The sequence below is a fragment of the Streptomyces sp. NRRL S-340 genome (genome assembly GCF_000720185.1).
In the GTDB taxonomy this organism is placed as follows: Bacteria; Actinomycetota; Actinomycetes; order Streptomycetales; family Streptomycetaceae; genus Streptomyces.
Map to the genome: position 1 here is coordinate 1 of NZ_JOIY01000034.1, position 55841 is coordinate 55841.

A 55841-nucleotide genomic window follows, 5' to 3' on the forward strand; every position below is an offset into this window, starting at 1 on the left:
CGCCCCCCCTCCCCCGCCGAAGCCCGCACCCCCGCCAACGCCCAACCGCACGCCGAAGCCCGGCCTCTCCGCCGCCCACTCCCACGCCGGCACCCGCTCCCACCCCGCTCCCACGCCCGCCCCGACCGCACCGGACACGGCCGATGACCCCACACCACCGCGCACCCCGCCTCAGCGGACCGGCGCTCGACACCGCCCACCGAGTCGCCCGCACCCTGCGCGACCCGGCCCACGCCGCGGCCGTCACACGGGCGGGTCTCGCCCGGCTGCCCGCGGACCTGATGCTCCCCGCCTGGCACGCCTCCTCGGTGCTCCTCGGGCACAGCGGGGTCAGTCTGCTGCAACTGCGCTGCGCCCAGCACGATCCGGACGCGCTCGCCGCCGCCCGCGCCCACCTCCGGGCGGCCGCCGCGGCCTGTGCGGGCGCCGGCCCCGCCTCGGCGGGCGACCTGGTCCTGCCCCTGCTCCTGTACCTGCGGCGGACGGGTTCGGGCGCGGGACCGGCGGCCCAGGCCATGGACGCGCACACCGCCGCACTCGCCGCCCGCACGGCCCGGCCGCGGGCCGCCACCGGCCGGCGCACCGGCGGTGGCGACGGTGGCGGTGGCGGTGGCGGTGGCGGTGGCGGTGGCGGTGGCGGTGGCGGTGGCGGTGGCGGACGGGCCTACCACCACTACGACGCGATCACCGGCCTCGCCCGGCACGGCCGGATCCTGCTGCTGGCCGCCGACACCGGCCATGCCCGAGCCGCCCGGGTCCTCGCCGTCGTCCTCACCCGCCTGGTCGAGCTGACGCGGCCGACCGAGGTGGACGGCGTCCTGGTGCCCGGCTGGTGGTGCTCTCCGGAGCACTACCTGGTGCCCCGCGACCGGGAGACCTTCCCGCGCGGGGACTTCAACACCGGTGCCGCGCACGGCATCTGCGGCCCACTGGCGCTGCTGTCCCTGGCCAGGCTGTCCGGACGCGGCGTACCGGGCGACGCGGAGGCGATCCGGCGCGTGGTCGACTGGCTCACCGGCCACACCCGCCCCGGCCCCGGGGGCGCACCGCAGTGGCCGGGCCGGATCTCCTACGAGGAGCAGACCGCCGGCCGTACCGGAGGGCCACGGCGGGCCGCCGCGACCCGGCCGGCGCGTCCCGCCCGTGTCCGGCCCGGCTGGTGCTACGGCACCTCCGGCATCGCCGGGGCCCTGCACCTCGCGGGCCGGGCCCTCGCGGACCCGGCGGTCGTCCGGACGGCGATCCACGCGCTGCGGGGCCTGCTGCACAGCTCGCCCGGCGAACTCGTCCCCGACGGCGATCCCGGCCTGTGCCACGGCCTGGCAGGGATCCTGCACGCCACCACTCTGATGGCCGCCGCCACCGGCGACCCGGACCTGTGGACCGGCGCCGACCGCCTGGCCGACGCGCTCCTGGCCGCCTTCTCGCCCGGGGCCGCCTTCGGCTACCGGCGTCCGGTCCAGGGCACCACTCCCCCGGCGCACCTGGACAGTTGCGCCCTGCTCGACGGCGCCACCGGCGTCGCGCTCGCCCTCGCCACCTACGCGCAGCCTCCTCGCACCGCCGCCTCGCCCACCTGGGACGCGGCCCTGCTGACGAGCTGACGAACCTCGGCGGGCCCGGTGACCGTGCGGGAGGGGGCGCGCGACGCGGGAGGTCCCGGCGCTCGCCGCGGCGGGCGCGGGCCTTGTGCCGTCGTGCCGGGACGACGGGCGGGGACGGTCTCCAACTGCTCGTCCACGGCGGCGCGATGGTCATGTCTGCCCTGGTGAAAGGGTATGGGACTCCGTTCACGGGACCCTTACATGTGCTTTACTTTCCGCCGGACGAGGGGCTCTTGGGCCTGGACAGCGTGGGGGCGCTCGGCTCCCCCTCGGTTTCGAGAAGGGAAACACATGGCGATACGCCGTGTCCGCCGTGCTCGTGCGGCGCAACCGCTCGACGCGGCCCCGTTCCTGACGGTGTGTCCGGCAGGGACCGCTGCGGCCGCCGGTTCCGGGGCACCGGCCCGGAGCGGCACGGCGTCCGGCGCCACCGCTGCCGGCACCGCGGCGCGGAACCCCGGCCCCGGCCTCGCCGGCCTCCGCGTCACCGGCTGACAGCACGCCCGGCCCGCCGCCCCGACCGGGCGCCCCGGGCCGTGTCCGCCTCGTCCTCCTTCTCGCGCGGCCGGTCCCCCCGGTCTGCCCCCGTGCTCCGGCCGGGCGCCCCGCGCACGCGACCCCAACGGGAGAGGTTCATCGTGTCAAGATCCCGCTCGACCTCCGCGAGGAGCGCCGGCCTGCTGGCCGCCGCCACCCTCGCGGCGGGCTGTCTGACCGTGTCGGGAGCGCATGCCGTCACCGGCCCCGCGGTCACCGACAACGGTTTCGCCTTCGCCGCCCGCCTGGACATCGGCGACGGGCAGCGTGCCTGCTCGGCGGCTCTGGTGGCCCCGCAGTGGCTGGCCGCCTCCGCGCACTGCTTCGCCGAGGACGGCGCCGCCCAGGTGCCCGCGGGCAAGCCGAAGTGGAAGACGACGGCCACCATAGGCCGTACGGACCTGACCAGCACCGCCGGTCAGGTCCGTGAGGTCGTCGAGCTGGTCCCGCGCGGCGACCGCGACCTGGTCCTGGCGCGACTGGCCTCGCCGGCCACCGGCATCGCCCCGGTGGCGCTCGCCACGACCCCGCCGGCCGCCGGTGACGAGGTCACGGTGGCCGGTTTCGGCCGGACCAAGGACGAGTGGGCGCCGCTCAAGCTGCACACCGGGACCTTCAGCGTCGACGCGGTGAACGGCGGCACGCTCGCCCTGCACGGCAAGACCGCGGCGGACGCCGTCTGCGCCGGTGACGCGGGCGGTCCGGTCGTGCGCCAGAAGGACGGGAAGACGGAACTGGTCGCCGTCAGCAGCCAGTCCTGGCAGGGCGGCTGCTTCGGCACCGACCCGGCCGAGACCCGCAACGGCGCCGTCTCCACCCGCCTGGACGACGTGGCCCGCGGCAACGTCCTCGCCTCCGGCGGCGTCCTGCTGCCCGGGGACACCCTGACGTCGAACTCCGCCCGTCTGACCATGCAGGACGACGGCGACCTGGTCGTCGTCTCCGACTCGGGCCAGACCCGGTGGTCGACGAAGACCGGCGGTCACCCGGGCGCCCGGGCGCGGCTGGACGCGAACGGCAACCTGGCCGTGGTCGGCAGCGACGGGACCACCGTCCTGTGGCAGACCGGCACCAGCGCCGCCGGCGGCTCGCTGGTCCTCCAGGACCGCGGCAACCTCGTCCTGCGCAACGCCAAGGGCGAGGCGCAGTGGGCCGCGGGCACGACGGTCCGTCACGACTACGACGGCGACGGCCGCAGCGACATGGCCGACTGGTACGACTTCGCGGACGGCAGCGACCAGATCCACGTCTTCCCGGCCACCGCGGGCGGCGGCTTCGGGAACCCGGTCCACGGCTGGCAGACCCCGGCCGGCAACTACTACGCCGAGAACATGAAGCGCTTCACCGGCGACTTCAACGGCGACGGCATCGCGGACGTGGCGACCTTCTACGGCTACTCCACGGGCGAGGTGGCCCTGATCACCTGGCTCGGCAAGGGCGACGGCACCTTCGGGGGCCCGCAGCGTTCCTGGAGCGCCGCCACCGGCTGGACGTTCTCCCACATGACCGTCAACGCGGGCGACTTCAACGGTGACGGCCGTGACGACGTCGCCGTCTGGTACGACTACGCCGACGGCAGCGACAAGATCCACACCTTCCTCTCCCGGTCCGACGGCGGCTTCAACAGCCCGTTCGTCTCCTTCCAGCGCACCAGCGGCTGGGAACTCTCCCACATGAAGTTCACCACCGGTGACTACAACGGCGACGGCCGCGACGACCTCGCCGCGCTCTACGGCTACGCCACCGGCGAGGTCAAGCTCTTCACCTTCCCGGCCAGGCCCGACGGCGGACTCGGCGAGCCCGTGGCGGGCTGGAACTCGCCCACCGGCTGGGAGTTCGCCCGCGCCACCCTCGTCTCGGGCGACTTCGACGGGGACGGCCGTGACAACGTCGCCGCCTGGTACGACTACGCCGACGGCAGCGACAAGCTGATCGGGTTCACCCCCAGCGGCGCGGACGGCGTGTTCGGCAACCGCACCGAGCTGTGGTCCACGCCGGCGGGCAACTACTACCGCGACAACATGCAGCTGGTGACCGGTGACTACAACGGTGACGGCCGCGACGACCTGGCCACCTTCTACGGTTACTCCGACGGCAGCGTCAAGACCATCACCTGGACCGCCAAGGCCGACGGCACCCTCAACGGCCCGGCCGGCAGCTGGTCGGCGGCGAAGGGCAACTGGACCTTCAGCCGCGTCCACATGATCGAGCGCTACAACAGCCCTTCCTGACCGGGGCCGTCGACGGGCGGGCCGGCCGGCCCGTCCCGTGACGACGAGGGCCTCTCGCGGTGCGCGGACATCGGGTCCGCCGAGCCGCGAGAGGCCCTTTCTTCGCGTGGACGCCCGGGGCGGCCGTCAGTTGCGGGGCTCCGGAACCTGGCGGGGGATCAGGGCGTGCACCACGCCGGCCACCACCGCGATGCCGACGCCGGTCAGGCACAGGGCGCGGGCGGAGATGTCGTGGTCGACCAGGATGCCGCCGAGGGCCGCGCCGAGCGCCTGACCGAGGTAGATGCCGGAGGAGTTGAAGGAGATGACGACGCTGGGCAGCGTCGGCACCAGCTCGGTCAGCCGGTGGTTGTTCGGGGTGGCCACCGCCCAGCCGGCGGCCCCGTTGAGGGCCATGACGATGATGACGGGCACGAGCGAGGTGCAGACCGTCAGCAGGGCGAGCGTGACGATGAGCAGGGCGACGGCGCAGGTGAGGGTGCGTGCGGCGCCCAGGCGGTCGGTGAGGAAGCCGCTGCCGAAGGAGCCGAAGATGCCGCCGAAGCCCCAGGCGAGCAGCGCCGCGGCGAGTGCCGTGCCGTGGATGCCGGCGATCTCGGCGAGCACGGTCGCGGTGTAGGTGTAGACCATGATGCTGGCGCCGCTGGCCAGGAGCATGAACACCACCATGGTCACGACCCGGCGGTTGGCCAGGACGGCGAACCGCTGGGCGAGGGGGATCGCCGGCGGGATCGGCAGGCCGGGCAGCACCACCAGGACGCCGAGCAGTGCCAGCGCGCCGACGGCGGCGACGAAGACGAGGCTGGCCTCCCAGGACACGTGCTGTCCGATGGCCGTACCGACGGGGACGCCGAAGACGGTGCCGACGGTCAGGCCGCCCAGGATCACCGACAGGGCCCGTCCGCGGGCGGCGGGCCCGGCGAGCGCGGCGGCCGCCGCGGAGGCGTTCGGCGTGTACAGGGCCGCGCCCAGGCCGGCGACGACCCGTGCCACCAGCAGCAGCGGCAGGTCGGGTGCGGCGGCGGAGGCGAGGTTGGCGAGGACGAACAGCGCGAGCGCGACGGCCAGCAGGGGCTTGCGGGGCAGCCGGCTGGTCAGGACGGCCAGGAAGGGCGCCGCCAGGCCGTAGGTCAGGGCGAACGCGGTGATGGTCTGCCCGGCCTCGCCGGTGGAGACGTGCAGGCCGCCCGCGATCTGGGGCAGGATGCCGGCCAGGACGAAGGAGTCCGTGCCCATGGCGAAGGAGCCGAGGGCGAGGACGGCGACGGGCTTTCCCCAGGAGGATGCGGAGGCCGGTGCCGCGGTGGGGCTGTTCGTTCCCGTGGTGGTCGATTTTGTGGTCACACCAAGAGAGTGGCGCCTCGCGCGAAGGGGGTACAGAGGGCCAATCATGCTGGTGTAATGAGCACCAGGACACCGCCCGGAGGGGGATGCTTTGATGGCCGGCATGCAGCGAGAGCTTCTGGCGGCGTTCCTGAGATCCCGGCGGGAGTCGCTCTCCCCCGAACGGCTGGGGCTGAACCCCGGGCCGCGGCGCCGCACGCCGGGCCTGCGCCGCGAGGAGGTCGCGCAGCTCTCCGGGGTGAGCCTGACCTGGTACACGTGGCTGGAGCAGGGCCGGGACATCCGGGTGAGCCGGCAGGTCCTCGAAGCCCTCGCCCAGACCCTCCAGCTGACCCCGGCCGAGCGGCGGCACCTGTTCACGCTCGCGGAGACGGCCCTGCCCGCCGAGCGGCCCGAGCCCGCGGTGGTCAACCCGACCCTGCGCAAGCTGGTGGAGACGCTCGATCCCAACCCGGCGCACGTCATCAACGACCGCTGGGACGTGCTGGCCGCCAATCGCGCCTACGCCTCCCTGGTGGGCGGCCTGGAACAGCTGCCGCAGGAGGAACGCAACAGCATCTGGCTGCTGTTCACCCGCCCGCAGATGCAGTCGCTGCTGGTCGACTGGCAGAACGAGGTCCGCGACATCCTGGGCCAGTTCCGCATCGCCGTCGGCCGGCAGCCCGACGATCCGCGGACCGCCGCGCTCATCGAGACCCTGACCACCTCCAGCAGCCAGTTCCGCGCGCTGTGGTCCGAGCATCCGGTGCGGGCGTTCCGGCCGACCATGAAGCGCTTCAGCCACCCGGCGGCCGGGCGGCTGGACCTGAACTACACCAAGCTGGACGTGGCGGAGGCGCCGGGCCAGCATCTGGTGGTGTTCATGCCCGCGTCCGACGCGGACGAGCGGGCGCTGGCCCGTCTGGTGGAGGAGTCCCCGCAGGCGGCCCTGCTGTAGCCGTGGTCCTGGGCGCGGATCACTCCGGGTGGCCGACGGCATCCTTCTGCAGGCGCACCGCCGCCAGCAGGCTCAGCCCAGGCTCCGCCTGCCGCAGCGCCTTCAGGGCCGCGATCGAGCCGATGTCCCCGGTGAAGCCGGCCTCGGCCAGCCGGGAACGGACCCAGTCGGCGCGCAGTGCGCTCTCGGTGGCGGCGGCGGTGGACCGTACGAGCGCGGCGGCGCGTTCCAGTCCCGGGCGCTCCTCGGGCGACGCCTCGGCCAGTGCCTGACGCAGTGCCGCCCCGACCACGTCGGCGTCCCTGATGACCAGCACGAAGTCGTGCTTCTTGTTCAGTCCCGTGAGTGCTGCCATGCGCTTCACCGTGCCCGTCACGCACACGTCGCGGCAAGCGACTTGAGCATCTCCAGAGACTCGGCGGGGACCGTCACGCCTGACCGTCCGGCCGGTCCTGCGGCCGGCCCCCTGCGACCGGCCGTGCCTGCGTCCGTCCGGCCCGCTGACCGGCCTGCTTCACCGTCAGGTCGCCGTTCGTGGTCGACAGGTCCAGGCGGTACGCGGCCGACGGGTCGTTCGCGAACGCCACCTTCCGCTCACCGTGCGAACTGTCCGCCTTCACGCGGTACTTGGCGGGCGGGGCGGTGACGCTGAGGCTGCCGTTCGTCGTGCGGGCCCTGATGTTCTGCGGGGTGGCCGTCTCGATCGTCACCCCGCCGTTGGACGTCCGTGCGTCCACGCCGCCCCTGGTGCCCTTGACCCGGACCTCACCGTTGGACGCCAGCAGCTTCACCGGACCGCTCGCGCCGTCCACCGTGATCCGGCCGTTGCTCGTGTGCACGTCGACCGCGCTCATGCCGGTCAGGGTGAGTCCGCCGTTGGACGTTCCCCCGCTCACCGGGAGCGCGGCGGGTACGGTCACGACGTAGTCGATGCCGCAGTCACCGCCGCAGCCGGACAGGGTCAGGACGCCGTCCACGACCCGGACGGACGTGCCCTTCGGCTTGTCGCCCCGGTAGGAGACCCGGCGGTGCACGGTGACGGTGGAGACGCCCGTCGAAGTGCCCACCTTCACCCCGCCGTCGCTGTTGTCGAGGCGGACGGAGGTGACCTTCTGGGGCACCCGGGCGTCGTCCTCGAAACTCTTCTGCCCGATGGCCGAGCAGGCGGAGAGCCCGCCTGCCGCGAGAGCGGCCAGGGCCACCGCGGTGACGGCGTGTGCCGGTCGGTGTCGCATGAGATCCCCCGTACGGAGCGAGTCGGATGAGCTGCGACCGTCATCCGGACCGGGTGAGCGGCGGCGGGTCATCCGGATCGGATGATGTCCGGTCGTCCGTGTCGGACCACCGGTGTTCGGTCATCGCGATCCTACGCAGGGGCGTCTTCGCCTCCCATGGGGTAAACCCCCGGTTGTGCGGCGTGCCCGTGGACCGGCGTCCCGTCGGTGAGCGGACGCCGGCCCGGGCCCTGCCTTCCGGTTTCCGCCCGGCACACGACGTCCGGCACGCTCCCCCAAGCTCTTCGATCAGGGGGGAGCAGGGGGACCTCCAACTCGCCGCACCGGACGGAAGCCCGGGTACGCCCAGTACGAGGACTTCGGCCCGGCACGCCGCGAGCACGCACCGGACGCCGCAGGCCGTCCTCCGGGCGACGGGAATTCGACGCCGAGGCCTGGCGTGCGGGTCAGCCGGAGGCGCCGGCCGGTGCCGTGGGCAGGTAGCGCGGTGGCCGCCGGGCGTCCAGACGGTGTTCCACCGCTGCTCCCAGGGACAGCAGTTCGGCGTCCCGGTGGTCCCCGGTCATCAGGAGCAGGCCGACCGGCAGTTCGCCCACGAACCCGGCGGGCACGGACAGGGACGGGTAACCGGCCACGGCGGCCGGGGTGGAGGACGGGATCACGTCGTTGTCGCCGCGCGCGCAGTCGGTCGTCCAGGCGGGCGGGTTCGCCGGCGAGGCGATGGCGTCCAGGTGGTGCGCGGCCAGTGTCTCGTCGATGGACCGCCGGGAGAGGTCCTTCAGCTCGGCGCGCATGGCCAGGTACCGCGGATCGGTGGTGGCCGGTGCGGCCAGCGCCTGCTCGAACAGTTCCTGTCCGGCGAAGCAGGTCCGCTCGGCGGGGTGGGTACGGTTGAACTCGACCAGCGCGGCCAGGTCGCGCGGCCCCTCGCGGGTGGCGAGGTAGGCGTCGACGTCCCGGTGGAACTCGCTCAGCAGCGCCGGGAACTCCAGTTCCGCGAGGCGGTCCTGGTACGGCGGGGTCACCTCGACGACTTCGGCTCCCGCCGCGCGAAGCCGCGCCGCCGTACGGGACATCAGGGCGTCCACGTCCGCGCCGAGCGAGGGCAGCCGCCACAGGCCGATCCGCCGGCCGCGCAGCCCGGCGGTCCGCAGCGCCGGGTCCGTGAGGCGGGCGGCGTCCGCGGTGCGCGCGGTGTCGTCGCCGGAGAGCACGGAGAGGGTGAGCGCGACGTCGGTCACGTTGCGCGCCATCGGACCGGCCGTGTCCTGCTCGGCGGAGATCGGGACGACACCCGCCTGGCTGACCAGCCCGAGGCTCGGTTTGTGACCGACCACCCCGTTCATACCGGCCGGGCACACGATGGAGCCGTCCGTCTCCGTGCCGATCGCCACCTGGGCGAGGGACGCGGCGAGCGCGGCGGCCGAACCGGAGGAGGAGCCGCAGGGGTTGCGGTCAAGGACGTACGGGTTGTTCGTCTGCCCGCCCACCGCCGACCAGCCCGATGTCGGCTTCGCGGCGCGGAAGTTGGCCCACTCGGACATGTTGGTCTTGCCGAGGATCACCGCGCCGGCCGCCCGCAGCCTGCGGACGAGGTCCGCGTCCGTGCCCGGCGGCTTCCCGGCCAGCGCCAGTGAGCCGGCCGTCGTCGGCATGTCGCGGGTGTTCACGTTGTCCTTGAGCAGGACGGGGATGCCGTCGAGCGGACCGCGGACCGTGCCGCGGCGGTGCCGCAGGTCGCTGGCCGCCGCCTGCCGCAGGGCCGTCGGGCTGGTCCGCAGCACCGCGTCGATCTTCGGGTCGACGGCCTTGATCCGCCGCAGGTACGCCAGGGTCAGGGCCGTCGAGGTCAGCGACCCGCGCTTCATCCGCGCCTGTAATCCGGGGATCGTCACCGTGTCGAGGTCCACTCCGTCCAGGAACGGGGCGCCGGCGGGGGACGGCGCGTCGCCGCCGTACGGCTCGGCGGCCTGCGCGCGCTGTCCGTGTACGCCGGCCGCCAGGAGGGCGGCCACCGTCATGGCCGCGGCCACTGCCGCGATGCTTCTCCGTGTCATGGGCGACACCCCACTACAGGGGGCTCAGCCGGCGCAAGGGCGCCACCGGCCTCGGAGCTCCGAACGGGGGCGCCCGGACCGCACTTCGTTCGGGGCCCTCACGGCGGCGAGACGTCCGGAGGCGGGAGACCCGGAAGGGGGCGGCCGGCGGTCGCCGTCCGGCGGGGCAGCCGCCGCCCGCGCCCGGCAGCCGGTTCCCGGTGGCCTCTGCCCGCCTGCCCTCGCCCGGCCGCCGGCGGTCGCCGTCCGGCGTCCGGCGTCCGGCGGTCCGCGGCCGGCGCGCGGCGCCCGTTCGCCGGTGACGGGCCGCCCGGCGGCCGCTCACTCCTCCAGGTTCACTGTCCGCGCGGGGCGGCGGAACCCGTTCGTGCGCAGGGCGAGGATCCCCACGCCCAGCACCGCCCAGACGATGCCCACGATCTTGGCCGGGGTGTCCAGGCTGATCCACAGCGCGACGTTCACGACGAACCCGAGCGCCGGCAGCAGCACTTGCAGCGCGGCGGCAACGGCTCCGCGCGCCTCGGGGCGCCCCGCGCGCCGGTCGCGCACCCAGAACCCGATCACCGCCACGTTGACCGCGGCGAAGGCGACGTAGGCCCCGAAGTTGATCAGCGAGGCGGCGCTGCCGAGGTCGAGGAAGACGGCGGTGGCGGCGACCAGGCCCACCAGGACCACGTTGGCGGCCGGGACGCCGGTGCGCGGATCGAGCCGTCCGAAGAGCGCGCGCGGCAGCATGCCGTCCCGTCCCATCGCGAAGAGCAGCCGTGCCGCGCTCATCTGCTGGGTCAGTCCGCACCCGAGCACCGCGGTGAGGTATCCGCCCACGAAGACCGCCTGGAACGCGGCACCGCCGATGTACCGTGCGATCTCCGGGGAGGCGCCCACGATGTCGCCCACGGCCGAGACGTCCGGGAACAGCGTCTGCATGACGTAGGTGACGGCCAGGAAGAACACCCCGGCGGCGGCCACGATGAGCAGGATGGCCCGCGGGATGTCCCGGCGCGGCCGTTCGGCCTCCTCGGACAGGGTCGAGACGGCGTCGAACCCCAGGAAGGACAGTGCCAGCAGCGACGCCCCGCTCAGCAGGTCGGGCAGCGGCACCGTGGTCAGGCCGAACCCGGTGGTCCCGAAGGACTCGCCGTGGGTGACGACGGCGCGTACGGCGAACACGAGGAACGCGACGGCCACGGCGGCCTGGACGGCGACGAGCGCCACGTTCACCTTGGCGGCCAGCCGGACGCCCACCAGGTTCAGCGCGGTGCAGACCACGACGGTGGACAGCACCCACACCCACGCGGGGACGCCGGGCACCACCGCGCCCATGTAGATCGCGGCCAGCAGGGCGTTGAGCATCGGCAGCAGGACGTAGTCCAGCGTGGCGGACCAGCCGACCAGGAAGCCCACGGGCGCCCCGAGCGCCTTGCCCGCGTAGGTGTACACGGATCCGGCGGAGGTGATGCGGCGGGCCATCCGCGCGTAGCTGAGCGCGGTGAGCCCGACCGCGACGAGCACGGCGAGGTAGGCGAGCGGCACATGTCCGTCGGTCGCCTCGGAGACCAGGCCGAAGGTGTCGAACACCGCGAGCGGCGCCATGAAGGCCAGGCCGAGGAAGACGATGTGGCGCAGTCGCAGGGTGCGGCGCAGCAGCGCACCGCCCTCGCCGTCCTCGGACCGGCCATCGGGGTCCGCGGTGCCTTCGGCGGCCTGCGGGGAGGGGCCCTGGGTGTGCGAGGAGGGCCCGGCGGCCTGCGGGGGAAGGCCGGCGGCCCGCGAGGAGGGTTCGGCGGGGACGTCAGGCATGGGCATGGCCGCCTTCGGCGTGGGCGGAGCAGGAGGTGAGCGCGCCGTAGTGGCCCGCGGTGGCGCGCGCCGTGGCGGCCTCGTGGACGACCTCGCCGCCCACCCAGGTGACCTCCGCGCGCTGCTGGAGCAGCGCCGCCGGGTCGGCTTCGAGCGCGTAGAGGTCCGCGGACCAGGCGACGAGGTCCGCCTTGGCACCCTCGCGGACGATGCCGTACTCGGCCTCGCGGTGCCAGGCCCAGGCGCCCTCGGCGGTGTAACCGCGCAACGTGTCGTCGAGCCCCAGTCGCTCCTGGGGGGTCCAGGCGTCCCTGCCGTCGAGTCCGGCCCGTGTCAGGGCGGAGTAGAACCCGACCAGCGGGTCCATCTCCCCCACCTGCCAGTCGCTGGAGAGCGCCACGTGCGCGCCGGAGGCCATGAGCGAGCGCAGGCGCCAGGCGCGGTCCCAGCGGGCCTCGCCGACGTTCTCCATCCAGGTCCCGGCCACGAGGTCCGGAGAGCAGTGGCGCGGCTGCATGGCGGCGGTGACGCCGAGCCGGGCGAAGCGCGGGAGATCCTCCGGCGCGAGGCACTCGACGTGCACGATCCCGTGCCGGCGGTCGCGGGTGCCGTTGGTGCGGGCGGCGTGCTCGATCGCGTCCAGGGCGAGGCGGATGCCGCCGTCGCCGGTGGCGTGGGTGTGGGTCTGGAAGCCGAGGCGGTCGAGTTCGGTGATGACCCGGGTGAGTTCGCCGAGCGGCGCGGAGGGGTGACCGCGGTGTCCGGGCCGGTTGGCGTAGTCCTCCAGCATCCAGGCGTTGTGGGGTTCGATGACGTCGTCGGCGTAGAGCTTGACGGGGCCGAACGCCAGACGGTCGCCGTCGGGGGCGGCGTCGGCCGCCGCGCGCAGCCGCTGCCGGAACGCGCCGTCGGAGCCCATGGGGTGGAAGAGCGCCGCGATGACGCGGGAGCTGAGGCGGCCCTCGTCCTGGGCACGCTGGAACAGGCCGGTCTCGGCGAGCGGGACCTGGGGTTCCACCACGGTGGTGATACCGGCGGCGGTGGCCATCTCCAGACTGCCCAGCAGCTTGCGGTAGCGCCGCTCGGGCGAGTACATGGGGATGTCGCGCTGGAGTCCGGCCAGGCCCGCCGTGGTCATGGCGCTGGTGTAGAAGTCGGTGACCCAGCCGGTCGCGCGGCCGTCGGCGTCCCGCTCCGGGCGGCCCCAGGGGATGTCGCCGCCGTCGTCGAGACCGAGCGCGCGCACGGCCGCGTCGTTGAGCCACACCGAGTGCTGGTCGTAGGTGGTGACGAAGACGGGGCGGGAGGTGAGGCCGGCCAGGTCGCGGGCGGCGGGGCGGCGGCCGGGGACCACCGAGTAGACGGCGTTCTCGGCGCAGATCCAGGTCAGGTCCGGTCGGGCGGCGGCGAGTTCGGCGATGCGGCGGCGGACCTCTTCGAGGGTCTCGGCGCCTTCGAGGCTGACGGCGTCGGGGTCGAAGCCGAGCAGCAGGTGGTTGTGGCTGTCGATGATGCCCGGGGTCAGGAGGCCGCCGTCCAGGCGGCGGTGCTCACGGGCCGCGGGGGCGTCCGCCTCCTCGCCGACGAAGGCGATGCGCCCGCCGGTGATGCCGACGGCGCCGGCCCAGGGGCGGGCGTCGTCGAACGTGCGCACGCGAGCGCCGGTGATCAGGGTGTCGAGCATGGTGGTCCTCGGTTCTGGGGGCACGCCACACAGGGGTGGCGAGGGCACGCCGAGACGGTGCGCGCATTATTTGTCACCGGCGTCAAAGAATGGGTCGAGTGTCATGAGGATCTCGGCTACTGTCAAGGCATGGCCCGCCCCAAGAACCAGGAAGAACGCCGCGCCCACCTCATCCAGGCGGTGATCGACACGACCGCCAGCACCGGACTGCGCTCCCTCTCGCTCGCGGACGTGGCCCGCCGGGCGGGACTGACGCGCGGGGCCGTCCTGTACTACTACGACGACCTGGACGCCCTGCTCAGCGAGGCCTACCGCGCGGGCATGGAGCGTTTCTGCGACCGGCGGGACGCGCTGCGGGACACCGTCGGGGACCCCGCGCGGCTGCTGGGCGAGACGATCCGCGCCGGACTGCCGACGGGGCCCGACGACGCGCTGATGCGCCTGCTGTACGAGTTCGACGTGGTGGCGGGCAGTTCGCCGCTGCACAGCACGCTGGTCGAGTCGATGTACGAGCGGCAACTGGCCACGTACCGCACGGTGCTGGAGCGGGGCGTGGACGCCGGCGCCTTCCGCCTGACCCTGGAGCCGTCGACGGCCGCCCTGAACCTCGTGGCCCTGGAGGACGCCTACGGCCTGCACATCGTGGCGGGCAACGGCCAGATCAGCGTGGAGCGGGCCGTGGAGGCGATGTTCGCCGCGGCACACGCCTTCGGCGCACCGGCCGTGTGAACGGGCCGGTGCTGCGGGGCCGTCGGCGGTCGCCGCAGGCCGGCCGCTCGGGGCCGCCGCTCGGGGCCGCCGACCGACGGACGACGGCAGGCCGACGGCGGCAGGCCGGCAAGTGGGACCACTGCCGCTCGAGCCGGCCGCGGCCCCGCCCGACTCCGAGCTGCGAACGAAATGGGGGTCCGATCAGCTCGCGGCGTCCGGCGCGTGCGAGCGCAAGGCGCGGAAGGGTCTTGTGGTGGAGCTGCCGGGGCCTTCCGGCAACGCCGCGAGCGTGCGTGCCGGACGCCGCGAGCCGGGCGCCCGTTTCGTTCGCAGCTCTCAGCTGAAGCGGCGCTTTTCCCGGCGCTCTCCCGGTCCGGCGCCCACCGGCCGGGGCCGAGAAGGACTCCGGCTGACACGCCGGCCGGTGCCGGGCTCGGCCCGCGGTCCCACCGGCGCGGCCGCCCGGGACCAGTGCGCGCAGGTGCGTCGTCGCGCGGCTGCCCACTTCGCACACATCAGAGCGTCGCGGCGCAAATGCGACGCGTCCGGCCTCGTCTCGGACGAGGCCGGACGCGCTCCCGCTCTGGAAGACGTCAGCCGTAGCTGACGGTGAAGCTGGCTCCCTGGCCGGCGTTGGCCGTGGTGCCGTAGGTGCGGAACGTCATTCCGCCCAGTCCCCAGGCCGGGTTGTAACCGTAGGTCGGCCTCTGGTTGTTGAAGGTGGTGAAGGTCGCTCCGGAGTGGTAGACACCGTGAATGGTGACCCACCAGACGCTGTCCTTCGTACCGGTGTAGAAGGAAGCGCACTTCCCGGGCTCCGCGATGACGGTCCCGCCGATGGCACCCGTGTCCGGGTTCTCGACCGTCAGGTAGGCAGCGTAGTCCGTTTTCGGACAGACCACGACGTTGCCGTTGGAGGCGGCCTGGGCCGGAGCCGAGGCGAACAGAGCCAGACCGGCGGCTGCCGCAGCCGCGGCAGCCGTGGCGACTCTGCTCCGAGTGGAAGCGAACATGGTTGTCTCCCTGCGTGGTTGAGTGATACGAACAGCGCCAGTGATCACGTGGGTACAAGCCGCCCGCAACAGAACGATCAGGTTGCGACGCCCGGATCCCTGTCGCATCGACGACATGTGTTCACACCTTACAGACACACCTTCTTCCCCCCAACACTTTCCTGGGAGACACCGGAAGCCGGTCCATCCCGGCCGTGGCAGAACGCGCCCATCTCAGTCGCGGGTTGCCGGCCGCCTGCACCGTCCCAGCCGCTCTCCGCACCGGCCGACGGTACACATATGCCTCGAAGAGTGCGACATCAGCGTCACATGTCCCCGCGAACGACCAATCCCGGGAACGGACCTGACAACACACATGTGTCGATGACGGAGAGCGGGACGACGACCGGGCCGGGGGCCTCTCCGCCCGCGGTTCAGACCCCTCCGGATGCGGCGCGTTGAAGTCGTGCCCGGACTGAGCAGGGGGCGTTTCACCGGCCGAGGCCGTGCCCCGTACTCCGGAAGACGGTCCCTTGAGTCCCTTGGAGCCGCGGACGTACGCGTTTTTGGTCTCGGGTCTCCGCGTCCGGGGCATCGTGCTCGGGTCATTGTGTCCGGTCCCCGCGTCCGCGGTCCCGCGTTCGCGTCGGGAGGGTGGTCCCGGCAGGACCCAGGGAGACGGGGACACTGTCTGCGGCCGCAGGACAGGTCCACGCTGAGGAGCGTCACCCGCACTCATCGACCGCGGGCACCGGTTTCCCCGCAGCCGGCGGCCCCAGCAGGAGCACAGTCCATGGACATCACCCGCCGCACCGTCTTCATCGCCGGCGCCACCTCGGGCATCGGCCTGGAACTCGCCCGCCGCTTCACCGCGGCCGGCAGCACCGTCGTCATCGGCGGACGGCGCACCGACCTGCTCGACCGGCTCTCGGCCGAGGGGTTCGCCACCGTTCCCGTCGACGTGACCGACCAGGAGAGCCTCGACCGCGCCCGCGACACGGTCCTGGCCGGCCACCCGCACCTCGACACCGTCGTGACGATGTCCGGCGTCATGCTCCCCGAGGACCTGCGCGACCCCGCGCACTTCAGCATCACACAGCGCACCATCGACACCAACCTCCTCGGCACCATCCGCGTCGTCGACGCGTTCACCCCGCACCTGACCGGCCGCGGCGCGGGCACCTTCGTCACGGTGACCTCGGGCATCGGTTTCCTGCCGTTCCCGCTCCTGCCGGCCTACGCCGCCTCGAAGGCCGGCGTGCACGCCTACTCCGAGGCGCTGCGCGCGCAACTGGACGGCACCGGCGTCGAGGTCTGTGAACTCGTCCCACCGGCGGTCGCCACCACACCGGAGCAGGCACGGCTCAACCCCCGTGCGCTCGGACTGGCCGAGTTCGCCGGCGAGGTGATGGAACTGCTCGCGGCCGAGCCCACCCCGCGCGAGCTGCTCGTCCAAGGCGTCCTGATGCACCGGTGGGCCGAACGCGACGGCACCTACGACGAGTTGGTCGCCCAGCGGTCGCAGGCGCTCGCGACGCTCCCGGGCCGCCGGTGAACCGGCCCGGCACGAACGCGGCCCGCCCCTGATCCCCGCCCCGCCGCCGGACCCGGCTCCGGCGGCCGCCGGGGTCGGGCGGCCGGCTTCATCCCGCCGCCCGACGCGACCCCCCGGCCGCCGGACGCGAGCCACCGGAAGCCGGATGCGAGCCACCGGCCGCCGGGTGCGGGCCCCCCGCTTCCGGCCTCGGGCCGCCCGCTTCCGCCTCCTCCCGCGCGTCGAAGGCGTCACGGGCCCGTTCGATACGGGGCAGTTGCTCCGCGGCCCAGGCCAGGAGGACGTCGACGGGGTGCCGGAGCGTCTTGCCGAGCGGCGTGATGCGGTACCTGACCGCCACCGGGCGCGTGGAGACGACCTCACGCGCGATCACACCGTTGCGCTCCAGCCGCCGGAGCGTCGCGGTCAGCGACTTCTGCGTGACCTCGGGGACGGCCCGGCGCAACTCGTTGAAGCGGCAGGGGCGTTCACAGAGTTCGTTGAGAACGCTGAGGGACCACTTGTCCAGCACCTGGTCGAGCAGTTCACGGTGCGGGGCGGTGACGCGGAGCCTGCCGTCGGTATCCATGGCGAAACCTGGTCTCGTTGAAGTTCCCTTTCTCTACTAAGTAGCTTACGGATACCGCAATCGGAAAGGAAGAACTCCCATGACCGTCCGGCACTTCACACCCGAGGGCATGCTGCGGCCCACCCCGTACCACCATGTGGCCGTCGGCACGGGGACGACGCACGTCCACGTCAGCGGGCAGGTCGCCCGCCGGGCCGACGGGACGCCCGTGGCACCCGGCGATCTCGCCGGCCAGGTCGCCCAGGCACTGCGCAACACCGCCGTCGGCCTCGGCGGAGCCGGTGCCTCGTTCGCGGACGTGCTGCGCCTGACGTTCTACGTCACCCGGTGGAGCCCGGAGAAGATCGGGGACTTCATGGCCGGCGTGGAGGCCGTCGCCGAGGAGATCGGCCTCCCCCTCCCCATGCCTCCGGCGTCCCTCATCGGGGTCGACCACCTCTTCGAGCCGGACGTGCTCGTCGAGGTCGAGGCGACGGCACTGCTCGGCTGAGCCGCCGCCCCGAGCGCGGCACAGTCGCCGCCCGGCGCGGTCTTCGCCGCCCCTGGCCGCGGCCGGCGCGGCCGTACGACCGGGACCGGCTGCCTGCCGAGCGACTGCCGGCCTGCCGCTCGCCGGGGGGCCGGCCCACGCGCGCTCGCGGGGGGCCGGAGGTCAGAGGGAGGCCAGCCAGGCCGCGGTCTCCTCCGGGCGGCCGAAGCGGTGGGTCCGCAGGGACGCGAAGCGCGGATCGCGGAGGCGGAGCGCGATGTCGCGGCGGCGGGCGCGGTACTGGGACCAGGACCACCACACCGGGTGCTCCCGGCTCAGCCAGCCCGTCCAGGTCTCCCTGTTGCCGCTGAAGAGCACTTCGCGGGTGACGGTGCGCCGTACGGACCGGCGCAGGACGCGGGGCATGATGACGCGGCGGGGATAGTCCAGCCAGATCACCGTGTCGGCCCGGCTCCACAGCAGGTCACGGACTTCCGGATAGCCGAGGGAGTCGGTGATCCAGCATGGCCCGGCGGTGATCCGCGCCACGTCCTCGGCCAGCTCCCCGTTGACGGCCCAGCCGGGGCCGGCGAAGTACAGCGCGTCCATCTCGTGGTACGGCAGGCCCAGGCGCGCCCCCAGGGCACGGGCCAGCGTGGACTTGCCCGCGCCCGTGGAGCCCACCACCAAGATCCGTTCCACAGCCGCACCTTACTCCCGGATCCCCGGGGCTGTCCGTCTTCCCCCGGCCCGCGCCGCGGGCGGCGGGACCGCTGCGGCGGTGCGGCGGGTGCGCTCAGGCCGTGTACTGGTAGGCCGGGTAGGTCAGGTAGCCGGCGTCGCCGCCCTGGTAGTACGTCGCCTCGTCCACGGGGGCGAGGGGGACGCCGGTGCGCAGGCGTTCCACCAGGTCGGGGTTGGCGATGAAGCCGCGGCCGAAGCTGATGAGTTCGGCGCCCAGGCCCAGCCAGTGGTCGGCGTCGGTGCGGCCGGTCTGCTTGGGCCCCATCGGGAGCACCGGGTTCATGACGAGGGTGCCCGGCCACACGCGGCGCAGGCCGAGCAGCACGTCCTCCTCGGCGGTGGCCTCCAGGTGGACGTAGGCGATCCGGAGGCGGGCCAGTTCGGTCAGGAGCGCGGTGTACAGCTCGGGCACGTCGGTCTCCTCGACGCCCCAGAAGGTTCCGCCCGGGGACAGACGGATGCCGGTCCTGGCGGCGCCCACCGCCTCGACGGTCTCGGACACCGCTTCGACCGCGAACCGGATCCGGTTGGCCACCGTGCCGCCGTAGCGGTCCGTGCGGAGGTTGGCGTTGGAGGAGAGGAACTGCGAGATCAGGTAGCCGTTGGCGCCGTGCAGTTCCACGCCGTCGAAGCCGGCGTCGACGGCGCGCCGGGCCGCCTCGGCGTACGACCGGGCGTGCCCGGGCACCTCGGCGGTGTCCAGGGCGCGCGGGACGGGCACGGGCTGGGGTCCGCTCGGGGTGAACACCTCGCCGGTGGCGGGGACGGCCGAGGGGCCGACCGGCCGCGTTCCGGTGGTGTCGGGGTGCGAGACCCGCCCGCCGTGCATGATCTGGGCGAAGATCCGCCCGCCGTTGGCGTGCACGGCCGCGGTCACCGGACGCCAGGAGGCGACCTGCTCGTCGGTGTGCAGTCCCGGCGTACCCGGATTCGACTGCCCGGTCACACTGGGCTGCACCCCCTCGGTCACGATCAGCCCTGCCGTGGCCCGCTGGGCGTAGTACGCCGCCATCGAGGCGGTGGCCAGTCCGCCGGCGGCGGCCCGGACCCGGGTCATCGGGGCCATCACCACCCGGTTGGGCAGCGTCAGGTCACCGAGCCGGTAGCTGTCGAAAAGGGTTGTCACGTCAGTACTCCGTTGCGATCCGCCGTGCCCGGAACTCGGACACGGCGGCTACGCTAAAACCTCACATCCATGTCAGAGGCAAGGACCTATGGCGCAGATCACACCGGGAGGGCCGCATGCGGATCGGGGAGCTGGCGTCGCGCACGGGAGTGAGCGTGAGGTCCCTGCGCTACTACGAGGAGCAGGGGCTGCTGCGCAGCAGCCGCAGCGCCGGAGGGCAGCGGCACTACACGCAGGATGAGGTCGAACGGGTCGAGTTCGTCCAGCGCCTGTACGCCGCGGGCCTGTCCAGCCGGACCATCGCCGGCCTGCTGCCGTGCGTCGAGGCACCCAGCCGGGAGAACTCCGATGCCGCGCTGGAGCGCATGGCCGAGGAGCGCGAACGGCTCTCCGAGCACATCACCGACCTCCTGCGCACCCGGGACGCGCTCGACGCGCTGATGGACGCGGCCCGGAAGTACCGGCAGCAGCTCCAGCCGGCAGCCGTCGAGTGATCGACGGGGTCCATAAGCGATCGACGGGGCCCATGAGCGCTCCGGACGGGGCTCCGGACAAGGCTCCGGACAGGGCTCCGCCCGGTCCGGCGTGGATCACTCAAGTCCTGCCCGGAGTCCTGCGCGGAGTCCGGGCCGCCCCCCGAAGTCTGTCGGGCCTGGCCCGGTGACCGCACCTCCCGGCTTCGCGCGATCCTCTACTCCTGGTAGAGGATCGCGGTAGACTCGGGACATGGCAGCGGACGAGACGAGCATCAAGGTGAGCACCGCCGCGCGGGACCGGCTCGCCCGGCTGGCCGCCGAGCACGGGACGACCATCCGGAGCCTGGTCGAGGAGCTGGCGCAGGGCACTCCGACCCAGGCCGAGTACGCGGAGCGCGCGGAGCTGGCCCGCGCCGAACTCGCCTCCGCCCTCGGCAGCGCGCCGAGCCCCGAGGCCGAGGCGAGGGCCCGGGCCCTGCTGGAGCGGCTGGGAGCAGGACCGCACAGCCCGCGGGCCGCCGCGTAGTGGCGGCGATCGCGGTCGTCCTGGACCACACCACCGCCACGGCCCTGTACGACCCGAAGGACCCGTTCAACGAGGCCGTCGCCGCCTTCTACGTACAAGCCTCCGGCGGTCTCGGCAGCCTGTACGCGCCGGTCCTGTCGCTCACGGCCGGCGACGCCGAGCGGCCCGGCCTGTTCAGCTACGTCAAGGGGCTGCGCTTCATCCGGCTGGAGGCGTTCGACACCGACGCCGCCGTCACCGCCACCGAACTGCTGCGCTTCGGGCACCCGTGGGCCACCGTCCACGCCATCCACGCCGCCCGGCCGTCGGCCGCCCACCCCACGGGGCGCTTCCTCCTGACCCTGACCCCGAAGGCGTACGCCGGCACCGGAGTGCAGGCGGTCCACCCCGGTGGGTGAGGCAGCGATGAGATTCCGCCGTCCGGGGAGTCTTCATCCCTGTCGTCACCCGTCCAGGAGGAACACATGACCCAGCTGCTGAAAGTCCAGAACTTCAACGTCTCGAGTGACGGCGTCGCTGCCGGTGAGGACCAGAGCCTGGAGCGGCCGTTCGGCCATGTCGACCACAGGGAGCTGTTCGCCTGGGCCGGTGCCACGGCGAGCTGGCCCGGGCGCACCGACCCCGGAGGCAGCCGGGGCCTCGACGACTACTTGACGCGCGATTTCTCGCACAACATCGGCGCGGAGATCATGGGCCGCAACAAGTTCGGGCCGCAGCGCGGGCCCTGGCAGGACGACCAGTGGCGCGGCTGGTGGGGTGAGGAACCGCCGTTCCACACACCGGTGTTCGTCCTGACCCACCACCCGCGTCCTTCCTTCACGCTCTCCGACACCACCTTCCACTTCGTCGAGGGGGACCCGGCCACGGTGCTCGCGCGGGCCCGGGAGGCGGCCGGGGGCAAGGACGTACGGCTCGGCGGCGGGGTCACCACCATCCGCGAGTTCCTCGACGCCGGTCTCGTCGACACCCTGCACGTGGCGGTCTCTCCGGTGAAGCTCGGGTCCGGGCTGCGGCTGTGGGAGTCGCCGGACGAACTGCTCGACCGCTACCACCTGGACGTCGTGCCCAGCCCGAGCGGCGTGACGCACCACCTCTTCTGGCGGAAGTGACCGGCACGGCGGGGCGGCCTGCTCACCCGGGCCGGCCCGCCCGCGGACGGAGGTGAGCGGCGCCCGGCTCCCCGGGCCCGCTCACCGACCGGCGTGCTCCGCCAGATGCGCGGCGACGCGCCGGGCGTCCTCGGCGCGGTGCTGGCTCCGGTAGAGCCGCAGCGCGGTGGTCCACGCGGCGCGGGCCTGTACGAGGTCGCCGCGCTCGGCGTGGACGTCCGCGAGGGCGGACCAGGTGTCGGCCTCGCGGTTGGCGTTGCCGATGGCCCGGAAGTGGGCGAGGGCCTGGCGGTAGGCGTAGCAGGCGCGTTCCGTCCGTCCGGTGCGCCAGGCGATGTGGGCCAGGGTGTCCCAGGTGGCGGCCTGGCCCTCGCCGTCGTCGTGGAGCCGCAGCAGGGGCAGCGCCTGCAGGCAGTGCTCCTCGCCGCTGGTGTACCGGCCGAGGCGGGCGAGGGCCCACCCGGTCCCGTTGAGAGCGTTGGCCTCCCCGACCTGGTCCCCCAGCCGCCGGTACCCCTCGACCGCCTGCGCGAAGTGCGGCAGGGCGCTCTCGTGGGCGTCGATGCGCACGTGGACCTCCGCGAGCGCGTGGTGCGACCGGGTGCGCCCCGGCAGGTCGTCGTGCTCGGTGAAGTGGGCCAGGGCGGCGTCGAGATGGGGCAGGGCCTCCTCGTGGCGCCCGGCCTGGGCCAGGGCGACGGCCAGCCGCTGGCGGGTGTGCGCGGTGAGGGAGGCGTCCTCGATGGCGCGCGCCGCTTCGAGGGCCATGTGCCAGGCCTGGATGCTCTCGGCGAAGAGGCCGCGCCGCCAGCGGAAGGTGTGCAGCGACCAGACGAGCCGGCACAGCTGCAGGTGCGCCCGGTGCCGCCGGGTCGTCGTGACGATCTCCTGGAGGCAGGCGTACTCGTCCTCGAACCAGGCCAGGGCGCTGTCGGCGTCGTCGAACGAGAGCGGGGCCGGACCCTGGTCCGCGACGCCCAGCGGGTCCTGCGCGGTGCGGTGCGGGTCCAGGGCGCTGTGCGCCGCGTGGGCGGTGCGGACGTAGAAGTCGACCAGGCGCCCGGTCAGTTCGTCGCGCGGGCCGGCCGCCAGGCGGGCCGCCCCTTCCCGCGCGTACAGCCTGACCAGGTCGTGCATCTGGTAGCGCCCGGGGCGGTTCTCCCGTACCAGGCAGGCCTCCTCCAGTCTGCGCAGGGTGCCCCGGGTGTGCGCGGGCGTGCGGTCGGCCAGATGGGCGAGCGCGGCGAGGGAGACGTCCGTGTGGGGCACCAGCCCGAACAGGTTCAGCAGGCGCGCGGCCGGGGGGTCCAGGGCGTGTTCGGACGACGTGAACAGGGCGCGCAGGTTGAGGGACACGTCGCCCGCGTCGAGGGCGTCGAGGCGGGTGCGGGGGTCGAGCAGGTCCTGGGCGAGCTGGTCCAGCGAGGCCGGGGAGAGGTCCAGGGCGTGGGCGGCGGCGATGTCGAGGGCGAGGGGCAGCCCCGAGCAGGCGCGGACGATGTCCCGCATCGCGGGTTCGCGGGCCGCGCGGGTGGCGCCGACGCGCTGGGCGAAGAGGCGGGAGGATTCCGCTTCGGGCAGGACACCGAGCCGGACCGAGTCCGCGCCGCACCGGACCTTGAGGCCGCTCAGGGTGTTCCTGCTGGTCACCAGGGTCCGGCAGCCCGCGCCGCCGGCCAGCAGCGGCAGTACCTGGGTGGTGTCGCGGGCGTTGTCGAGGACGACGAGGACGCGCCGCCCGTCCATGAGGGTGCGGTACAGCCCCGCCCGGCCCTCCAGGTCCGGGGGCAGTTCGTGCGCGGCGGCGCCCAGGGCCATGAGGAACGCCTGGAGGACGTCCGCGGGGCGGGCCGGCGGGGTGTGCGGGCTGAAGCCGTTGAGCTGGGCGTGGAGCTGGCCGTCGGGGAAGTCCTCGATGTGCTGGTGGGCCCAGCGCAGGGCCAGCCACGTCTTGCCGATGCCGCCCATGCCGGTGATCGCGCAGACTCCCGGCGCGTTCGGGCCGGTCCGCGCGGCCTGGGCGTCCAGCAGCCGCAGCGCGTCCTGGCGCCCGACGAAGCCCACCGGGACCGCGGGCAGTTGGCGCGGGACCCGCGCCGGGGCACGCGCCGGCGGAACACCGGTGCCTGCCGGGCCGGGCGCGGGCAGGTGCAGGGCGTCGTCGAAGGCGAGGATGCGCTGGTACAGCTCCTGGAGGGGCGGGCCCGGGTCCGCTCCCATCTGCTCCACGAGATCGCCGCGCAGCCGCTCGTAGGCGGTGAGGGCCGCGGCGGGCCGTCCGCTGCGGTACAGGGCGAGCATGTGCTGGTGGGCGAGGCGTTCGTCCAGCGGGTGGTCGCCGGTGAGCGCCTCCAGGGAGCGGACGGCTTCCGCGTGGCGGCCCTGGGCGAGCAGGAGTTCGTGCCGCGCCACGGTGGCGTGCAGGTGCTCGGCCTCCAGCGTGAGGCGGTACCGGTCGAGCCATGCGGAGTTCACACCGGCGAACGGGCGTCCCCGCCAGAGGGCGAGCGCCTGCTCGTACTTCGGGCCGGCCTCCTCCGGTTCTCCCTCGTCCGCCTGCCCCACCAGGTCGCGGAAGCGGAACAGGTCGACGGCCGCCGGGTCGGTGCGCAGCACGTAACCGGCCGTCGTGCGGAGGATGTCCCACTCCTCCGCCCGCCCGGCCAGGGAGGTCCGCAGGGCACGGAGGCGGGACACGTAGCTGTAGAGGGCGGCGACCGCGCGCGGCGGCGGTGACTGGCCCCAGACCCGGTCCACCAACGCGTCCACGGAGACGGGCCGGTTGGCCTCCAGGAGCAGCACGGCGAGAACACAGCGCTGGCGCGGGGTGCCGGGGACGACGTCGGACCCGTCGAGGCTGATGACGACGTCACCCAGGAGTCTGAATCGCGTACCCATAGGCCCTTCGCCCGTGTGGCCCCTCGAAGCGGCACCGCAGGCCGGACCCGGCTCTTCGCCGGCCGCCCCGCCGTTGCAAGAAGATATCAAGGTCCTTGCAGGGCCGGTACGGGACTTTGGTGGGGACCGAGGACGCCGCCGGGGGAAGGCCCGGCCGAGGAGCGGGCCGCGGCGCGTGCCGGTCCCGGCCGCGGGGCCGCGCCGGTGCCGCCGGACGCCGCCCCACGGGGGTGGGCGGAATCCGGCCCGGCACCGGGGCGGCACCCGGGCCGCGCGCCCGAACGACCGGGGCGCGAAACGACCGATGCCCAGAACCGTCCCACGCCGGAACGACCCACGCGCGAACGGACCACGCCAACGGCCCACGCCCGAACGGCCCGTGCCCCGGGGGGGCGGGGTCGTGCCTCTCCCCCGTGCAGACGTCCCTTCCGCTCCGGTACCGGAGCCCCAACGGCAAGGAGAACCATGACCAAGCACGCTGTACGCACAGGACTCGTCGGCCTCTCGGCCGCCGTCGGACTGCTCGCCGCCACCGGCGGTGTCGGGCACGCCCAGCCGCTGACCACGGCAGGGCACTCGGCCACCGCGCTCCCGGCCGCCGTCGCGGCCGGCTACGCCGTCGTACCGTACGAGAACGTCAACGTCCGCAAACTTCCCAGCAAGAACGGCGCCTACCTGGCCACGCTCACCGCGGGCCGGACCTACACGGCCTACTGCTGGACGCACGGCGACACGGTGACCGACCACGGGATCACCAACGACATCTGGATCGGCTTCGCCGACGGCTACAGCAGCGCCGTCTACTTCAAGGGCGACGAGTACGCCAACCTGCCCGTCTCCGCCCGCTGCTGACCGGTCCGCCGTCCCGCCCACCCGAAGGAGAAAACCGTGCGCAACCGCTCACGCAGGGGCGCTGCCGCCCTCGCCGTCGGCGCCGCGCTGGCGTTCGTCGGCGTGTCCGCCCCCACGGCCTCGGCCGCCGACGCCTGTGTCGTCAACGGACCCGCCTACTACTGCCACAACGTCTACGGTGCCGCCGTCTACAACGGCTTCGCCAACCCGGGCCCGGTCGTCGGCCGCATGTACACGACGTACAGCTGGTTCAGCTGCCGCGTGGACAACGGCGCGTACGTCGGCGGGCCGCACCCGTACCGCTGGCTGCTGACCAAGGCCGACAACGGCGTCTGGGGCTTCATGAAGGACACCTCCATCAGCTCGGAGACCGACCCGGTGATCCCCTGCTGACCCTTCGGCGGTGACCGCCGGCACTCGGTGAACGCCGGCACTCGGTGAACGCCCTCTCTCCGGGCGCCCGGAGAGAGGGCAGCCGGGCGCCCGGAGAGAGGGGCCGGCGGGTGGCCCGGCGGGCAGCCCGGAGCCGGCCCTGCGGTGGTCCGGCGGTGGTCCGGCGGGTGGTCCGAAGACAGCCCGGGGGGCGGGCCGGGGGCGGCCCGGAGAGACATCCCCCTCGTCGTTCGGGTAGCGTATTTGCGGCCGGGAAGCAGTGTCTTCCCGGCCCCTGCGCGTGTTGCGGAGGGAGACCTGTTCTGTGATGGGTGACGCGGCGGCGGTGCCGGCGTCGGGGGAAGTGAGCAAGTCATGGCCATGGTGGGCCTGTTCTGGATCGCCGAGGGCGACGTGTACGTGGGCGCGAAGCCGTCCGGTCTGGCTCCCGGGGTGCGTCTGACCCCCGACGGCGTGGTGGCGCTGGGCGACGGGCAGGCGGGCCTGCACCTGTGGGAGGACGTGCGGGCCCTGACGGTCACGGACGTCCCGGTGAAGTCCCTGCTGCGGCGGGTCGGCGTGGTCAAGGACCTGGCCGTGGACACGGTGATGACCCTGGCCCTGTCCGCCGGCCCGGGCCGGACGGACGAGGCGCCCCCGATGATGACGGTGCGGGTGCAGTCGTCCGGCGGGGAGCACGAACTGGGCGCCTACGCGGCCGCGGCCGTCGGCTACTCCGCGACCGAGGCCGACCTCTCCCGGGCCCTCCTGTCCCGCCTCACCGAGGGCGCCGCGACCATGTCCACGACGCTGGCGGCGATGTCGGAATGGGGCCGCACCCGGGCGAACGGCACGCCCCGGACGGCGGAGCGGGAGAAGCTGCTGCGGGAGTGGCTGGGGCAGTGACGCGGGCCCGGCGCAGCCGCCGCTGCCGGCCGGGGCCCAGCGGTCCGGGCCTGTGCGTTCGGCAGCCGGAGCCGGCAAGGCGTCCGCTGCGGGCCTTCCGCGTCCTGCACGCAGCCCATGGCGCACGCCGACCGTGGCCGGTCCGCGCGAGCGCCCGTGCCCGCGGGAATCTGCGCCGGCTGAACCGGGTTGCCGAAGGCGGTGACGGAGCGGCGCTCGCTCCGGCGCGGGGAGGAGAGGGGAACCGATGAGCCTTCGCCAGTTCGAGTACGCCCTGGCCGTGGCCGAGGCGGGTTCGGTGACGGCCGCGGCGGAGCGGCTGCACGTCGCTCAGCCCTCGGTGTCCCAGCAGATCCGCGGCCTGGAGCGGGAACTCGGCGTGGAACTGTTCGCCCGTACGCCGACCGGACTGGTGCCCACCGTGGTCGGCCGCGCGTTCCTGCGCGAGGCCCAGGTCGCGGTGAGCGCGTCACGGCGGGCGAGGGCGACAGCACGGGCCGGCGCCGAGGAACTGGTGGGCGAGCTGGTGGTCGTGGTGCAGATGGGCTTCGGCGCACGGCAGTTGCCGCGCGCGCTCAGCGCGCTGCGCCGCCGCTTCCCGCGGCTGGAGGTCACCGTCTTCGAGGAGCCCAGCTCCGCCGAGCTGGACCGGCTGTGCCGCCGGGGCGTGGTGGACCTCGCCCTGATGGCGGCGTGCGAGCGGAGCCCCGCCGACGCCCACCACCTCGGCGACGAGGATTTCGTCGTGGTGCTGGGCGCCGGGCACCCCCGGCTCGCCGCGGACCGGGTCGAGCTGCGCGAGCTGGAAGGGGAACCGTGGGTGAGGTTCGACCGCGCCAGCGCGCTCGACGGCGTCCTCACGAACGTGCTGCGCGACAGCGGTCCGGCCCCGGCCACGGCCGCCCGCGTGTCCCAGACGGCGACCGCCGTGCGCTGGGCCGCGAACGGGCTGGGGGTGACACTCGTCCCGGCCTCCGCCGTGCCGCACGGTCACGAGCACTTCGCCCGCCCGGTGTCCCCGGCCGTGTCGCAGCCCGTCATCGCCGTGGTCCGCCACAACCCCGGCCCGGCGGAGACGGCCCTGCTCGACCTCCTGCGCGAGGAGAACTGGTCCGGATCCGCCTCCCCCACCGCCCCCTCGCCGGTGTCCTGACGGCCGGCGGGAAACGGCGCCCGGGATTCCGCCGCACCGGAACACCGCCGCCCCCTGATTCCCGGCCAGAATTCCCGTACCAGGATCCCCCGCATCCGAATTCCCGTATCAGAATTCCGCGCACCGGATTCGGCCGGACGGCGTCACCCCCGGGAGAATTCACCGCCGTCCACGACGAGACTGGTTCCGGTCAGCCAGCTCGCCCGGTCGGACACGAGGAACGACACCGCCTGGGCGATGTCGTCGGGCCGGCCGTCGCGCCCCAGCGGCGGGGTGTCGTCCGCGTTGACCTGGCCCGGCGCCGCGTTCAGGCGCGCCCACTGTTCCCGCGTCGCCTCCCCGCCGGGTGTGGCGACCCTGCCGGGCGTCACGGTGTTCACCCGGATCCCGGACGGAGCCAGCTCCTGGGCCAGCCCCCGGCTGTAGTTCTCCAGCGCCGCCTTCGCCGCCGTGTAGTGCAGGAACGGTCCTACGGGGGTGAGGACCGCGGCCGACGAGACGTGCACGATGCTGCCCGAACGGCGTTCCCGCATGCCCGGCACCAGCAGTGAGTCCAGCCGCACCGACGCCAGGAAGTTCAGGTCCAGCGCGTCCTGCCAGTCCTCGTCGGCGATGGCCAGGACGCCTTCGTGAGGGCGCGCCCCGCCCGCGTTGTGGACCACGATGTCCACCACCCCGCCGAGCACCTCCCCCGCCGCCGACGCGAGCGCCTCGGCTCCGGCCCGGGTGCTCACGTCGGCCTGCACGAAGGCGGCGCCCTGCGGCGCCGTGCCCGTCGCCGACCGTGCGGTGGTGAGCACCTGGGCGCCCGCGTCCAGGAGCCGGCGCACGACGGCCGCTCCGATTCCGCGCGTGCCGCCCGTGACCAGCGCCCGCCGTCCCGCGAGTTCCCGCGTCACCGAGCCGTTCTCGTACGAGGTCATTTAAGAGTTCCTTCTCGATCGTGTCTTCATCGCCCGACGGAAAAGAGGCAGCCGGGCCCGGCGCGCAGTGCGCGAATCCATTGAAGGAATCGCGGCGGCCAGGCACCCCGTCGGGTTCGTTTCACGGTACGGCCGGAAAAGAAAGAGAGGCAAAGACGAAATTCCATGAAGCCCTATAGGCGATTCCTATGCCCTCATCCGGATCGGCGCGCGCACGGTGCCGCCCCGCACGCCAGGCTCCCGGCTCCTGCGACCTGGCCGGATCCGGCCTCGCCACCGGCAGCGCCGACGTGGCGCTCGCGGCCCGGGCGCCGCTGTGGCACCGTGACGGCGCGCCCCCAGGACCGCGCAGTGGTGGGGCCGCACCCAGTGACAGGGCCGCGGCCGCGGGCACCGCGACCGCGCCGCCACGAGCGGGGCGGAGGCCGCTTCCGGCGTCCGGCGGCCGGCAGGCCGTACTGTCGGGCCATGAGTGGGATCGTCGTCGTGTACGAGCTGGACAGGCCGATGACCGCGGGCGCCGTCGGCGGCGGGGCCCGTACGGACGAGCCGCCGGTCCGCCGGGTGCACGCCGCACCCGCGGCTCCCGGCACCACCGCCTCCCCCGGGCCGCGGACCTTCTGCGGCAAGGACACCTTCGCCATGGAGGCGGCCTCGTGGACGCCCTCCGAGCACCCCGGTGCCCCCTGGTGCGGCTCCCGGTACGCGGACCGGGTCTGCGGGGACTGCGACACGGCGATGGAAGAGGACTGAGCGGTACCGGTCCGCCCGGCTGACCAGGCGAGGCAGGACCGGGCAGGGCGGCGGTGCCCGACCGTGTGGTCCGCCCGCCGCGACGACGCGCTCGACCGCGTCCGCCACCAGTGGTCGGCCGGCCGGCGCTCTTCCCGGGTGAAGACGTCCGGCAGGGCGGGTTCCTGGACGATCAGCCGGTTCGGCGTCAGCACGAGCGGTTCGACGGCCGTGGCGTCGCCGGAAGGACCGGGAGCCTGCTGAGCGGCCCGGGAAAATCAGGGCCGGTCCGGCTCCTCCCCTGCCATGCTGGTCGCCGCGTCCGGGTCCGGACGCCGGACGCTGCACGCGGACACACGGGAACGTCGTCGATCTTCCCCGCCGTGCCCGCGTACCCGACGAGGAGGGAGGACGGTGTGGAGCCACGGGAACTCCGCCGCGCGGTCGGGGCGGGGCGGGCGGCGGCCGCGGAGCTGGGCCTCCAGGTCGACGAGGTGAGCGTCATCCACAACTCGGACCGCGTCGCGTTGCGCCTGGTCCCTTGCGATGTTCTGGCCCGGGTCGCGCCGCTGGGGCATCTGGCCGATTCCGCGTTCGAGGTGGAGGTGGGCCGCCGTCTCGCCGAGGCCGGCGCTCCGGTGGCCGAGCCGGACCCCCGGGTCGAACCGCGCGTGCACGTACGGGACGACTTCGCCGTCTCCTTCTGGACCTACTACGAGCCCGCGGGACCGCCGATCGCGCCGGCCGACTACGCGGAGGTACTGCGGCGGCACCACGCGGCGCTGCGCCGACTCGATCTGGACGCACCGCGTTTCACGGATCGGGTCGCCCGGGCGCTCAGTGAGGTGAACGACAGGGAACGTTCCCCCGAACTGGCCGAGTCCGACCGGGAATTCCTCGGCCTGGCACTCAGTGGACTGAGTGCCGCGATCAGCGACGGCGGGCCCGGCGGCCAGCTGCTGCACGGCGAGCCGCACCCGGGCAACCTCCTCCGCACGAGGAGAGGGCCGCTCTTCGTGGACCTCGCCACCTGCTGCCGCGGGCCGGTCGAGTTCGACCTCGCCCACACGCCCGAGGAAGTGGGAGAGCGCTACCCGGGTGCCGACCCCTCCCTGACCCGCCTGTGCCGCGCTCTGAACTGGGCCATGTTCTCGGCCTGGCGCTGGCGCCGGGCCGACCAGATGCCCGACCGGGACCGCTGGAGAGCGGAGGGGCTCGACCGGCTTCGCGCCGCGCTGGAGCGCTGCGGACCGGGCTGAAGGCAGGGCGGAAGGGCAGTGGGCGCGGCCGGCAACACCTCTGAACACGAGAGGCGAGCGTGCGATAGGTTGCCGAGCATGACCGGACTCGGACCCCTCGCCTGGCCACCTGCCCCGATCAGGACCGAGCGGCTGGTGCTCCGCGAGTCCGAGGCCCGGGACCGTGCGACGTTCATCGAGCTGCTCGCCTCGCCGGAGGTGCACACCTATCTCGGTGGCCCACGGTCTCGTGACGCGCTGGAAGACACGTTGCCGACGGTTCCCGGGGCGCGCCCCGGTCTTTTCGTCGTCGAGCTGGACGCAGCGATGATCGGCACCATCCAGTTCAACCGGCGTGACGCGGAGCCCGGCAGTCGGGCCCGGCCGGGCGTCGGGGAGGCCGAACTCGGCTACCTGTTCCTGCCGCGGGCATGGGGGCGCGGGTACGCCGCCGAGGCGTGCGCGGCGGCACTCGGCTGGTTCGCCGAGGTGCTTCCCGGCGAACCGGTGGTGCTGTGCACCCAGACCGCCAACGACCGCTCGATGCGCCTCGCGGCGAAGCTGGGGTTCGCGGAGGTGCGGCGGTTCCAGGAGTGGGGCGCTGAACAGTGGCTGGGAGTGCGCTCCTCTCCGGCGCAATCCGGTTGAGCGGCCGCTTCGTCGAGCGGCCCGGCCGCGCCTGGACGGGCCGGTGGCTTCCGGTGCCCTGCCCGGCGTGCGGGACGAGGCCTGCTGGTACGACCGGGCCCTGCTCACCTGACCCCGGGCGGATGCCTGGCTCGCCCGGTCGGTCAACACCCGGCCAAAATTCGCCCTTTCTTCCCTGACCGGGTGTTCACCCCCGCGCCACCATGACTCCCCCGGAGGGCCGCTCACCTGCCGGAACCTCCTGACCGTGACGATGCACCATCATCGCGTCCGGAGGAGTGGAGAGCATGGCCGCCAGGGGCAGACGATCAACTGTGCGCAGGGCAGGGGCACTGGCCGGTGCCGCCGCCCTGACCGTACTCGCCGGGGCCGCGCCCACCTGGGCGGCGCCCGCCGGGCACCACGGTCACTCGGCGACCGCCACGCCGATCGAGCACGTGGTCGTGCTCTTCGACGAGAACGTCTCCTTCGACCACTACTTCGCCACGTATCCCAAGGCGGCCGACACCGAGGGCACGAAGTTCACGGCGTCGAAGAAGACCCCGAAGGACATCGACACGCTCGCGCACGCCGGTCTGCTGACGCGGAACCCGAACCAGTACCCGCCCAAGCGGCTGACCCCGGCGCAGGCCATGACCTGCGACCAGAACCACGGGTACAGCGCCGAGCAGTACGCGGCCGACGGCGGCAAGGCCGACCGGTACGTGCAGAACACCGAGGTCGACCAGTGCTCCGGTGGCCTGTTCGGGGAGCCGGGCCTGGTCATGGACTACTACGACGGCAACACCGTCACCGCGCTGTGGAACTACGCCCAGCACTACGCCCTCAACGACCGCTCCTTCAGCTCGGTCTACGGCCCCTCCACACCCGGTGCGCTGAACCTCGTCTCCGGCCAGACCCACGGTGTCGTCTCCGTGGACCCGGCCTCCGGCACGGAGAACCCGAAGCAGACGCCGGTGCCCGACGCCTACACCGTCAAGTCTCCCGACGCCGGCGGTGTCGGCACCGTCGTCAACGACCCGGACCCGGCCTACGACGACTGCTCCGGCAAGAACCACACCAGCGGCAGCGCACTCGCGGCGATGCGGGGCAGGAACATCGGTGACCTGCTCAACGCGAAGCAGGTCAGCTGGGGCTGGTTCCAGGGCGGTTTCCGTCCGACCACCGCGTGGGACGGCCGGCCGGGCCACTACGCCAGGTGCGAGGCCGCACACACCAACGTCGGCGGGGCGTCCGTGGTCGACTACAGCCCGCACCACTCGCCGTTCGAGTACTACAGGTCGACGTCCAACCCGCACCACCTGCCGCCGCGGAACGTCGACGAGATCGGCCACGACGGCCAGGCCAACCACGACTACGACCTGACCGACTTCGACGCGGCGCTCAAGGCGGGCAAGCTGCCCGCCGTCAGCTTCGTCAAGGCACCCGAGTACCAGGACGGCCACGCCGCCTACTCGGACCCGGTCGACGAGCAGCACTTCCTCGTCGACCGGATCAACGCCCTCCAGAGTTCCCCGCAGTGGAAGTCCACCGCGGTCGTCATCGCCTACGACGACTCGGACGGCTGGTACGACCACGCCTCCGCCACCCCGCGCAACGGCTCCACGGACACCGCGCTCACCTCCAGCGGCCAGGCCACCGACAGCCCCGCCTGCCAGAAGGGTCCTCACGCGTCCGGCGGCTACGCCGACCGCTGCGGGCCCGGCACCCGCCAGCCACTGCTCGTGGTCTCCCCGTACAGCAAGGTGAACGAGGTGGACCACCACCGGACCGACCAGGCGTCCGTCATCCGCTTCATCGAGGACAACTGGCACACCGGCCGCATCGGTGACCACTCCTTCGACGCCACGGCCGGCTCCCTCCAGGGCATGTTCGACTTCCGCCGCCCCAACAACAAGCAGGTGCTGCTGAACGCGGACGGCTCCGTCAGGTCCGTCGGCCCGATCCGGCACGTCGCCCCGGCCGACACCGCCGTCACCCCCGGACCGGACCTGCGGAACGCCGCCACCACCGGCGCCTCCGCCTCCGCCACCCTCCCGGTGAGCCTCGGCACGGGCGCCCTCGCGGCGGCCGGCGCGACGGGCACGTACCTCACCCGGCGCCGCAGGCAGCGCACCACCGTGTGATCTCCCGGCCGTCACCGCAGCGGCACGGCCGTCCGCGACCGCGCCGCTGCGGTGACGACCGCTGCCGAGGGCACCGCGCTTGCGGACGGGCCCGGGACAGCACGCCCACCGTCGCCGTGGCCGCAGCCTCCCGCCACCACGCGCCGCGCGGCCGCCGGCACCCGTGTTCGTCATGGCCGGGCCGGTCCTGGCCGACCGGAAGCCGCGTCGCGCCGGGCGGCGTCGGGCGCGGTCGCGAAGGCCGGGACGTGCCTGCCCAGCGCCTCACCCCGATGTCCCTGTCCGGCGGCACACGGTTCAGGAAACGAGGCGGCCACCGGGGCCGGTGGCCGAGCAGTGCCAGGACGGCGGGTGCGAGCGCCGTCCGGACCAAGAAGGCGTCGAAGGCGACGGCAGGGGCCGGGCCGACGGCCGCCGTCTGGCCGACGCCCGTCGTCTGGCCGGTCGGGGTGTTCAACTTCCGCCCTCGCGTCCGTGCCCACGCGTGAGCCGCCGACCGGGCGCCCTGGGGCGAGGGGGCACGGCTCCCGCGGCGTCTCGGGGAGCAGTGCCACCTGACCCCTTGTCAGCGAGTTCGGCCCTCCTTACCTTTGTGCAGCGAGTCCTTGGCCCGGCAGGGCCACCGGCCCGCGACGGCAATTGTCTGCTCCTCAGCGCACGACAGACCATGGAGGCGTCACATGCCCGTAGCCGTGCCGGAACTTCTGGAAACCGACGGATTCCGCGACGCGGGTCCGCTGGAGGTCGACGACGAGGCGATCGAGTTCGAGGACGACGACCGCGGCGACCGCGAACCCACCGCGTGCCTCTCCGACCCGTGGGTGACCGCCACCACCCGCTTCGCGTGTGACCTGAACTCGTAACGGTGGCCGTTTCCATCGCCGGCCGCAGCGGCTGGTCCGACGACACGTGGTCGTACCTGAACGACCCGCGGATGCCGGCGATGGAACACGGCTGGAAACTGCACGTCTCGGCGCGTCCCGGTGACCTCGGCGCCGTGACCGGGCTCGTCCTGCCGGTGCTCTCCCGGCACGTCTGCCACGCGAAGTTCGCCCGTGACCCGCAGACGCTGCGCCGCCTCAACTCCGGGGAGGTGAGCGCGGCGGCCGTCGGCAAGGCGATCACCGTCTACCCCCTGGCCGGCACCGTGGTCGAGATCGCCCGGGAACTCGTCGACGTCCTGCGTGACCGGGAGGGCCCGCGGGTCGTCAGCGACCGGCGGGTCGACCCGAGGGCCCCGGTCTACTACCGCTACGGCCCCTTCACGGGCGACTACCGGACCGGCCGGAGCGGGCGGCTCGAATCCGTCATGACCGGCCCGGACGGCCGGATCTTCGACGGCCTGGCCGCCGGCCGCTACCGTTGCCCGCCCTGGGCCGAGGACCCCTTCGCGCCCGGCTCCGGACCCGGTGACGAGCCGTCCGTGCCCGGCCTCGGCGGCGGACGCTACACGGTCACCGCAGGCATCAGACGCTCGCCCCGGGGCAACGTCTACCGCGCGGTCGACCGCACTGCGGGGCGGCCGGTGGTGGTCAAACAGGCGAGGGCCTTCGTGGGCGAGGACGAATCCGGTACGGACGCCCGCCACCGGCTGCGCAACGAGCGCACGGTCCTCGCCGCGCTCGACGGCGTCCCGGGCGTGCCCCGCGCACTGGACTACTTCTCCCACCAGTGCGACGAATACCTCGTGATGAGCAGTTGCGGCGACCGGGATCTGCGCCGGGAGGTCCTGCGCAACGGCCCCTACCGGGACGACGGCACCCGGCCGGCGCGCGGCCTGTCCGCCCTCGCCTCCCGGCTCCTGCGCGTCCTGGACGCCATCCACGACCGGAACGTGGTCGTCCGCGATCTCAAGCCCGACAACGTCGTACTCGACGCCTCCTGCCCCGGCCACTGCCATGTGATCGACTTCGGGATCAGTGAGCGGGACGGCACCGGGCCGGGAGGGGCGACCCCCGGATACGGCGCGCCGGTTCTGCGCGCGACCGGACCGGCCGCCCCCGCCGACGACCTCTACGCCCTCGGGGCGACCCTCTTCTTCGCCGCCACCGGCATGGACCCGGTGATCGTCGACACCGGCCACGAGGTCAACCGGGACCGGACCCTGGCCTGCCTGGCCTGGGCACTGCCCGGGCGGGCGCACCGGAGGATCCGGTCGTCGGTCACCGGCCTCCTGAGCTTCGACCCGGCCGTACGGACCGCCGCCGCCGACCGCCTGCGCACCGGCACGGCCGGGCCCGCACGCCGGCCCGCGCGTCCCCGGATCGACAGCGCCCTGCTGGACGAGATCATCGAGCACACGACCGCATTCTGCGTCGGTGAAGCACACGCGATCGTGGACCCGGTACGGGCCGCCCGGCTGAACGTCCCCACCTCGATCGACGTCTACGGCGGCAGTTCCGGACTCGGGCTGGAACTCCTCCACCACGCACACCGGCCTCACGTGCGGTCGGCCGTCACCGCGTTGGCGCGGTGGACGGCACAGCAGTCCAGGAACCTCCCCCCGGGCTTCTACACGGGACGCACCGGCGTGGAACTCTTCCTCGCGGAGGCGGGGTGGGAAGCGGGGCCGGGCGCGGACGCGCGGTCCGGACATCCCGTCCCCGTCCTGCCGGACCGCGCACCGGACGGCGGGCCGCCGGAGGCGGACCTGATCGCGGGCGCCGCCGGTATCGGCCTCGGCCGGCTGCTGCTCGCCCGGCACGCCCTCCGGTCCGGTGACCGGCGCACCGCGGACGGGCACCTCGCCGTCGCCGCCGGCTGCGACCGGATGCTGGCAACGGGCACCGCCCGGCTGACGCCGACCGGTTCGGAAACGGCCGGCAGCGCCGCCCTCAGCGAGGGCATCGCGCACGGCGAGGCGGGCGTCGCCTGCTTCCTGCTGGAATACGGGGGCGCGAGCGGCAACCGGGACGCGATCAGCCGCTCCGCGCGGGCCGCCGCGCGCCTGGCCGCCGTGACACCGGACATCATCGCGGCAGCCGCCGAGCCGGGGGCGACACGCCGCTACGGCTCGTGGTGCCGGGGTCTGGCGGGCATCGGGACCGTACTCGTCCGGGCCGCCGGACTCCTCGACGAGCCCCGGTATCTCGGCCTCGCCGCGCGGGCCGCGCGCGCCTGCGCCGCACTGGCACCGCGGATGCCGCTGGTCACACAGTGCTGCGGACTGGCCGGAGTGGGCGAGCTGATGGTGGACGTCGCGGAGACGTCCGGGGCGGAGGAGTTCCGGGAGGCGGCCGAGACCGTCGCCCTGCTCATCCTGAGCCGCAGCGGCGGCACCTGGTCCCGGCCCGTGTTCCCGGACACCGGTCTCACCGGGGCGAGTGCCGCCTGGGCCGGGGGTTCCGCGGGCGTGCTGGCCTTCTTCAGACGACTGCGCGACGGAGGAGGCCCACGCCTCGGCCTCCTCGCCTGACCACTGTCACCGGCAGCACGGTCACCCCTCCCCGGGAGAGGACTGCCGGCGGCGCATCCGCGTACTCCGGCCCGGCACCCCGGGCCGGGCCGTGGGACCCCGGGCCCGGCCCCCGGGGCAGCCCGGTCATCGAGCGGGCGAGCGGGTGGCACCGGGGGCGGGGACGTGACCTGGAGGCCGCGCGGGTTCCTGTCGCGCGGGTCCGTCCCCGCCCCCGGCTGCAACGCGCCTACCCCGGATCCCGTTTGGGACGCATTCGCCCGATGCGGCCCCTGACCCGCTCCTGCGCATGCCCGTAGGGCCCGGCCGTGTTCCCGGCCGGGCCCTACGGGGAGTGTGTGCGGTGTCAGGTCACCATCGGTACCAGCGACCGCGACCGCCCCCCGCGTCGGTGGAGCGCATGACGAACCCGAGCAGCCACACCACCAGGACGATCAGCGCCACCCACCACAGAATCTTGAGGGCGAATCCGGCGCCGAAAAGGATGAGAGGGCAAGACCAAGGAAGCCGTCGGCAGTACCCTCGGCAACGACCGGATGGCGGCCGAGGGGCAGGCCGAGAAGAGCACCGGCGACGCCCGTGAGGCCAAGGAGAAGACCAAGGACGCCTTCAAGCACTGACGTCACCTCACTTCACCCGAACACCGGAAAGGGACCTCACCCTCTCAGGGGAGGCCCCTTTCCGGCGTCTCCGTTTCCGGCGTCTTCGTTTCCGCCACTCCTCGACCGGGCTTTTGACCGCCGGACCGTGCCGGTGTCACTTCGTCGGCGCGCTCAGAATGCGCGCGCTCGAAATGATCCGGATACGGCCATGGAGACGTCGGCGGGCTCGGCGCTGCGCCGCCGCCTACGGCCACAACTCGGCGCTGTCGCACACGTGCGCGCCCATGTTCCGCTCCATCATGCGCAGGGCGGCGTCGGCGAGATCGCCGTGGATGTGCGCCACCGCGTCTCGGGGGACGACCACGTCGAGGTGGCGGATGTGGGCGTCCAGGGCCGAGTACAGCACGCACTGCTCCGTCACCTGCCCGCACAGGACCAGCCGGTCCACGCCCTGCTCGCGCAGCAGATAGGCCAGCGGGGTGTCGTAGAAGACGGAGTGGCGGGCCTTGAGGACGAACAGCGACGAATCGTCGGGCCGGAGCGGTTCGACGAGGTCGGCGTGGGGTCCGGCGAGGGCGTGCTCGAGGAGCTCGCCGTGGTGCGAGCGCCATTCGCCGAAGTTGTCGTTGACGTAGATCACGGGCACGTCCGCGCGGCGAGCCCGTCGCAGCAGGCCGGCCACGGCCGGCACCACGGTACGCGCCGAGGGGAGCAGCAGGTCGGCGTCCTTGTGGTCGTAAGTGTTGATCATGTCGATGACGATCAGTGCGGACTTGCTCATGCGTACAGGTTCGCACCGGCGTGCGGTGAACGGCCCCACGACGCGGGGGATCCTGGACGCCGTCGGCGATGCACTCGTCCGGCGGCCGCAGGCCCGGCAACTGCGTCTGGAGGTGCACGGCACCGGCCGTGTCGTCGCCGTGGGCTGTCCTGAGCCGGCATGGTGGCCGCGCACGCACCCGGCCCGGTCCACGAGAAGGTGAGGCCCGACAGCGGCTGGACGAGCGGGAGTTCACCTGGACGTGGCAGCGCACAACGGCGCACACGGCCAGGGCGCCACGGCCTCCGGCAGGACGGGAGACGGCACTTGAGGTCCCGCCTTGCCGCCGTGCGTCACTACCGCGAGCCGAGGGACACCGGCGGACGCCGCGGGGCGCGGTCGAGGTCCTCGGGGCACAGGGAGACGGTCGTGCCGGGCAGCGTCGTCGAGGACATCGAACCGTCTGCCGTGCGCGGGCGCAGTCCCCACTCGCGGGGGCGCACAGTGGCGTCGTGCTCACAGCCGGGTACGGAGCGGGGTGGTGGGAGGGGGGCCGTGTGTGCCAGGCTGCAATGACAACCGGCCTGGTCCGGTGAGGGGCCCCGCGCCGCCCTTGCAGGTCACCACCCGTGGTCGGGGCGCGGTACGGGTTGTCTCGCTCGGCTGTGCGCGGCCCCATGCCGTGTGCTTGATGCCCCCGCGTCGCCGGGGGTGTGACGGGCCCGACCCCACGGAATCGAGGGGCGACCTTGAACGATCTGACCGTCCTCACGCAGCAGCACACCGACCGCACCACGATCGCCGTGAGCGGGGAGGTGGACCTGCAGACCTGTCCGCGACTGGCCCAGGCCGCCTTCATCGCCGCCACAGAGAACGAGACGCTCCACCTCGACCTGTCGGGAGTGTCCTTCATGGACTCCAGCGGACTGAACCTGCTGGTCCTGCTCCACCGCCGCCTCCAGGCGAAGGGCGGCCGCCTCACGGTCACCGGCCTCCAGCCCCAGCCCGCCCACCTGCTCCGGCTGACCGGCACCTACGAAGTGTTCAGCGACGCCTCTGCGTCCACGCCGCCCCCGTCCCACAGGCAACGCCCGTGAGCCGGCCCACGATCCCGTACCAGGCGGCCTGACAGGCCCGCCTCACCATGCAGCCCCGTCAACCCATCGGCCGGACGCCGGCAAGCCCAGGTCACCCGTCCGAAAGCCCGGGCCGGCCCGGGCGGACGCGGAAGCCCGCCGAAAGGCCGCGCCAGCGCCTGCCCACAGGCGGGTCGCACGGACGGAGCCGGGCATATTTCAGTGACCGGGCCGGGCGGGTTGTGGTGAGTGCCGGGCAGGTTTTCGTGAGGGCCGAGCGGGTCTGGTGGCCCGCCGGGCCACAGGATCCGCCGGGCCACAGGATCCGCCGGGCGACAGGGGGCGCCGGGCCACAGGGGGCGCCGGGCCACAGGATCCGGGCGACAGGGGGCGCCGGGTCGCAGGCTCCGCCACCGAAATTCAGTGGTGGAGAACAATCGATACGCACCAGGATCCGCTCATGGACCCAGGCGCGCGTGATGACGAAGCAGCGGTGACCCGGTGGACTCCTTCCACCCGCTGTCCCGACATGTGGGTCGACCCCGACGACGACCCGCGCGAGACCGCAGCCGGGCCGGTCGGCGAACGCGGCACGCTGCTGGACAGTCTGCGCCACTTCCGCCTCACCATCGAGATGAAGTGCGCGGGCCTGGACGCCGAACAGATGGCCCGGCGCTCCGTACCGCCGTCCACCATGTCCCTGCTCGGGCTGATACGGCACATGGCCGAGGACGAACGGCACTTCCGCCGGATGGCCGGCGAGGACGTGCCCAGGATCTACCGCACCGCTGAAGACCGTGACGGCGACTGGAACGGCGCGATCGCCGAGCCGTCGGTCGTGGCGGACGCCTGGCGGCAGTGGCGGGCCGAGAGCGAGGTGACCGACCGCTTCATAGCGGGCTTCGCCGACCTCGGCACCCGGACGGGAGAGGCGCCGCTCCGCGAGATCCTGGTGGCGCAGATCGCCGAGTACGCACGGCACTGCGGCCACGCCGACCTGCTGCGCGAGCGGATCGACGGCCGGGTGGGCCAATGATCGACCGCGCCGCTGAAGGTACGGCGGGAGCTGACCGTCCGGTTCCTGCCCGCTGCCGCCGGTCGGCCTCCTACGGACCCGCGCCCGCTGCGACCCCGAGCTGCTGGAACGGATGCTCCCTGGAGCCGCACTCGTAGCACGGGCGCACATGGGCGGTCGCGGGCATCCCGGACGGTCCCGGACGGGATGCCCGAAGACCTTCACCGGCAGTGCCGCGTGGCGGGGTGGCCCGACGGCGCCCTCCCGGCCGGCGCCGGCGCCGCACCGGCCAGAACCTCACGGGCCCGCTGGGGGCCTCACGCCCTGCCCGGCGTGGTGGACGGCTGCGGCACCGGGCCGCCTTCGCCGCCTTCCGCCTGGCACTCGAAGTCGTAGAGCAGGCAGCTCGCCACCGGCGCGGGCGTCGTGAGCCGGCTCGTGGGGTGGGAGGACGGGCCCGGGACGGCCCGGGGCGTCGGGGTGGGCGACGGCTCGGGCACGGAGGTGGCGCTGCCGCCGGTGCCGCCGAACGCGGCCACCAGGATCCCGACGGCGGCGAGGACGACGAGGACGCCGACGGCGGCGGCGAGGCGCGGGAAGGGCGCGGGGGCGCTCATGACGCGGGGTTCCTTCCGGAGTGACCAGGCCGCCGGACGTGGCCGGCGGCGGGAGTGGTCCAACGCGGCCGGCCGGGTGATGGTCACGCTCACGTCAACCTTCCGCACGCCCCGCAGCGTGCCGGGCGGGGCCCGGGCAGTGTCGGCGCGGGACCGGGAGGGCGCCCGGGCGGGACTTGCAGGGGTGGTCCGGAGGGGACCCCGCACGGTGGTCCGGCGACCGGCTGTGCCCGCCCGGCTGTCATGCCTCGGCGGTCGGCTCTGCCCTGGTCCTCGGCTGTGTCTTCGCGGTCGGCCGGGCCTCGGCCCCCGGCCGCGCCTCGGCGGTGAGCCTGCTCAGCGTGCGGGCCGAGGGGGAGCCCGGGTCGGCGGTGATCAGGACGACTTCCTGGTCGTCCTCGGGGACGAGGAGGACGTCGCAGTTCAGGCGGAGCCTGCCCGCCGTCGGGTGGTCGATGGTCTTGGTGCGGTGGCCCGGGGCGTGCACCGGGCGGGTCTCCCAGAGCCGGCGGAACTCCTCGCTGCCCGCGTGCAGTTCGGCCAGCAGCGCGGCGAGCCGCGGATCGTGCGGGTAGCGGTCGGCGGCCCGGCGCAGACGCGCCACCGCGATGTGCCCGAACTCCTCCGTCCCGGAGCTTTCGCGCACCGCTCCCCCGCCGAGGAACCGGCGGCGGGCCAGGTTCACCGTGCCCGTGGCCAGGTGGTCGCCCAGCAGGGCCTGGGCCAGCGGGTTCCAGGCGACGACGCCGTAGGTCGCGTCGGTGACGACCGCGCCGGTGTCCGGCAGGCGCCGGAGCATCCGGGCCACGTGCGGGCGTACGCGCCGTACGACGCCGGAGGCGGGGGGCGGCGCGCTCGTGCCGGCCAGGCGGAACAGGTGGCTGCGTTCGGCCGGTGTGAGGCGCAGGGCCTGGGCCAGCGCGTCGAGGATGCGGGGCGAGGGACGGGGCCCGCGGGCCTGTTCGAGGCGTGTGTAGTAGTCGACGGACATGTGGGCCAGCTCGGCCACTTCCTCGCGGCGCAGGCCCGGCGTGCGGCGCGGGGGCCCGGCGGGCAGGGCCGGTTCGCGCGGGCGCAGGGCCGCGCGGCGCTCCCGCAGGAAACGCGCCAGTTCCTGCCGCGCCATAGCCGCTCCTCCCGCTCGCCTGGTACAGGTTGTCCCTGGCACGGGCGGACACCGCCAGGGGACCGTGGCTGTCATGAACGATCGCACAGCACTGGTCACGGGTGCCAACAAGGGCATCGGCAAGCACATCGCCCGCCTGCTCGTGGCGGAGGGTTTCACGGTGTACGTGGGCTCCCGCGACGCCGGGCGCGGGCGGCGGGCCGTCGAGGAGATCGGGGGCACCGCGCGGCTGCTGGTCCTCGACGTGACGGACCCGGACGGCATCGCCGCGGCCACCGGGCAGGTGGACCGCCTCGACGTCCTGGTCAACAACGCGGGCACCCTGCCCTCGCTCGCTCCGCCGACCGAGGCCGGCACGGAGGAGTTCCGGCGTACGTACGAGGCCAACGTGTTCGGGGTGGTGGCGGTGACCAACGCCTTCCTGCCCGCCCTGCGCCGCTCGCCGCACCCCCGGATCGTCAACGTGTCCAGCGGGACCGGGTCACTGACCTGGAGCACGAACCCGAACCCCCAGTTCATCCCGGGCAGCGGTGGCGCGGCCGCCTACCGGTCGTCGAAGGCCGCTCTGAACGCCCTCACCCTGCTGTACGCGCAGACCCTGGCCGGGGAGGGCTTCAAGGTCAACGCGCTCGCCCCGGGCCGGCGGGCCACCGATCTCGACTCCCGGCCGGCCTCGCCCGGCGGGGATCCGGCGGAGGCCGCGCAGGGTGCCCTGCGCCTGGCGCTCCTGCCGGACGACGGCCCGACCGGCGCCTTCTTCTCCTGGGACGGAACGCCCGTGCCCTGGTGACCACCGGGAGGCGCCCGGCGGCGCACCACTGCGGGAAACGGACCCGGCGGCGCACCACCGTGCGCCGCCGGGTCCGTGGGGGCGCGCCGCCGCGTAGCCGACCCTGCCGTCGCCGTCGCCGTGCCCGTCGCGGTTCCGCCGCTACGGCGTCACTTCAGGCAGCCGGGGGCCGGGAAGGCGGTCGTGGTGGCGGGGTGGCCGTCCTGACGAGACGGAGACGGGAAGAAGAAGGAGTTCATGCCGCGTCTCACCCGGCGGTGCGGGCCGGCCGGTGAGGGTGGGGGGCGGCAACAGGAAGGGTACGGAACCTGTTTCGACGGTTCGTCGCCCGGACTGTCACAGGAGAGCGGCAGGAAGCGGAATGCGTCCTCCCGGACGGGCATCCCGGCGGCCCTGACCGCCGGCCCGCGGGGCCTGCGGTCAGGGCCGGCCTATCGTCTCGCCGGCTCAGCGCTCGCCGCTGCGGCCGTCCGGCCGGCCGGCGGCGAGGTCCCAGTCCAGGCGCAGGACCGCCAGGTCGTCCGTGTGCCGGTCGGCGTTGAGGGTGCGGGTCCGGGCGACGAGCCGGTCGAGGTGGGTGCCGGGGTCGGGAGCCTGGAGCGTGTCGATGATGCGCAGCAGGCCGTCCGCACCGAGCCGTTCGTCGGTGCTGTCCGCGAATCCCTCGATGAGGCCGTCGGTGTAGGCGATGAGCCCTCCCCGTGCGGGCAGCGCGAGGGTGGTGGCGGTCCACTTGCCCAGTCCGGGCGCGATCCCGAGCGCGATGCCGTGGGCGGCGGTCACCTGCCGGGTGCCGTCGTCCGTGACGAGGAGGGGTTCGTGGTGGCCGGCCAGGTGCAGGGTGAGGGTGGCGGCGTCCGGGTCCAGGGTGATGAGGGTGCAGGTGGTGAACAGGTCGCTGCCGGTGCGCTCGGCGATGTGGATCTGTTCCAGCAGGTGGAGCAGGTGCTGGTCGCGGTGGCCGCCGAGGGTCAGGGCGCGCCACGCTATGCGGAGGCAGACGCCGAGCGCCGCCGCGTCGGGGCCGTGGCCGCTGACGTCTCCGATGATCGCGTGGACCTGTCCGTCGTCGGTCTGGACGACGTCGAGGAAGTCCCCGCCGAGCAGCGCCTGTGCCCGTCCCGGGTAGTAGCGGCTGGACGCGGTGACGGCGGTGGAGGACAGGAGGGGCTCGGGCAGCAGTCCGCGCTCCAGGCGGGCGTTCTCCTCGGCGCGCAGGCGTCCGATCTGGAGGGCCGCGTTGGCGCGCTCGGCCTGCTTGCGCTGGATGGCGTAGCGCACGGCGCGCTGCATCAGGTCGGGCTCGACCTTGCCCTTGACGAGGTAGTCCTGGGCGCCGGCGGCGAGGGCATCGACCCCGGCGCGGGGCTCGTCCAGCCCGGTCAGGACGATGATCGCGGCGTGGGTGTCCGCCTCGATCGCGTGGACCGTCTCCACACCGGTCGCGTCGGGCAGGTGCAGGTCGAGCAGGACACAGTCGCAGGGGTGCGCGGCGAGGGTGCGGCGGGCCTCGGCGGCGGTGCGGCAGCGTGTGAGGGTGTGCGGCAGGTCGGTGTCGTAGAGGAGTTCCTCGACGAGGAGGGCGTCGCCGTCGTCGTCCTCCACGAGGACGATCCGGAACTGGTCCACGCCGTCCGCGGCTCGGTCGGTCACGGCTGCGGCTCTCTCTCCTCGGACGCCGGCTCCGTCCCGGCGGCCGGGAGGGTGAAGACGACGCGGGTGCCCAGCTTGTAGTCGGGGTCGATGCCGATGCTCCCGCCGTGGAACTCCACGACCTTCTTGCACATGGCCAGGCCGATGCCGGTGCCGGGGTAGGCGTCCTTGGTGTGCAGCCGCTGGAAGATGATGAAGACCTTCTCCTGGAACTCGGCGGCGATGCCGATGCCGTTGTCGCTGACGGCGAACTCCCAGGTGTCGCCGTCCTGCGCGGCGCTGATGTGGATGTGCGGCGCGTGGTCGGGGCTGCGGAACTTGACGGCGTTGGACAGCAGGTTCTGCCAGAGCGTGCCCAGTTGGGTGGGGTCGCCGACGACGGTGGGCAGCGGGTCGTGGGTGATCTCGGCGCCGGTCTCCTCGACGGTCACGCTGAGATCGTCGAGCACCCGGCTCACGATCTCCTCCAGGTCGACGGCCCGGTGGTCGTTGTGCACGCGGCCGACGCGGGAAAAGGCCAGCAGGTCGTTGATGAGGTTCTGCATGCGGTTGGCGCCGTCGACGGCGAACGAGATGTACTGGTCGGCGCGTTCGTCCAGCTGTCCTCCGTACCGCCGTTGCAGCAGCTGTGTGAAGCTGGACACCTTGCGCAGCGGTTCCTGCAGGTCGTGGGAGGCGACGTAGGCGAACTGCTCCAGTTCCGTGTTCGACCGTTTCAGGTCTTCCGCCTGTTCGTCGACCAGTTGCCGGGCCTCCTCGCTGACCTGCAGTTCCTCCACCAGGCGGCGGCGCATCGACTCCACGTCGTCGGCCAGCCGGCGCAGGTCGGCGGGGCCGGTGCCGGTGAAGGAGAGGTCGAAACGGCCTCCCGCCACGTCCCTGGCCTGTGAGCCGAGCCGGCTGAGCGGGCCGGTGATGCCGCGGCGCAGCCCCTCGGAGACGAGGACCGCCAGCAGCACGATGAGGACGGCGATGACGGCGAACATCCAGTTCCGCAGCGTCTCCGCCTGCCGCAGTTCCCGGGCGGCGGCGGCCCGCTCGCCCTCCAGTTGGGCCTGCTGCCGCGTCATGGCGTGCCGCAGCGCGTCGAAGGACTTCTTGCCCTCCGTCGCCCGGTCCGTGGCGAGCTTCACCGCGTCGCCGGCGGACGCGGCGGAGACGGGGCGGGCTATCCGCCGCTGCCAGGTCCCGGCCAGTTTCTCGACCTCGGCGAGGTCGGCGGCGGCCTCGGGGTCGCCCTCGACGAGGGGGCGCAGGCGCCCCAGGGCGGCCTTCTCGTCCCGCACGCCCTGGGCGTAGGGCTGGAGGAAGTCCGAGCGGCCCGACAGCCCGTAACCCCGGACGCCCGTCTCCTGGTTGACCAGGGCCTGTTCCACGCGCATCGCCTGGATCAGGGCGGGGGAACGCCGGCCGACCAGGTCGGCGGTGACCTGAGAGGTACGCCACGTGGCCCAGCCGCCGAGCGAACCCAGCACGGCCAGGACGACCGCCGCGGTCGCGACGCCGGTACGAAGCCAGCGCCGGGTGGTCCAGCCGGAGAACGCACCTTCGGTGTAGGACGGCTTGCTCTGCATCCCGCTTCGCGTCTCTCCCTCGGCAGTCCCGGTCCCGGTCAGGCCCACGGCATGCTCACTGTACCCACGCTCCGACAACGTATGTTGTCCCGGGGGAGATCAACGCCGTAGCCTGGGCCCATGCCTGGTTCAGCTCCGCCTCCCCAGCTCTCGCAAGAGACGGTCGCGCTGGTGACTCAGATGGTGGACGAACTCGCCCGGCGTCTGGCACCGGACCCCCGTGCCGTCGCCTCGCAGGCCGAATCCCCGGACGCGGCCCACCAGTCCCGTAGCCGGGCGCTGGAACGGCTGCGGCTGCTGACCGGCGTGAAGCAGGCCGTCCGGCAGCTGGAGGACCAGGCGGCCCGCACCGCGGCCGCCGGCGGAGCCGGATACCCCGAGATCGGCCGGGCCATCAGCATCAGCCGTCAAGGAGCCCGGCGCCGCTGGCCCGGGCTGATCACCGCCAGCGCACCCCCCGTCCACCGCCCCACACCCCGGAGCTCGTGAATCATGGCTGCCGCCGCAACCCGCCCCTACGACGTGCTGCTGGTCGAGGACGACATCGCCGACGCGATGCTCATCCAGGACGCCCTCGCCGAGCGAGGCACCCGCAATCTCACCCAGGTCCCTGACGGCATCGCGGCCCTGGACTACCTGCGCGACCCGGGCAGCGCGCGCCCCGACCTGATCGTGCTCGACCTCAACATGCCCCGCATGAACGGGCGGGAGTTCCTCGCCGTCGTCAAGGAGGACCCCGAGCTGCGGACGATCCCCGTCGTCGTGCTGACCACCTCCTCCGCACCCGACGACGTCTCCGGCGCCTACCGTCACCATGCCAACGCCTATGTCACCAAGCCGGTGAACCTGGAGGAGTTCGAGGCGGCGGTCCGCAGCATCGACGCCTTCTACCTGGACATCGCCGTCAAGCCTCCCAAGGAGTAAGAACTCCGGACGAAACGGGCGTCCGATCGGTCCGCGGCGTCCGGTGCGTGTGACCGCAAGACACCTGAAGACCCTCGCGACGGAGCCACCGGGACGTTCCGGCAACGCCCCGCGCGTGCGCGTCGGGTGTCACGAGCCGGGCGCCCGTTTTGTCCGGAGTTCTGAGGAACCGGAGTCCTGGTTCCGGTCCGTGCCGCTGTACGCCCGGTACGCCGACGGCCTGACGCCCACGTGCGCCAGGAAGGCCGAGGACAGGCTGCCCGGGCCGGAGAACCCGCAGCGTTCGGCGATCTGCGCGACGGTGAGGCCGGTGCCGGACAGCAGCCGCCGTGCCCGCTCGATCCGCAGGCCGGTGAGGTACCGGTGCGGTGTCTGACCCGTGGCGTCGCGGAAGACGCGGACGAAATGGTAGACGCTCAGGTGCACTTCGCCGGCGATGTCCGCGAGCGTCAGCGGATCGGCCAGGCGCTCCCGCATGATCGCGAGGCCTGCGCGGACGGCCCTGTGCTCGGGGCCCGGGAGGCGCTGCTCCCGGCCCGCCCGGCCCCGCGACAGCAGGTGCGTCACGAGGAAGGCGGCGGCCGACTCCGCGTACAGGTCACCGGCGTGTCCGGCGGCCGGCAGGGCGCGCACGACCTGTTCGACGACCTCGTCCCCCGCGGCCAGCTCGGCCCCGATCGCCGCGAAGTCGGGCGCCGGGCCGCCCAGTTCGGCCGCGATCCGCTCGACGGTGGCCCGCGGGACGTGCACCTGGATGCTCCGCATCGCCGACGCCGAGGCGGCACGGTAACTGCGCGTGGTCGGGTGGCCGGGCACCATCAGCTCCAGGCGGCCGGGGGCCCAGCGCCGCCGCACCGCCCTCCCCGCACCGGCGCCGGTGCTGGTCGCGGCTCCGGTCCCCGCGCCGTCCCGCACCCGCATCACCGCCTCCCCGCCGACGGCCAGGACGAGATGCAGGTCCGCCACTCCCGGCAGCGCGAAGGACTCCACCTCCCGGGCGTGGGTGAAGCACTGCACGAGCAGGGATTGCCAGCCCGCGGCGTGCCAGCTGCAGTGGGTACGCCGTACGAGCCCGCCGGTGTCGAGATCCGCGTACGGCGCCAGGTCGAAGTCGGGCGTGTCGAACACCCCGTAACCCTACGGCCGCCCCGTCGTCCCCCGGGCGCCGGCGGCGGCCGTACGCCTGCCCGGCCGCCGCCGGCCCGCGAACCCGCGGCCGGTCGGGCCTACTTGCCGGACCGGCAACAAGCCGTGCCGGATCACGGGGAGCAGGGCGAGACTCGGACGCCCCCGACACAAGGGAGTGCGCTGATGAGCACCACCGACCCGGTCACCTTCTGGGACGACGTCTACGCGGCCCGGCCGGCCGCCACCGATCCGCGGCCGAACGCACGGCTCACCGAGACGGTCACGGGCCTGCCGCCCGGCGACGCGCTCGACCTCGGGTGCGGTGAAGGCGGCGACACGCTGTGGCTCGCCGGCCAGGGGTGGCGCGTCACCGCCGTCGACGTCTCGGCCGTGGCCGTCGAACGGCTCACCGGCCTCGCCCGCTCACGCGGTCTGGGCGGCCGCGTGAGCGCCGCGCAGCACGACCTGCGCGACTCGTTCCCGCAGGGCGCGTACGACCTCGTCAGCGCCCACTACCTGCACACTCCCCTGGACCTGGACCGGGCGGCCGTCCTGCGCTCGGCCGCGCACGCGCTGCGCGCGGGCGGCCGGCTGCTGGTCGTCGACCACGGATCGACGGCCCCGTGGTCGTGGAACCAGGATCCCGCCCTCCGCCACCCGGACCCGCGGCAGGTCGCCGCCGGCATCGGCCTCGACCCCCTCACGTGGACGGTGGAGCGGGCCGACTCGCCGCGCCGCACCGCGACCGGCCCGGACGGGCGCACCGCGGAGGTCACCGACCACGTCCTGCTCATCCGCCGCACCGCCCTGTCCTGACCGGACGGCGCCCACCCTCTCCTGACCGGACGGCGCACCGCTCCCGCGACCAGGTACCGCGGTTGCCCTTCGTGACCAGGTACCGCGTTCCTCTTCGTGACCAGGCGCCGTACCGCCGTCCCCGACCGTCGACCGTCCGCCGCACCGCCGTCCCCGACCGTCCGCCGCACCGCTGGAACCGGTGCGGCTCCCGCGAGGAGTCTCCATGGGCAGGACCACCGCCCCCCGCCGCGGACGCCGCGGCGACACCCCGCCGCCCCGCACCGGAAGCAGCGAGAGCGAGGTGCTGCGCGGCTTCCTCGACTACCTGCGCGAGTCGGTCTGCGCGAAGGTGGAGAGCGCCCCCGAACCGGCGGTGCGGTCCGCCGGGGTACCGTCGGGCACGAACCTCCTCGGCCTGCTCCACCACCTCACCTCCGTCGAGCGGGCGACGTTCCTCGGGGAGCAGGTGACCGACTGGCAGGCGACCTTCCACGCCGCCCCCGGGGACGGCGTGGCCGAAGTCGTCGCCCGCTACCGGGAGTCGGTCGCGCAGGCGAACGGCGTACTCGACACGTGCGCCGACCTCGGCGCACCGGTCCCCCGGCCCCGGCCCGGCCGCCCGGCTCCCAGCGTCCGCTGGGCACTCACCCACCTGATCGAGGAGACCGGCCGGCACGCCGGTCACGCGGACATCCTGCGCGAGCTGATCGACGGCGCGACCGGACGCTGAGGACGCCGGCGGCCGGGGTGCCGGCCGGAGCACGGCGTCAGAAGAGGGTCTCACCCCCGTCGACGGTGAGGACCTGGCCGGTGATGTAGGTGTTGGCCATGAGGAACAGGGCCGAGGCGGCGGCCTCGGCCGCGGTCCCGAAGCGCCCGAGCGGAGCGCTCGCCCCGGCGGCGGCGACCGCGTCGTCGGAGCCGAGTCCCGGCCGCGAGCGCAGGAGCGGGGTGTCGATCCGGCCGAAGCGGACGGTGTTCACCCGCAGGCGTGCGGGGGCGAATTCGACGGCGAGGGCCCTGGTGAGCGTCTCCACCGCGCCCGCGACCGACAGCAGGCTGCTCATCCCGGGCACGGGGCGGACCACGAGGATCCCGGAGGTGAAGGTCAGCGAGCCTCCGGCGGGCAGCCGGGTCGCCACCGCGCGGGCGGCCGTGAAGGCCGTCTGCACGCGGGACTCGAAGACCGTACGGAGGTCTTCGGCCGACAGCTCGGTCACGGGGCCGGCGCCGCCGATGCCGCCCGCGGTGACGAACACGTGGTCGACGTGGCCCGCCGCGTCGAAGGCCTGGGCGAGGGTGCCCTCGTCCGCGCCGTCGCCCGCCACGGCCAGCACGCTGTCGTCGGCGTCCTCGGCCGGTCCTGCGTCGCGCACCCGGGCGACGGCGGCCTCCAGCCGGTCGGGGTCGCGCCCCACCAGCACGACGCGGGCGCCCACCGAGCGCAGCAGCTCGCCCGCCGCCAGCCCGATGCCCGAGCTTCCGCCGACCAGGACGGCGGTCGTGCCGGCCAGGGCGCTGGGCAGCGGGGATCGGACGGGGACGGGGTTCGCGGGAGGAGGGGTGGCAGTGCTCACGGGAGAGCCTTTCGACGAGTCGGACGCCACGCGGTTGCCGGAGGGCGGCATGACAGCAATAAACCATCTGGTTGTTTTACTCCGCATCCGATGCTGCCCTCAGGAGGGCGCCGAGTCAACCGGATGGTTTAATTCGTGCCATGGCCTATGACGCGGAGGACACCAGACGGCGGATCTTCGCCGCCGCCGCTGCCGAGTTCGCCGACCGCGGCCTGGCCGGAGCCAGGGTGGACCGGATCGCGGCGGCCGCCAGGGCCAACAAACAGGCCATCTACCTCTACTACGGCAACAAGGAGAAGCTGTTCGCGGCCGTCCTGCGGGCGAAGCTGGCGGAAATCAGCGTCAGCATCTCCGTCGATCCCGACGCGGTGGCCGAGTCGGTCGGGCAGCTCTTCGACTGGTACCAGCACCACCCGGAGCTGATCCGGCTGCTGCTGTGGGAGGCGCTGGAGACGTGCGACGGCGTGGACGAGGCGTGCGGCGGCGCGGACGAGGCCGCGGGCGCACGGACGGGCGGCGACGGCGGCGGCACCGGCGGCCTCCAGGACGAGGGGGAGCGGGACGGGGAGCGCGAGAGGGAATTGCGTGACGCGTTCCGCGAGAAGGCGTACCGGCTCATGGGCGACGGGCGCGGGGGCGGCGGCGTGGCACCCGGGCTGCCCGAGGACGCCCGTCTCCGCGTCGCCCAGGACCTGCTGTTCACTCTCATGGGACTGATCGCCTGGAACTTCGCGGTACCCGGAATGTGCCGCACGGCCCTGGGCGAGCCGACCTACCGGGCCGCCCTCGCCCGCCGCCGCGCCACCGTGATCGAGACCGCCCGCACCCTCGCCGCCACCGCGGGCCGGCTCGGGAACGGGGTCGCCGAGCAGCGGGGCCCTGGGTGACGTACCGGCACGGTGGCGGAAGAGCGACGGTCAGGCCCCCCGCCGCACCGGGCCGACGAGGGTGCCGGGGGCCACGCTGAGCTTGCCTTCGGCGACGGACGTGCCGGGGATCACGCCACCGGGGGCCCGCAGCGTGAACGACGCCTCGTCGGCGGCGGTGCCTCGGCGGGCGCTGGGGACCTGGATGTCGAAGTGCACCGGATGCCCCGGGCCGAAGGTCACCACGCCGCCCTGACTGCCGTAACGGCCCGCGGTGACGCCGGTCTCCGTGCCGTGGCGGGAGAACCGTACGTCCGTGGGTGAACCGGCCAGCTCGCACGAGGCGTACCCGCGCGGCGCGGTCAGCGTCACCCGGTAGTGGGTGTGGCCCGAACTGGCGGGTCCTTCGGTGATCTTCGCGAGGTGGTTGGCCGGCCGGCAGGCCGAAGGTGCGGCCGCGCGGGCGGGGGTGGGCGCGGGCGAGGCCTGGGCGGTTCCCACGCCGGCGGCGACCGCCAGCCCCGCGACGGCGGTGACCGCTGTGACGGCGGCGGTGACGGCGGACTTCCGGGTCGTACGCATCCTGAACACTCCTTGCCTTGCATGATGGTTCGGCGGGTGTTCTCCGCCGGACCATGGTCAGGACGATTCCTGCCCCGTCCCCGTCACGGGGAATGTCCCAGGACGGAAACGGCCGGGTGCCCGATCGGTCCCGCGAACGCTCGGGCCGTGGGGGGCGCACGGCCTCAGCAGGGTGTCGACCAGCGTGTCCACCAGGCCGTCGGGGATGTCCGCACCCGTCACGGCGCGGCAGACGAGGGGGCCGGTGGGTGCGCCCACCGTGGCGTCGGGGCCGAGCGGGGGCGAGACCTCGCCGGTGCCGGTCGCGTGGGCGGGCATCGGAGCCGTCCCGTTCCGCCGGGCTCCCGGCCCTGTTCCCGGAGCCCGTCCCCGTTCCGCCCGGCGCCCGTCGGCGTTCCGCCGGAGTGCCCGGACCAGCGGTCAGGCGTCGCGCGCCGCCGTCGCGCCGGCGGGCGGTTTCCAGCCGTGGGCGAGGATGCCGAAGACCTCCTCGACCGCGGCCCGGCGGTCCTCCCGACCGCCCGCGAGGGCCGGGATCTCCAGGACGAACCGGGCGAGGGTCACACACGCGAGGTCGTCGTGGGCGACGCCTGTCTCGTCGGCGATGGCCGCACTGAGGGCGTCGGTGTGCCGGGTCCACATGCGTTCGGCGTACGCGCGAAGCGCCGGTGTGGACTCCACCAGGCCGGTGAAGCCGGCCCGCTGCGGGTGCTCCGCGACGGGCAGCCAGGTGTCGAGCACGTGCTGCCGGAGGGCGTCGAGGATGCTCCGCCCCGCCGGCCGCCGCCGCACCGCGGCGACCAGTTCCGCCTCCCGGTCCTCGTCCTGGTCGAACACCAGGGCTTCCTTGCCGGTGAAGTGCTTGAACACCGTGGTGGTCGACACGTCGGCCGCGTCGGCGATGTCCCGGATGCTCACCTGGTCGTAGCCGTGCTCCAGGAAGAGCTGGAGCGCGGCGTCGGCGATCGCTCGCCGGGTGGCCGCCTTCTTGCGTTCGCGGCGGCTGACGGGAGGCACGGTCATGTGCCGAGCATAGCCGAGAGTGGCATCGATGTTTAAGTTGACTCATTGCACTTTTTTATCGGTTCTGCTTTTCTGGAGCCACCGAGCCGGTCGGGCGATCAGCCCGTCGCGTGATCAACCCATCCAGTGACCAGCCCATCCCGTGATCAGGCCATCGGGCGACCAAGCGATCAGCCGACAAGTCCGGATCCGTTGAAGTCGCCTCGGCCGAAACCCGACGTAGGAGAACCGCCATGACCGCGAACCCCGCCGCCCCGAAGACCGCCCCCGCCGCGGCCGCCGCGGCCTCACCCCACCCCGCCCGCGCCAGGATCAGCATCATCGGTGCCGGGCCCGGCGGGCTGACCTGTGCCCGCATCCTCCAGCGGCACGGCCTGGCGGTCACCGTCCACGAACGCGAGGCCGGTCCGGGCGCCCGCGACCAGGGCGGCACCCTCGACCTGCACGCCGACAACGGCCAGATCGCGCTGCGCGAAGCCGGCCTGCTCGACCGGTTCTTCGAGCTGTCCCGCCCCGAGGGGCAGGAAATGCGCCGGATGGACCCGGACGGCACCCTCGTCCTGCATGAGGTCCCGGCGGCCGGCAAACGGTTCAAGCCGGAGATCGACCGCGGTCAGCTGCGCGACCTGCTGCTCGGCTCGCTCCGGCCGGGAACCGTGCACTGGGGCCGGACGCTGGACGCGATCAGCGGCCCCGCCGGCGGACCGCGGCACCTGCGCTTCACCGACGGCACCACGGCCGAGGCCGATCTGGTCATCGGCGCCGACGGAGCCTTCTCCCGGGTGCGCCCCGCCGTCTCCGCCGCCGTGCCCCAGTACACGGGGGTGAGCTTCCTGGAGGCGTGGTTCTCCGACGTCGAGAACCGGCACCCGGACATCGCCGACCTGGTCGGGCCGGGCAGCGCCGCGGCGGCCGACGGCGAGCGCGGCATGTTCGCCCAGCGCAACAGCGGAGGCCACATCCGCGTGTACCTCATCCGCCGCGTCCCGGTCGACTGGATCGCCCGGCGCGGCCTCACCGCCGACGACACCGGCGCCCTCCGCGCCCTGCTGCTCGACGAGTACGCCCACTGGTCCCCCCGCCTGCGGCAGATGATCAGTGACAACGACGGCCCCTACGTCCACCGCCCGATCCTGGCCCTGCCCGTCCCGCACGCCTGGGAGCACCACCCGACGGTCACCCTGCTCGGCGACGCGGCCCACCTCATGCCCCCGCTCGGCGTCGGCGTCAACCTCGCCATGCTCGACGCCTGCGAACTGGCGCTCGCCCTCGCCAACGCGGCCACCGTCGACGACGCGGTCCGCGACTACGAGAAGACCATGCTCCCCCGTGCGATCGAGACGGCCGCCGCCCTCGAGGGCGGCGCCGAACACCTGCTGTCGGGCGTGCCCGACTTCGGCGGCGCGGACGCGGAGGACCCCGCCGACGCGGACGCGGAGGCGCCCGCCGGCGCGGAGACCCGGCACTGAGAGGGCGCACTGTTCAGCACGACACCGCGCCACCGCAGCGCACCCGACCACCCAGGGGGCCTGCCGCCGGATGCCGGGTGCCTGGGCTTTCCGGCTTCCGGCTTCCGGCTTCCGGCTTCCGGCCTCTGGCTTCTGGCTTCTGCTTCTGGCTGGGGGTGACAGGGCCAGGCACGTCCGCCCTCCCGTGACTTACGGTGGGGCGCATGAGCGACGAGCCGAATCCACTGGGTGAGTACCTCCGGGCCCGCCGTGAACTCGTCACTCCCGAACAGGCCGGGATCCCCGTCCTGGGTGTGCGGCGGGTGCCGGGGCTGCGCCGTGAGGAGGTCGCGATGCTCGCCGGCATCAGCGCCGACTACTACCTGCGCCTGGAACAGGGCCGCGACCGCAACCCGTCCGTCCAGGTCCTCGAATCCCTCGCCCGCGTGCTCCTCCTCGACGAGGACGCGACGGCCTACCTGCTCGGTCTCGGAGCGGACCGGCCACGGCGCTCACGGCGCCGTCCCAGGAAGGAGAAGGTTCCGACGGGGATCGCCAAACTCCTCGCCACCCTCCCGCTGCCCGCGTTCGTGGAGGGCCGCTACTTCGACGTCCTCGCCGCCAACGCCCTGGCGACCGCGCTCTCGCCTCGTCTGGTGGCGGGCGGCAACCGGTTGCGCGACGTGTTCCTCGACCCCGCCGAGCAGGAGCTGTACCCGGACTGGACCGAGGCCACGCAGGGCCTGGTCGCGGGCTTCCGGGAATCCGTCGGCACCGACACCGACGATCCTCGTTTCATCGAACTCGTCGGTGAACTCTCCCTGGCCAGCCCCCGCTTCCGGCAGCTCTGGGCACGGCACGACGTCAGGGCACGCGAGGGCGCGCCCATGCGCATCGACCATCCGCAGGTCGGTAACCTCCAGCTGAACCGCGAGAAACTCGGCATCGGCGGCACCGCCGGGCAGATGCTCGTCGTCTACCACCCCGACGCCGGCAGCGGGAACGCCGACAAGCTCGCGCTCCTCGCCGCGGCGGCCCTCGCACCGGCCGCGCCCCGCCACGCGGCAGTACGGGACGACGGCCCGGCCGGGGTTCGCCGGCCGGACTGAGGGAGCGCATCGCCGGCTCTGAGACATCTGGCCGGTCACGGCACATACCCGGACCGGAACACTCGCCGGTCACTCGCGCCCTGGCCGGATCACTCGTGTCCATCGAGAAGCTCGTCCCGGTCGAAACACCTCTGCCCGCCGAGACGCTCGTGCCGTCGGAACCCTGGTGTCCGGGCGAAACACTTGGCCACTCGAAACGCTCGGC

General features: G+C 73.7%; 52 protein-coding genes and 2 pseudogenes. 31 read left to right on the forward strand and 23 right to left on the reverse strand.

What is annotated here, in order from left to right; all coding sequences use genetic code 11:
- Nucleotides 1-143: 143 nt before the first annotated feature.
- Both IG64_RS41680 and IG64_RS25355 read left to right on the forward strand, forming a co-directional pair.
- Nucleotides 144-1604, forward strand: a complete 1461-nt coding sequence (locus IG64_RS41680; protein ID WP_037860294.1) for a lanthionine synthetase C family protein — start codon at nt 144-146, stop codon at nt 1602-1604.
- A gap of 638 nt (nt 1605-2242) precedes the next feature.
- Nucleotides 2243-4372: an FG-GAP-like repeat-containing protein gene (locus IG64_RS25355; protein WP_037860298.1), complete on the forward strand. Its 2130-nt coding sequence runs from the start codon at nt 2243-2245 to the stop codon at nt 4370-4372.
- Nucleotides 4373-4498: 126 nt separating this feature from the next.
- Here IG64_RS25355 and IG64_RS25360 read toward each other — a convergent pair whose 3' ends face one another.
- Nucleotides 4499-5716 (reverse strand): MFS transporter, encoded by a 1218-nt coding sequence (locus tag IG64_RS25360; protein WP_037860303.1) that lies wholly within the window; start codon nt 5714-5716, stop codon nt 4499-4501.
- Between the two features lie 103 nt (nt 5717-5819).
- Here IG64_RS25360 and IG64_RS25365 point away from each other — a divergent pair, with 103 nt between their 5' ends.
- A complete protein-coding gene (locus IG64_RS25365) occupies nt 5820-6653 on the forward strand; it encodes a helix-turn-helix transcriptional regulator (protein WP_234438607.1) in 834 nt (277 codons plus the stop codon).
- Between the two features lie 19 nt (nt 6654-6672).
- Here the strand turns inward: IG64_RS25365 and IG64_RS25370 are convergent, their stop codons facing one another.
- From IG64_RS25370 to IG64_RS25390, 5 genes are all read right to left on the reverse strand, one after another.
- Nucleotides 6673-7008: a hypothetical protein gene (locus IG64_RS25370; RefSeq protein WP_037860460.1), complete on the reverse strand. Its 336-nt coding sequence runs from the start codon at nt 7006-7008 to the stop codon at nt 6673-6675.
- Between the two features lie 73 nt (nt 7009-7081).
- Entirely contained in the window at nt 7082-7888 is an 807-nt protein-coding gene (locus IG64_RS25375) for a DUF4097 family beta strand repeat-containing protein (protein ID WP_063758837.1), read from the reverse strand.
- Nucleotides 7889-8334: 446 nt separating this feature from the next.
- Nucleotides 8335-9945 (reverse strand): amidase, encoded by a 1611-nt coding sequence (locus tag IG64_RS25380; protein WP_037860306.1) that lies wholly within the window; start codon nt 9943-9945, stop codon nt 8335-8337.
- A gap of 321 nt (nt 9946-10266) precedes the next feature.
- Complete coding sequence (locus IG64_RS25385; protein WP_051813325.1) at nt 10267-11745, reverse strand: APC family permease; 1479 nt, start codon at nt 11743-11745, stop codon at nt 10267-10269.
- Nucleotides 11738-13429, reverse strand: a complete 1692-nt coding sequence (locus IG64_RS25390) for an amidohydrolase (RefSeq protein WP_037860308.1) — start codon at nt 13427-13429, stop codon at nt 11738-11740. The genes IG64_RS25385 and IG64_RS25390 overlap by 8 nt, the downstream gene beginning before the upstream one ends.
- 129 nt (nt 13430-13558) lie before the next feature.
- Between IG64_RS25390 and IG64_RS25395 the strand changes: the two genes are divergently transcribed.
- A complete protein-coding gene (locus IG64_RS25395) occupies nt 13559-14158 on the forward strand; it encodes a TetR/AcrR family transcriptional regulator (RefSeq protein ID WP_037860311.1) in 600 nt (199 codons plus the stop codon).
- Between the two features lie 575 nt (nt 14159-14733).
- On the opposite strand, the gene IG64_RS25400 is transcribed toward IG64_RS25395, so the two are convergent.
- Entirely contained in the window at nt 14734-15153 is a 420-nt protein-coding gene (locus tag IG64_RS25400; protein WP_037860313.1) for a hypothetical protein, read from the reverse strand.
- A gap of 772 nt (nt 15154-15925) precedes the next feature.
- Here IG64_RS25400 and IG64_RS25405 point away from each other — a divergent pair.
- On the forward strand, nt 15926-16687 hold the full coding sequence (locus IG64_RS25405) for an SDR family oxidoreductase (protein ID WP_037860316.1): 762 nt from the start codon (nt 15926-15928) through the stop codon (nt 16685-16687).
- Between the two features lie 205 nt (nt 16688-16892).
- On the opposite strand, the pseudogene IG64_RS25410 reads toward IG64_RS25405, so the two are convergent.
- Nucleotides 16893-17255 (reverse strand): annotated as a pseudogene (locus tag IG64_RS25410) (winged helix-turn-helix transcriptional regulator); the annotation flags it as partial.
- A gap of 79 nt (nt 17256-17334) precedes the next feature.
- Between IG64_RS25410 and IG64_RS25415 the strand changes: the two are divergent.
- The gene (locus IG64_RS25415) at nt 17335-17745 is read left to right on the forward strand and encodes a RidA family protein (protein ID WP_037860319.1); all 411 of its coding nucleotides are present in this window, start codon (nt 17335-17337) and stop codon (nt 17743-17745) included.
- 162 nt (nt 17746-17907) lie between these two features.
- On the opposite strand, the gene IG64_RS25420 is transcribed toward IG64_RS25415, so the two are convergent.
- Both IG64_RS25420 and IG64_RS25425 read right to left on the reverse strand, forming a co-directional pair.
- A complete protein-coding gene (locus tag IG64_RS25420; RefSeq protein WP_037860321.1) occupies nt 17908-18426 on the reverse strand; it encodes an adenylate kinase in 519 nt (172 codons plus the stop codon).
- A 94-nt stretch (nt 18427-18520) separates the two neighbouring features.
- A complete protein-coding gene (locus IG64_RS25425; protein ID WP_037860326.1) occupies nt 18521-19594 on the reverse strand; it encodes an alkene reductase in 1074 nt (357 codons plus the stop codon).
- A gap of 116 nt (nt 19595-19710) precedes the next feature.
- On the opposite strand from IG64_RS25425, the gene IG64_RS25430 reads away from it, so the two are divergent.
- The 4 genes from IG64_RS25430 (at nt 19711) to IG64_RS25445 (ending at nt 21705) form a co-directional block, all read left to right on the forward strand.
- Nucleotides 19711-20088: a MerR family transcriptional regulator gene (locus IG64_RS25430; RefSeq protein WP_037860328.1), complete on the forward strand. Its 378-nt coding sequence runs from the start codon at nt 19711-19713 to the stop codon at nt 20086-20088.
- 232 nt (nt 20089-20320) lie between these two features.
- Nucleotides 20321-20596, forward strand: coding sequence for a hypothetical protein (locus tag IG64_RS25435; RefSeq protein ID WP_037860334.1), 276 nt, complete (start codon nt 20321-20323; stop codon nt 20594-20596).
- Entirely contained in the window at nt 20596-20994 is a 399-nt protein-coding gene (locus IG64_RS25440; protein WP_037860336.1) for a hypothetical protein, read from the forward strand. Before IG64_RS25435 ends, IG64_RS25440 begins: the two co-directional genes overlap by 1 nt.
- A 66-nt stretch (nt 20995-21060) precedes the next feature.
- On the forward strand, nt 21061-21705 hold the full coding sequence (locus IG64_RS25445) for a dihydrofolate reductase family protein (RefSeq protein ID WP_037860338.1): 645 nt from the start codon (nt 21061-21063) through the stop codon (nt 21703-21705).
- Between the two features lie 81 nt (nt 21706-21786).
- On the opposite strand, the gene IG64_RS25450 is transcribed toward IG64_RS25445, so the two are convergent.
- The gene (locus IG64_RS25450; RefSeq protein ID WP_037860345.1) at nt 21787-24603 is read right to left on the reverse strand and encodes an AfsR/SARP family transcriptional regulator; all 2817 of its coding nucleotides are present in this window, start codon (nt 24601-24603) and stop codon (nt 21787-21789) included.
- Between the two features lie 465 nt (nt 24604-25068).
- Between IG64_RS25450 and IG64_RS42375 the strand changes: the two genes are divergently transcribed.
- The 4 genes from IG64_RS42375 to IG64_RS25470 all read left to right on the forward strand — a co-directional run bounded on the left by IG64_RS42375 (nt 25069) and on the right by IG64_RS25470 (nt 27886).
- Entirely contained in the window at nt 25069-25455 is a 387-nt protein-coding gene (locus tag IG64_RS42375; protein WP_051813326.1) for a hypothetical protein, read from the forward strand.
- A gap of 36 nt (nt 25456-25491) precedes the next feature.
- On the forward strand, nt 25492-25848 hold the full coding sequence (locus tag IG64_RS25460; RefSeq protein WP_037860346.1) for a hypothetical protein: 357 nt from the start codon (nt 25492-25494) through the stop codon (nt 25846-25848).
- A 354-nt stretch (nt 25849-26202) separates the two neighbouring features.
- Nucleotides 26203-26733, forward strand: coding sequence for a hypothetical protein (locus IG64_RS25465; protein WP_037860347.1), 531 nt, complete (start codon nt 26203-26205; stop codon nt 26731-26733).
- A 247-nt stretch (nt 26734-26980) separates the two neighbouring features.
- On the forward strand, nt 26981-27886 hold the full coding sequence (locus IG64_RS25470) for a LysR family transcriptional regulator (RefSeq protein WP_037860349.1): 906 nt from the start codon (nt 26981-26983) through the stop codon (nt 27884-27886).
- A 143-nt stretch (nt 27887-28029) separates the two neighbouring features.
- Here IG64_RS25470 and IG64_RS25475 read toward each other — a convergent pair whose 3' ends face one another.
- Nucleotides 28030-28809 (reverse strand): SDR family oxidoreductase, encoded by a 780-nt coding sequence (locus IG64_RS25475; protein WP_037860350.1) that lies wholly within the window; start codon nt 28807-28809, stop codon nt 28030-28032.
- A gap of 468 nt (nt 28810-29277) precedes the next feature.
- On the opposite strand from IG64_RS25475, the gene IG64_RS25480 reads away from it, so the two are divergent.
- From IG64_RS25480 to IG64_RS25500, 4 genes are all read left to right on the forward strand, one after another.
- Nucleotides 29278-29562 (forward strand): hypothetical protein, encoded by a 285-nt coding sequence (locus tag IG64_RS25480; RefSeq protein WP_037860354.1) that lies wholly within the window; start codon nt 29278-29280, stop codon nt 29560-29562.
- 395 nt (nt 29563-29957) lie between these two features.
- Nucleotides 29958-30800, forward strand: coding sequence for a phosphotransferase (locus IG64_RS25490; protein WP_037860356.1), 843 nt, complete (start codon nt 29958-29960; stop codon nt 30798-30800).
- A gap of 78 nt (nt 30801-30878) precedes the next feature.
- Nucleotides 30879-31427, forward strand: a complete 549-nt coding sequence (locus IG64_RS25495; protein ID WP_037860363.1) for a GNAT family N-acetyltransferase — start codon at nt 30879-30881, stop codon at nt 31425-31427.
- A 287-nt stretch (nt 31428-31714) separates the two neighbouring features.
- On the forward strand, nt 31715-33553 hold the full coding sequence (locus tag IG64_RS25500) for a phospholipase C (RefSeq protein WP_078884211.1): 1839 nt from the start codon (nt 31715-31717) through the stop codon (nt 33551-33553).
- Here IG64_RS25500 and IG64_RS43315 read toward each other — a convergent pair.
- A complete protein-coding gene (locus tag IG64_RS43315) occupies nt 33519-34010 on the reverse strand; it encodes an MMPL family transporter (RefSeq protein ID WP_107474357.1) in 492 nt (163 codons plus the stop codon). The genes IG64_RS25500 and IG64_RS43315 overlap by 35 nt on opposite strands.
- Before the next feature lie 223 nt (nt 34011-34233).
- Between IG64_RS43315 and IG64_RS25505 the strand changes: the two genes are divergently transcribed.
- Together IG64_RS25505 and lanL are read left to right on the forward strand one after the other, a co-directional pair.
- A complete protein-coding gene (locus IG64_RS25505; RefSeq protein WP_037860365.1) occupies nt 34234-34416 on the forward strand; it encodes an SflA family class IV lanthipeptide in 183 nt (60 codons plus the stop codon).
- A 2-nt stretch (nt 34417-34418) separates the two neighbouring features.
- On the forward strand, nt 34419-36968 hold the full coding sequence (lanL, locus tag IG64_RS25510; protein ID WP_037860366.1) for a class IV lanthionine synthetase LanL: 2550 nt from the start codon (nt 34419-34421) through the stop codon (nt 36966-36968).
- A 351-nt stretch (nt 36969-37319) separates the two neighbouring features.
- Here the strand turns inward: lanL and IG64_RS39285 are convergent, their stop codons facing one another.
- Nucleotides 37320-37454, reverse strand: a complete 135-nt coding sequence (locus tag IG64_RS39285; protein WP_078884212.1) for a hydrophobic protein — start codon at nt 37452-37454, stop codon at nt 37320-37322.
- Nucleotides 37455-37456: 2 nt separating this feature from the next.
- Between IG64_RS39285 and IG64_RS40640 the strand changes: the two are divergent.
- Nucleotides 37457-37588: pseudogene (locus tag IG64_RS40640) on the forward strand (CsbD family protein); the annotation flags it as partial.
- Between the two features lie 226 nt (nt 37589-37814).
- Here IG64_RS40640 and IG64_RS25515 read toward each other — a convergent pair.
- Nucleotides 37815-38351, reverse strand: coding sequence for a cysteine hydrolase family protein (locus IG64_RS25515; protein ID WP_037860370.1), 537 nt, complete (start codon nt 38349-38351; stop codon nt 37815-37817).
- A gap of 728 nt (nt 38352-39079) precedes the next feature.
- Between IG64_RS25515 and IG64_RS25520 the strand changes: the two genes are divergently transcribed.
- Both IG64_RS25520 and IG64_RS25525 read left to right on the forward strand, forming a co-directional pair.
- Nucleotides 39080-39427, forward strand: coding sequence for an STAS domain-containing protein (locus IG64_RS25520; RefSeq protein ID WP_051813328.1), 348 nt, complete (start codon nt 39080-39082; stop codon nt 39425-39427).
- Nucleotides 39428-39866: 439 nt separating this feature from the next.
- The gene (locus tag IG64_RS25525; RefSeq protein WP_037860374.1) at nt 39867-40442 is read left to right on the forward strand and encodes a DinB family protein; all 576 of its coding nucleotides are present in this window, start codon (nt 39867-39869) and stop codon (nt 40440-40442) included.
- Nucleotides 40443-40738: 296 nt separating this feature from the next.
- Here the strand turns inward: IG64_RS25525 and IG64_RS25530 are convergent, their stop codons facing one another.
- Together IG64_RS25530 and IG64_RS25535 are read right to left on the reverse strand one after the other, a co-directional pair.
- Nucleotides 40739-41038 (reverse strand): hypothetical protein, encoded by a 300-nt coding sequence (locus IG64_RS25530; protein ID WP_037860376.1) that lies wholly within the window; start codon nt 41036-41038, stop codon nt 40739-40741.
- A 241-nt stretch (nt 41039-41279) separates the two neighbouring features.
- A complete protein-coding gene (locus IG64_RS25535) occupies nt 41280-42164 on the reverse strand; it encodes a helix-turn-helix transcriptional regulator (RefSeq protein WP_078884215.1) in 885 nt (294 codons plus the stop codon).
- A gap of 73 nt (nt 42165-42237) precedes the next feature.
- Here IG64_RS25535 and IG64_RS25540 point away from each other — a divergent pair, with 73 nt between their 5' ends.
- The gene (locus tag IG64_RS25540) at nt 42238-42954 is read left to right on the forward strand and encodes an SDR family oxidoreductase (protein ID WP_037860378.1); all 717 of its coding nucleotides are present in this window, start codon (nt 42238-42240) and stop codon (nt 42952-42954) included.
- Between the two features lie 447 nt (nt 42955-43401).
- Here IG64_RS25540 and IG64_RS25545 read toward each other — a convergent pair whose 3' ends face one another.
- Both IG64_RS25545 and IG64_RS25550 read right to left on the reverse strand, forming a co-directional pair.
- Nucleotides 43402-44607 carry a PP2C family protein-serine/threonine phosphatase gene (locus IG64_RS25545; protein WP_037860381.1) on the reverse strand — a complete coding sequence of 402 codons (1206 nt, stop codon included), beginning with the start codon at nt 44605-44607 and terminating at the stop codon, nt 43402-43404.
- The gene (locus tag IG64_RS25550; protein ID WP_037860383.1) at nt 44604-46181 is read right to left on the reverse strand and encodes a sensor histidine kinase; all 1578 of its coding nucleotides are present in this window, start codon (nt 46179-46181) and stop codon (nt 44604-44606) included. The genes IG64_RS25545 and IG64_RS25550 overlap by 4 nt, the downstream gene beginning before the upstream one ends.
- A 120-nt stretch (nt 46182-46301) precedes the next feature.
- Between IG64_RS25550 and IG64_RS25555 the strand changes: the two genes are divergently transcribed.
- Together IG64_RS25555 and IG64_RS25560 are read left to right on the forward strand one after the other, a co-directional pair.
- On the forward strand, nt 46302-46670 hold the full coding sequence (locus IG64_RS25555; RefSeq protein WP_234438609.1) for a hypothetical protein: 369 nt from the start codon (nt 46302-46304) through the stop codon (nt 46668-46670).
- Between the two features lie 3 nt (nt 46671-46673).
- Nucleotides 46674-47105, forward strand: coding sequence for a response regulator (locus IG64_RS25560; RefSeq protein ID WP_037860386.1), 432 nt, complete (start codon nt 46674-46676; stop codon nt 47103-47105).
- A gap of 129 nt (nt 47106-47234) precedes the next feature.
- Here the strand turns inward: IG64_RS25560 and IG64_RS25565 are convergent, their stop codons facing one another.
- Nucleotides 47235-48233, reverse strand: a complete 999-nt coding sequence (locus IG64_RS25565) for a helix-turn-helix domain-containing protein (RefSeq protein ID WP_037860387.1) — start codon at nt 48231-48233, stop codon at nt 47235-47237.
- Nucleotides 48234-48416: 183 nt separating this feature from the next.
- Here IG64_RS25565 and IG64_RS25570 point away from each other — a divergent pair, with 183 nt between their 5' ends.
- On the forward strand, nt 48417-49049 hold the full coding sequence (locus IG64_RS25570) for a class I SAM-dependent methyltransferase (protein WP_037860388.1): 633 nt from the start codon (nt 48417-48419) through the stop codon (nt 49047-49049).
- Between the two features lie 205 nt (nt 49050-49254).
- Nucleotides 49255-49761: a DinB family protein gene (locus tag IG64_RS25575; protein WP_037860390.1), complete on the forward strand. Its 507-nt coding sequence runs from the start codon at nt 49255-49257 to the stop codon at nt 49759-49761.
- A gap of 37 nt (nt 49762-49798) precedes the next feature.
- Here IG64_RS25575 and IG64_RS25580 read toward each other — a convergent pair whose 3' ends face one another.
- Nucleotides 49799-50608: an SDR family NAD(P)-dependent oxidoreductase gene (locus IG64_RS25580; protein ID WP_037860473.1), complete on the reverse strand. Its 810-nt coding sequence runs from the start codon at nt 50606-50608 to the stop codon at nt 49799-49801.
- Nucleotides 50609-50748: 140 nt separating this feature from the next.
- Here IG64_RS25580 and IG64_RS25585 point away from each other — a divergent pair, with 140 nt between their 5' ends.
- On the forward strand, nt 50749-51495 hold the full coding sequence (locus IG64_RS25585; protein ID WP_051813329.1) for a TetR/AcrR family transcriptional regulator: 747 nt from the start codon (nt 50749-50751) through the stop codon (nt 51493-51495).
- Nucleotides 51496-51525: 30 nt separating this feature from the next.
- Here the strand turns inward: IG64_RS25585 and IG64_RS25590 are convergent, their stop codons facing one another.
- Entirely contained in the window at nt 51526-52056 is a 531-nt protein-coding gene (locus tag IG64_RS25590; RefSeq protein ID WP_037860391.1) for a DUF4232 domain-containing protein, read from the reverse strand.
- 420 nt (nt 52057-52476) lie between these two features.
- Nucleotides 52477-53079, reverse strand: coding sequence for a TetR/AcrR family transcriptional regulator (locus tag IG64_RS25600; protein ID WP_037860392.1), 603 nt, complete (start codon nt 53077-53079; stop codon nt 52477-52479).
- Nucleotides 53080-53312: 233 nt separating this feature from the next.
- Between IG64_RS25600 and IG64_RS25605 the strand changes: the two genes are divergently transcribed.
- Together IG64_RS25605 and IG64_RS25610 are read left to right on the forward strand one after the other, a co-directional pair.
- The gene (locus IG64_RS25605) at nt 53313-54548 is read left to right on the forward strand and encodes an FAD-dependent oxidoreductase (RefSeq protein WP_051813331.1); all 1236 of its coding nucleotides are present in this window, start codon (nt 53313-53315) and stop codon (nt 54546-54548) included.
- A 203-nt stretch (nt 54549-54751) separates the two neighbouring features.
- Nucleotides 54752-55636, forward strand: coding sequence for a helix-turn-helix domain-containing protein (locus IG64_RS25610; protein WP_037860393.1), 885 nt, complete (start codon nt 54752-54754; stop codon nt 55634-55636).
- The last annotated feature ends 205 nt before the right edge of the window (nt 55637-55841 follow it).

Excerpts from the sequence above, each read along its gene's own strand:
- IG64_RS41680 (WP_037860294.1), top strand. The coding sequence starts at position 144 with ATGACCCCACACCACCGCGCACCCCGCCTCAGCGGACCGGCGCTCGAC.
- IG64_RS25365 (WP_234438607.1), top strand. The coding sequence starts at position 5,820 with ATGCAGCGAGAGCTTCTGGCGGCGTTCCTGAGATCCCGGCGGGAGTCG.
- IG64_RS25370 (WP_037860460.1), bottom strand. The coding sequence starts at position 7,008 with ATGGCAGCACTCACGGGACTGAACAAGAAGCACGACTTCGTGCTGGTC.
- IG64_RS25375 (WP_063758837.1), bottom strand. The coding sequence starts at position 7,888 with ATGCGACACCGACCGGCACACGCCGTCACCGCGGTGGCCCTGGCCGCT.
- IG64_RS25380 (WP_037860306.1), bottom strand. The coding sequence starts at position 9,945 with ATGACACGGAGAAGCATCGCGGCAGTGGCCGCGGCCATGACGGTGGCC.
- IG64_RS25385 (WP_051813325.1), bottom strand. The coding sequence starts at position 11,745 with ATGCCTGACGTCCCCGCCGAACCCTCCTCGCGGGCCGCCGGCCTTCCC.
- IG64_RS25390 (WP_037860308.1), bottom strand. The coding sequence starts at position 13,429 with ATGCTCGACACCCTGATCACCGGCGCTCGCGTGCGCACGTTCGACGAC.
- IG64_RS25395 (WP_037860311.1), top strand. The coding sequence starts at position 13,559 with ATGGCCCGCCCCAAGAACCAGGAAGAACGCCGCGCCCACCTCATCCAG.
- IG64_RS25400 (WP_037860313.1), bottom strand. The coding sequence starts at position 15,153 with ATGTTCGCTTCCACTCGGAGCAGAGTCGCCACGGCTGCCGCGGCTGCG.
- IG64_RS25405 (WP_037860316.1), top strand. The coding sequence starts at position 15,926 with ATGGACATCACCCGCCGCACCGTCTTCATCGCCGGCGCCACCTCGGGC.
- IG64_RS25415 (WP_037860319.1), top strand. The coding sequence starts at position 17,335 with ATGACCGTCCGGCACTTCACACCCGAGGGCATGCTGCGGCCCACCCCG.
- IG64_RS25430 (WP_037860328.1), top strand. The coding sequence starts at position 19,711 with ATGCGGATCGGGGAGCTGGCGTCGCGCACGGGAGTGAGCGTGAGGTCC.
- IG64_RS25435 (WP_037860334.1), top strand. The coding sequence starts at position 20,321 with ATGGCAGCGGACGAGACGAGCATCAAGGTGAGCACCGCCGCGCGGGAC.
- IG64_RS25445 (WP_037860338.1), top strand. The coding sequence starts at position 21,061 with ATGACCCAGCTGCTGAAAGTCCAGAACTTCAACGTCTCGAGTGACGGC.
- IG64_RS25450 (WP_037860345.1), bottom strand. The coding sequence starts at position 24,603 with ATGGGTACGCGATTCAGACTCCTGGGTGACGTCGTCATCAGCCTCGAC.
- IG64_RS42375 (WP_051813326.1), top strand. The coding sequence starts at position 25,069 with ATGACCAAGCACGCTGTACGCACAGGACTCGTCGGCCTCTCGGCCGCC.
- IG64_RS25465 (WP_037860347.1), top strand. The coding sequence starts at position 26,203 with ATGGCCATGGTGGGCCTGTTCTGGATCGCCGAGGGCGACGTGTACGTG.
- IG64_RS25470 (WP_037860349.1), top strand. The coding sequence starts at position 26,981 with ATGAGCCTTCGCCAGTTCGAGTACGCCCTGGCCGTGGCCGAGGCGGGT.
- IG64_RS25475 (WP_037860350.1), bottom strand. The coding sequence starts at position 28,809 with ATGACCTCGTACGAGAACGGCTCGGTGACGCGGGAACTCGCGGGACGG.
- IG64_RS25480 (WP_037860354.1), top strand. The coding sequence starts at position 29,278 with ATGAGTGGGATCGTCGTCGTGTACGAGCTGGACAGGCCGATGACCGCG.
- IG64_RS25495 (WP_037860363.1), top strand. The coding sequence starts at position 30,879 with ATGACCGGACTCGGACCCCTCGCCTGGCCACCTGCCCCGATCAGGACC.
- IG64_RS25500 (WP_078884211.1), top strand. The coding sequence starts at position 31,715 with ATGGCCGCCAGGGGCAGACGATCAACTGTGCGCAGGGCAGGGGCACTG.
- IG64_RS25505 (WP_037860365.1), top strand. The coding sequence starts at position 34,234 with ATGCCCGTAGCCGTGCCGGAACTTCTGGAAACCGACGGATTCCGCGAC.
- IG64_RS25515 (WP_037860370.1), bottom strand. The coding sequence starts at position 38,351 with ATGAGCAAGTCCGCACTGATCGTCATCGACATGATCAACACTTACGAC.
- IG64_RS25525 (WP_037860374.1), top strand. The coding sequence starts at position 39,867 with ATGGACCCAGGCGCGCGTGATGACGAAGCAGCGGTGACCCGGTGGACT.
- IG64_RS25530 (WP_037860376.1), bottom strand. The coding sequence starts at position 41,038 with ATGAGCGCCCCCGCGCCCTTCCCGCGCCTCGCCGCCGCCGTCGGCGTC.
- IG64_RS25535 (WP_078884215.1), bottom strand. The coding sequence starts at position 42,164 with ATGGCGCGGCAGGAACTGGCGCGTTTCCTGCGGGAGCGCCGCGCGGCC.
- IG64_RS25540 (WP_037860378.1), top strand. The coding sequence starts at position 42,238 with ATGAACGATCGCACAGCACTGGTCACGGGTGCCAACAAGGGCATCGGC.
- IG64_RS25550 (WP_037860383.1), bottom strand. The coding sequence starts at position 46,181 with ATGCAGAGCAAGCCGTCCTACACCGAAGGTGCGTTCTCCGGCTGGACC.
- IG64_RS25555 (WP_234438609.1), top strand. The coding sequence starts at position 46,302 with ATGCCTGGTTCAGCTCCGCCTCCCCAGCTCTCGCAAGAGACGGTCGCG.
- IG64_RS25560 (WP_037860386.1), top strand. The coding sequence starts at position 46,674 with ATGGCTGCCGCCGCAACCCGCCCCTACGACGTGCTGCTGGTCGAGGAC.
- IG64_RS25570 (WP_037860388.1), top strand. The coding sequence starts at position 48,417 with ATGAGCACCACCGACCCGGTCACCTTCTGGGACGACGTCTACGCGGCC.
- IG64_RS25575 (WP_037860390.1), top strand. The coding sequence starts at position 49,255 with ATGGGCAGGACCACCGCCCCCCGCCGCGGACGCCGCGGCGACACCCCG.
- IG64_RS25585 (WP_051813329.1), top strand. The coding sequence starts at position 50,749 with ATGGCCTATGACGCGGAGGACACCAGACGGCGGATCTTCGCCGCCGCC.
- IG64_RS25590 (WP_037860391.1), bottom strand. The coding sequence starts at position 52,056 with ATGCGTACGACCCGGAAGTCCGCCGTCACCGCCGCCGTCACAGCGGTC.
- IG64_RS25600 (WP_037860392.1), bottom strand. The coding sequence starts at position 53,079 with ATGACCGTGCCTCCCGTCAGCCGCCGCGAACGCAAGAAGGCGGCCACC.
- IG64_RS25605 (WP_051813331.1), top strand. The coding sequence starts at position 53,313 with ATGACCGCGAACCCCGCCGCCCCGAAGACCGCCCCCGCCGCGGCCGCC.
- IG64_RS25610 (WP_037860393.1), top strand. The coding sequence starts at position 54,752 with ATGAGCGACGAGCCGAATCCACTGGGTGAGTACCTCCGGGCCCGCCGT.